We start from the raw sequence: 41,772 nt of genomic DNA, 5'->3' as shown, positions 1-41,772 counted from the left end.
GATCTTCTGTCTTACCGGGGGCTCCGTTGCCGTGTCCCGAGATCATCTGCGGACCATCAGATCGTGGTGAAATTCCCCATGCCGACAGCGGGCTACCCGCCCAAATCGGCCACCGCCATGCGCTCTACCTGCGGAAACGCCCTAACTCACCGGCATTGTTCTGAACTGGGACGATGAGGCTTGTCCAAGCTCCGCCGCAGGTCCAGAGGCAGCCCAAGCCGATCCGTCTCACCGATGTGGGCCGGCCGTGATCCGGCGCGCCGGCGCGGCCACCGGGACCGCGGCCCGATCGCTCACCCGGTTCTGGCTGGCCCTCGGCCGCCTTGATCCGATGTCGCCTACCACTGCCCGATGTCGGCCGTCCCGGGTATGGCGGTTTTGATCTTCACTCCGAGTCGGGAGTGTGATCATGCCCGTACGGGCGGGCGTCGCTCGTATCGACTGCCGGCATCGGGTCGTGGGGCTCCGGAATGACGTCGACCACGCGTAGCCCCTTTGCCGTCGAGAAGGAGTAGAGAGATGGCCATGACCAACGAGGAACAGTCCACGGGCGGCACCGCCCGCCTGGAGTGCGTGGCGCACATCCTGAAGGTCGCCGGACGCCCTGACGTCCGCCGGCCCACGGACACCCCCGAGGCGCTCAAGGCCCTGAACGACCCGTTCAAGATCATGGAGGGCCAGGAGTACCAGTGGGTGGTGGAGTTCCGGGTCCGCGACGCGGCGGCCGTCTCGGTCCGCTACATCCACGTGGTCAGGAGGGCCGGCGCGAAGGTCGACAAGATCGAACAGATGTACGGCAACTTCCCGCCCGGTGACACGGTGCACACGCTGCTCACCGGACTGGAGGAGAGTCCGACAGGGGTCGTGACCCGCGCGGGGCTCTTCAACTACAGCGTGGCGTTGTCCGCCGAGAACGCCGAGGCTGTCAGGTACGACTTCACCGTCAAGTTCACGAAGACGTGGGAGTGACCACGCCTGCACCGACCACCGTGTGGAGGCCCGTGCGAGAGCTGACCGCGTTCGTCCAGCGCACGAGGTGCGGCCGGCGGGATGTCGCGTAAGCAACAGTCCGTGAGTTCCGGAGCTTGCCGTTTGGCAAAGGTAAGGCCAGCGATGGCGCGGACCGGCCGTGTCGCGACCGGTCCCACGGCGATCAAGGGCTTCTGCACCGCGTCGCTCGACTCTGACCGAGAGCAGCTCGGCTCCCCGGCCGCTGAGCCGTCCCCCTTGGAAAGCGTCTTCAAGGACGACGCCGAGGAGGACGGCGAGGAGTGATCTGACGGTCACCCAGGTAGGGGGTGCCCGGCTGGCTCCACCGGCGGGCACCCGGTGTTCCGGCCTCCTGGGTGTCCGGTCAGTTCGCTTAGTTGTAGTCAGGAGCCGGGATGTCGCGCCTGCCGATCGTCGGCACGACTGGTGAGGGCTGCCCTGTGGGTGAGGCCACGAGAGCGAAGGCGCGGGCCAGGGCTTCCAGGGCTGTGGCCGCCTCGCCGGCGTGCTTTTCGGCGACCTGCTGGGCCTCCCGCACGATGGTCTCCAGCAGCCGGTCACGGGCGCTGACGGGGCCTGCCATCGGCGTCGCCTGGATCGAGTTCGGGATCTGCCAGGCCTCCCCATCAGGTGCTTCTACGGTGAATTCTGCTTCGTTGCTCATCACGAGCACCCCTCAAGATCGGCAGTACGTATCCCGTCAGGCTAGGCCCGGGGAGGATGCCGTGCGGCCTGAACCGACCGACTCATGCGGGCCGCTGACCGGGCCGGGTCCGCCACGGCGTCGAGAGCAGGAGTTCAGGGGTGGGCCAGCTCGATGGCGAGCAGGTTGCGCAGGCTGCCGTCGCCGGCCTCTGTCTGGGAGGGGTAGAGCATCTGCACGTTCACGGTCAGGGATTGGCCGGGGTCGATGGTGTGGGAGCCGTCGGGGGACGTGATGACGGTCTGCCCGTCGAGGCCGTCCTTGAGCACCTGGTACCAGGAGGTCTGGGTGGGGTTGACGCCGGTGTTCGCGGGGACGGAGAAGGAGATCTCCCAGGCGGCTACCCGCTGTTCGTTGGCGGCCAGCGTGAGGTCGTAACTGACGATCCATCCGTTCGCGCCCTCGGGAGAGGACTGGGGCCACTGTCCGGTGATCTGCGAGGCGACGGCGACGCGCGGCAGTTCGACGTCGGTATCGACCGATCCGGCCTGGCGCGCGGCCGTGTTGGTGCGGGTCCGCGACTGGACCTGGCCGGTCACGGCCATACGCCCCTCGGCATGCCGGCCGATGGTGCCGCTCAGGGTGATCACGGCCTTGCCGCCCCGGGGCAGGCTCACCAACTGGTGCAAGCCCCCGACGACCGAGCCGTAGCCGCACTCGGCGCCGTTCTCCCCCCGGCAGCTGAGCTGCGCCGTTGCTTGCAGAGGGCCCGGGATCAGGCCCTCCACCCTGGCGTCGGGAGCGTCGTTGGGGCCCAGGTTCTGCACCTCGAAGGTATAGGCGACACGCTCTCCCGCCTTGGCGCTCTGCGGGCCGCTCATCACCAGCGACATGTCGGCCGGCAGTTCCACCGAGAGGTTGCGGATCTGGAACGCCGACTGGCCGAGGGAGGAGGCGCCGAACCCCAGCTTGAACGTCGCGGGCATCGCGGCCTGACCGGCCTGACCCGCGAGGTCGAAATCGTCGATCAGCAGTGAGCCCTGCGGGTTGGACTTGCTGGAGCGCCGTACCGTCAGGCGGCCGGCGATGACAGACACCTGGAGGTGCGCACCCTCTTCCCAGGTGGCGCGGAACCCTCCGGGAACCTCGACGCCGGTGCGCCAGTCGAATCCCGACATGGCGCTGCCGGAGCCGCGAACCGTCAGCGTGTCCGGTCGACTGTCCGCCCCGCCCGGTCCGGCGGCCACGTGGGCGAAGTACCCGCCGTTGTCGAAGCCGATGCCGACCCACCCCGCCGTGACCCCCGCTCGCTCGTCGCCGCCAGACGGATGATGGTGGGAGGAGTAGCCGAGGCTGCCGGCGGGGCCGCCGAGCTCGGTCGTCTGCGCCCCGTCGATCAGGTAGACGCTGAGTCCGTCGAGGGCAGTGTCCGGGCCGGTGTTGGCGTAGTCGAAGTCGATCGCCACCCCCAGTGCGGAGGAGAACGGCTGGTCGAGGAAGGCCGTGGCGGCGGTGCCCGGCTGCGGGGCGAGTTCCAGGCCCCCGTTCAACTGCACTGGGCCGAGCAACTTCCAGTGCGGGTTGTCCGGCGCGGACCGGGTGAACGTCTCGGTGAGCGGGAACTGCACCGGCTGTGCGGCAGCAGGCGTCTGATCGGTCATGAAGGCTCCCTCGACTGGGCCTGGCAGCGGACGCTCCGGTCCGCCGGGCGCCCGAAACGCAGAGACCATGGAGGCCCCCGGGGCTGACTCTCCCCCCACGGGACATGCCCCACGCCTCGAAGGTTGTGGAAAGTGCAACCTGTCTCACGTGGCGTCACCCTCCCGCGGGTGGGTCGCTCTCCACCTGCTCCCACGGACGGCCAACGGAGGAACGGGACAGGGGTTCCCCTGCCGTCCAGGGGGCTGCTGCCGCACGGCCGATGTGGTGCCGCCGCCTGGACTTCACTTTTCGCCATCCACGGCCACCGATGTTCTGACATGATCAAAACATGACTGATGCGTCATCAGCGGACACGGTCCCCGCGTCCGATCCGGTGCTGCGTTGGGCGCGGGAGGTTGGCCTCGTGGCGGATGCCGGCGGGGAGCGACGCCTTGCCGCGATGCGGCTGAACGTACTCGCCGAGGGCGCCCTGCCGGGCGGTGGCGCGGGGGACGTGGCGTTGACGGCGCAGTGGGCGGCGTTCATCTGCTGGGTGGACGACCGGATCGACCGGCGCGGCCTGGGGTCAACCCCAGGCGAGCTGGAGCGGTTCACCGTGCCCCTGCGCCGGGTGATCACTTCCGGCCGTGCGGCGTCCACGTCGACGGCCCCACACGCGGCGGTGCTGGCGGGACTTTGGGAGCGCACGGCCGCAGGCATGCCCGCGCGGTGGCAGCTGCGATTCACCGCCGACTACGTCGACTTCCTGGACGCCTGCGAGCAGGAGGTCGCCCTGCGCCGGACCGGAGTGCGACTGGCGCTGCCCGAGTACCTGCGATTGCGGCGGCGCACGATCACCCTGCTGCCCATGCTGGACGTGCTGGAACGCACCGGCCACGCCCACCTGGTGGAGGACCCTCGGGTGGATGCCCAACTGGTCGACCTGCGCGAGGCGGTGGCCGATGCCGCAGGCTGGGCGAACGATCTGGCCTCGCAAGCCGGTGACGAGGCCGCCGGCCAGGACAACCTGGTGGCGCTGCTCGCCCGCCGTGACTTCAGCTCCATGGCCGCGGCGCGCACCCGGGTGGCCGCCATGATCGAGCACCGCCGGGCCGGCTTCCAGACCACCGCAACCGCCCTGCGCACAGCCTGCGGCCTGCCGAAGGACCGGCGGCAGGAGCTGCGCCGCTATGTCGACCTGGTGGAGACGTTCATGGCTGCCACCCTGCACTGGCTGGCCGTCACCGGACGCTTCACCCCCGAACCCTTGCCGAGCGCACCGCGCCACCAGCCGCCGCCGCAGCCCTGAGCCGTTCTGCCGGACACCCGGTGACAGCCGCAGACGACGACCAGGACGGACCTCGATGAGAGTCACCCCGATACCTCCGGGCCAGGCCCGCTGGCCCCGCGCCGCGTTCCCTGCCGGCCTGGCACCCGCCACCACGCGGCTGCGCACCCGCCTCCAGGACCAGGTCGGCCCGGACGGGGCCCTGCGCGACCCGTGCCACAGTCGCGTCCTGGAATCCGCCCTGATGCTGGCCCTGCTGGACCGCACCCGCCAGGAGCCCGCCGCCCGCGCCGCCCTGACCGCCTACCTCGCCACGCACCGCGACTCCCCGCAGCCGCTGGAGCGACTGCTGGCCCGCGCCGCCCTCCACACCCACTCCGACGCGGCCGACCGCCTGGACGTGGATCGCTTCCTCGCCCAGGCACCGGACTTCACCGGCCTCCGCAAACGCGCCCTCCTGCACGCGGTCCTCCTCCTGCTCGGAGCCACCCCCACCACCAAGCCCCCCGCCGCCGAGGCGTTCTCCCTGCATGGCCTGCACACCTGGGCCCAGGTCCAGGTCACCGCCGTCAAGGCGATCCTCGCCCGCGCCCACGGGCAACCCCACCTCGTCGACACGCACGACCTGGACCTGCTGCGAGCCACCCAGCAGCCCGGAGCGGTGTGGGAAGGAAACCTCCTCATCCACCTCTCCGTCCTGCACGCCCTGGTGCCCCTGCCCGGCCACGAGGCCCTGATCGCCGACGGGATCCGCACCGCACTGACGCACCAGCGCGCCGACGGCGGAATCCCGTTCATCTGCGACGAGGACACCTGGCTCACCGCCACCGCCGGCATCGCCCTGCACGCCGCCGACGCCCCGCGGTCCGTCCTGGACGTCGTTGCCCGACGCCTGCTGCACCTGCAGCACCCCGCGGGCGGCTGGTCCTACACCGAGAGGGCCCAACTCGCCGACACCGACTGCACCTCCGCCGCCATCGAGGTCCTCCACCTCACCGACCCCCACGCCAACCGGCAGCCGATCCACACCGCCGTCGACGCCCTGAACGCCCTGCGCGGGCCCGACGGCGGCTTCCCCACCTACCTGGCCGGCGCACCCTCGGAAGCCTGCATGGCCGCCGCCGCCGCCAACGCCCTCAGCACCCAGGGCCACCACCAGCACACCGCCCTGGAGTCCGCGCTCGGCTTCCTCGCCGACCAGCAGCACCCGGACGGATCCTTCCCGCCCGACTGGAGCAGCAGCCGCCACCACACCGTCTTCCGCGCGATCCTCGCCGCCGCCCGCCACCGCGACAACGGCACACCCGGCCACTTCGCCTGGCACATCACCCGCAAGGCCATCCGCCTGGTGACCGACTCCCAGAACAGCGACGGAGGTTGGGGCCGGCAGGACGGCGACGTCAGCGACGCCCTGAGCACCGCGTACGCCCTCATCACCCTCAGCACGGCTGGCCCGGCACCCGGCCCCGCCGCCCGCGGCGCGGCCTACCTGCTCACCCAGCAACGCACCGACGGGTCCATCGCCAGCACCCCGGACTCGATCGGGCCACGCCCCTTCGGCTTCACCGTCCCCGCCCTCGCCGACATCTTCACCCTCCTCGCGCTCGGGCACCTCACCCGCCGCCTGGCCCCCTTGCCGCTGCCCCCGCCGCCGGGGCCGCGTCCAGTGGTGACAGGCCGCCGGCAGGGCGAGCCCGCCGGCCACCGCTGACCCCGGCACCGCCGCCCACCCACCCGCTGCCCCGAATCCCGCCCGACCCAAGGAGCACACCGTGTCCGCTTCCATCCCCACCCCAGTCCGGCCGCGCCCGTGGCTTCACGGCAGGACCGCCCTGGTCACCGGCGGCGCGGGCGGCATCGGCCTGGCCCTGGCCCGCGTCCTCGCCGCGCACGGCGCCACCGTCCACGCCGCCGACTTCTCCACCACCAACATCGCCCGCGCCACCCAGCAGATCGCCGCCGCGCCCTGCGGTCCCGGCACCGTCACCTTCCACGAACTCGACATCAGCGACCGCCCCGCCCTGGAGCAGTGGATCGCCGGCACCCACCGGAAGCTCGGCCGCATCGACGTCCTGGTCAACAACGCCGCCCACATCCAATGGGCCGACGTCGAGGAGACGAGCGTCGAGGACGCCGAGCGCACCATGCGTGTCGGCTACGACGCCATGGTCCACACCGTCAAAGCGGTCCTGCCTCTCATGCGTGCCGCAGTAAGCGGACACATCGTCAACATCGGCTCCTCCGCGGGAAAGGTCTTCGTGAAAGGCCCCTCCGCCACGTACGCCGCGATGAAAGCCGCCGTCGAGGGCTACACCCGCATCCTGCAACTCGAACTCGCCCACACGTCCGTCCACGCCATGCTGGTGCGCCCCGGCGTCGTCGTCGGCACCGAGTTCTTCGGGCACCGCGTCCCCTCCAGCCGACTGCCCCGCCTGGCCGACTTCCTGCCCACCACCAGCCCCGAACAGGTCGCCGACGCCGTCCTCCTGGGCCTGCGACAGCGCCGGGCCCAGGTCGACATCCCCGGCTACCTCCCCGCCCTCTACCGCGCCTACGCCCTCGCCCCCGGCGTCTTCGCCCACCTCAGCGGCGCCCTCGGCAACGCCCGCCACGACTACGGCAAACCCCGCCCCGCCCGGAACCGGACCGCCCCCACGACACCCGCCGCACAGCCGGGCCGCGCACTGCGCTTGCTCACCGCCGCAGGCGCCAACCCCGCCTTCGTCGACGCCATGGCCAACATCTCCCCGCCCCTGGACCGCGCCATCCACACCCTCACCGGCGGACGCGCCACCACATTCTCCGCCATGCTGCCCACCCTCATGCTCCACACCACCGGCCGAACCACCGGCCGACCCCGCCGCACACCCCTCATGTACGTGACCGAACCCAACGGCGACCTGCTCGTCGTCGCCAGCAACTTCGGACAGCCCCACCACCCCGCCTGGAGCGCCAACCTCATCGCCCAACCCCACGCCGGCATCACCCGCGACGGCCGCAGGACCCCCGTCACCGGCCACCTCCTCGACGGCGACGACCGCAACCACGCCTGGCAGCAACTCCTCACCTTCTGGCCCCCCTACGCCACCTATGCCGACCGCTCCGGCCGCCGCCTGCGCATCTTCCGCCTCACCCCAGGCCACTCGGGCTGAACCGGCGACCAGGGTCGTCGGCACATCGCGTCAACGAGGCGCTGAGCAACACCTTTGGCTCCGGCGACCACACGGTCGTCCCCACATGTATTCCGCATCCCCTCTTCCGAATGTGGATCGCTGAGCACCGCTGATCGGCAACGGCCACTTCACTGGTGTGGCCCGGCCTCCACCATCGCGGAGCCCTCGCCCAAGCCCCCACCGACGCTCCCCGCCATGCGCCAGGGCCTGCCTGGACACCGACAGGTTCCGGCCGATTGTTGCTCGACTTTGCGCCGGTCCGACCGCCAAGACCAAGCCCCCACTACGATCTGTAATCAAATGATCACTCGGTCGGGATGGCGCTGCCGTCCGGAGCTTCGACATGCCCGCGCACGGGCACGGAAGGGGACGGCTGTGACGATCCATGTGGACGAGTTGCGCAAGCTGCTCGACACCGGTGAGGGTCAGGAGGTGGAGCTGCCAGGGGAGATGCTCGGCCTTGGGGACGTGTTCCAGCCCTTCTTCCCTGACGGGGTGCTCCGCCTCGCGAGCAGTGATGGCCACTCTGGCGCGCTGCGGGCGGTCGGCGCCGCTGTTACGTCCCTCGCGGACAGGCCGGTCCGTGTATGTGCGACGTTCAGCCATGACGGCTCTGTCGTCACGGCGGTTGCTCTGGACATCGAACTGCCGGCGCCCGGCACGCGCGCGGACGAGCTCGCCCGCGTCCTCGGCGTGGACGTGCCCCATCTGCCCGGCCCCGATGTCGACCGGATCACCCTCGCCAGGAACGGGGCGGGAGCCACACTGACCGCCGCCGGTCCCCGAGGGCGTGCGGCACTCTCCCAAGATGCTCGCCTGTTCGTCGCCGAGGCCGACGGCTGGCGGATGGTCTGCTGCGAACAGAACCTGACAGAGGATCAGCTCACGATCCTCGACATCCGTGCGACTGGGGGGCTTGCTGCCGGGTCCTGGCTGGTACTGCCCGACGGCTCGGTCGTTCCGGTGAAGGCCCCCCTCGCGGTGCCCCGCCTCGACGCCTCGCGCGTCGACGGTCTGGGTCGTGTCATGCCCGAGCGCACGGCAACGACCCGGCGGCGCGGCCTGTCCCGTCCCCTGCGCGCGATCGCGACCCGTGACGGATTCGCGGTCTTGGGCGTCCCGGCGCCGGGGCGTGAGCGCGGCTTCAAGCCCATCGGCAACCCCCTGGATGGGCAAGGCCTCGGCATTGACTACAGCACCCCGCCGCTGCGGATCGCGGGGACGCTCACCGTGCTGCCCGCGCAGGCCCCGTACAAGACGATCATCGGGGGTGTGCTGCTGTTCTCGTTCGACAGTGGCGACTCCGGCAAGGGCTTGTACGGGACCGGGATGGGCTCCTACGTCGTGCCCCAGGCGGGGACCGACCCGTCGTTCTTCGCTTTCGCCGCCATCGGCAGCAACCCCGGTATCGGGATCCCCGCGCTGCGGTTGAACGGCATCGCGGCGGGCATGGGCTGGAACAGCAGGATCCGGGTGCCCGAGGTCGAGGAGATCGGGGTCTTCCCGTTCATCAAGGCCCTGACCAACCCGGGGGCGATCGGCGCGGAGAAGGGCAACCCGGTCAAGATCCTGGGCACCCTCGTGGGTGGCGACAACCCGTGGATCAGGCCCGCCCAGGACGAGTTGTGGGTCGCCGCCGGGCTGGCGTTCACCGTCGCCGAGTTCGTCGAGGGCCGCGCGATGGCCCTCCTGCAGACCGGACCGGAGCTGACCGTGGCCCTGCTGGGCATGGGCGGGGTCGACTTCCCCAAGGGCGGGACCAAGAAGTACGCCAGGGCCGAGATCGGCGTGCGGGCCGTGATCAAACCGCTGCAGGGCGAGCTCGCGATCGAAGCCGCGCTGACCCCCAGTTCCTTCCTCCTCGATCCCAACTGCCGCCTGCGCGGCGGGGTCGCGCTCAAGTCCTGGTTCGGCGAGAGCCCCCATGCCGGCGACCTCGTCCTCAGCGTGGGCGGCTACCACCCCAAGTACCAGGTGCCCGCCCACTATCCCAGGCCCACGCGGGTCGGGTTCGACTGGGCGCTGGGCGGCAACGTCACCGTCTCCGGCAACGCCTACTTCGCCCTAACCCCGGCCGCGGTGATGGCCGGCGGTGGCCTCGACATCCAGTTCCACGCCGGCCCGGTGCGTGCCTGGTGCGTGGCCAAGGTGGACCTGCTGATCCAGTGGAAGCCGTTCTACATCGACGCCTCGCTCAAAATCTCCATCGGGGTGTCCGCGTCCATCAAGATCTGGTTCATCCGGATCAGCATCACCATCGAGGTCGGCGTCAGCCTCCAGCTGTGGGGGCCCGCCTTCGGCGGATCCGCCGAGGTCCACCTGTGGTTCATCTCCTTCACCATCAACTTCGGCGCCTCCCGGCCACCCCAGGACCGCTCACTGGACTGGGCCGGGTTCCGTGAGATGCTGCCGCCGCCCGAGAGCGCGGTGCGCGTCCTGCCCGGAGCCGGACTGATCGAGAACACCCAGACGGACGGCACCCGTAGCGACGGCGCCTGGGAGGTCTCCGCCGCCGGGTTCTCCTTCACCACCGACTCCACCGTCCCCGTCACCCAGCTGTACCTGAACACCAAGGCCGGAACACCTGCGGAGAGCGGCAGCCTGCTCAACATCCGGCCCATGCAGCAAACCGGCCGAACCAGCGTGCAGTGCGTCTCGCTCACCCGTGAGGGCGAGAGCGTCGACCTCACCACCTGGTCGCGCGCCAGGACGACCGCCTCGGTGGCCCAGGCCCTGTGGGGGACCGGCGCCGGCAACACGCTTCCGGCCAAGGACGGCGACCAGCTCATCGCGAACCAGCTCACCGGTGTCCGCCTGGCCGCGCCACCGCTGCGCAACGGCACCTCCACCGGCTACATCTCCGAAGAGGCCCTGAAGTTCGACCCCGTCAACCCCGACGGTCACCAGCCGCTCAAGGCAACCGACGGGCCCGTCGGCGCAATCCCCGCACGGCCGTCCGGCGTCATCGCGACGATCGCGACCACGGTGGCCGCCGCCACGCAGATCACCGCCCGCGGCCAGCTCGCCGGCGTGCTCGCCGGGCTCGGCCTGAACCTCGGGCAGCTCGACAACGACCTGAGCGCCTACGCCCGTGCCGCTCAGGCCACCTTCACCGCCGAGCCCATGCTCGTGCCTGCCGCCTAAGAAAGGGGGACTGAGCATGGCCACCGTCGGCCACCGCACCCGGTTCTTCGACCACCGCATCCCGTCCCTGTCCGCAGGCCGCTACCGCATCAACGTCGAGCAGAGCATCACCGGCATCGACACCGGCAGCTCCCTGCCGACCCGCCAGCAGCCCTTCGACGTACGGCAGTTGCGCTTCGCCATCGCCGACACCGATGTTCACGCCTGCTACCCGGTGCCCGGCGCGGTGGGCACCTACAGCCAGCTGCTGCCGCACATCACCCTCGACACCCCCGCCCTGCCCTGGTTCCGGCGTCTCAAGGGCGCCGAGGAGGGCGTGCCGTGGATCGCCCTGCTGCTCTTCCGCGAGGGCGAACTGCCCGAGGACCGCGAGGCGGTGGGCCAGGTCAAGGTCATCACCGTGTGCGACCTGCTCGCCGGACAGGACCACAACCCAGGACAACCACCCGCCATCGCACCCGAGAACGTGTCCGACGACGAGCAGGAACTGGCCTGTCGGACCATCCACGTGCCCGCCGCACTGTTCACCACCGTGTGTCCCAAACCAGCCGACATGGCCCTGCTCGCGCACGTCCGCGAGGGCGGTCCTCCCGACGCCACCATGGGCTCCGACCCCGAGCCGGAGGAGGAGGACCTCAACGCGGTCGTCGTCGCCAACCGCTTCCCCGCCGTCAGCGGCGGCCAGCACGTCGCGCACCTCGTCTCCCTGGACGGCTTCGAGAGCTACCTGAACGGCGGCACACCGCCGGCGCAGGGCCTGCGGATGGTCTCCCTCCACTCGTGGTCCTTCGAGACCCAGGCCGACTCGACGATCAGCTTCGGCGACATCGTCCAGAACCTCGCCGCCGCACCCGAACCGCTCCTACGGCTGCCCCTGCCCGGCACCGCCACCGACCCCGAGGCGCTGGCGCGGTTGAAGGGCGGGGCCACCGCGCTCCCACAGCGCCTGGAGTCCGGCGAGCGCAGCTTCGCCTTCTACCGGGGCCCGTTCACCGCCACCAAGGCCCAGGAGCTCCCGAAGCCCGCAGCACCGCGCCTGGAGTCGCCCGGCGAGGCCCTGATCTACCTGGAGAAGTACGGCGTCTACGACACCGGCTACGCCAGCGCGTTCAGCCTCGGCCGCGCCCTCGCTCTCGCGGACGCGCCCTTCCGCACCAAGCTCATGGAGTTCCGCGCCGCCGCGCGTCGCGCTGCCCGCCGCCTGCTCGCCCACCCCGAACTCGCCGGCACCAGCGCGCGTGCCGCCGCCACCCTCCTGAGCGAGAATCTCGCTCACCGCGGCTTCGACCGGCTGCTCACCGCTGACGGTGCTCTCATGGGCGCCCTCACCCGCACCGGCACCCAACTCGCGGCAGCCCAGCGCCGCGCCGCCGCCCCCTCGACCCGGGTAGCCCCCTTGAGCTCCGCTGACCTGCGTAGTGCGCTGGCCGAGCCGGATGTGCGCGGTGTCCTGCGGGAGGCGAGCGCCATCCAGCTCGACCCGGTCCGCGCGTGGCTGGACCGCCTGCCGCTCCTGGAGATGGTCCCCTTCGAGCACTTGGTACCCGATGCGCGGATGCTGCCGCCGGAGAGCATCCGCTTCTTCCACGTCGACCCGGGGTGGATCCGCGCCGCCGTGGACGGCGCGCTCAGCGTCGGGGTGGGGCACGCGCTGGACGCCGACCTCAACACGCTGGCCACCGGGATCCAGGACGCCCCCGAGTGCGGCGTGCTGATCCGCTCCGACCTCATCCCCAACTGGCCCAAGACCATCATCACCGCGTTCCGCGGCGACACGGTGGTGGAACCCATGCGGCGGGACGTGTACGGCACCGACGTCCTGCTGCTGCTCTACCCCGAGGTCATCGACACCTTCACCCTTGCCGAACCCCCGCAGGGCCTGATGTTCGGCATCGGGGACGTCGGAACCATCGAACTGCGCAAACTCACCGGCACCGACATCGGCTCGCCCATGGGCGAGTTCCCCGACCCGCCCGGCTTCGGCCGCTTCCTGCGCCCGGCCGGCGACGTGCTCGACATCGCGGGCAAGCTCGCCCCCGAACTCGCCCGCGCGCACAACCTCCCCGCGTTGTCGCCGGCCCGGTTCGCCCTTCAGATGATCAAGGCACCGCAGATCCAGACCTTCGCCCGGCCCTGACCCGCCACCCCGGAACGGACCTTCACACGATGCCCAACAACACCCTCGTGGTGCCGGTCGAGGTGGCCGCGCTCGCAGTCAACGCGCAGACCCGCGACACCGACGGCACGTACGTCATCCAACGCTGGCAGGCCAACTTCCGCTCCCTGACCGAGGACAACCAGCCGCCCGAGCCGCTGCCGTTCCAGGGCACCGAGATCTGGCGCGACAAGCCCGAGCGGCTCGGTGTCTACCTGCAGTGGCAGCTCCCCGAAGCGCTGTGCCAGGGCCACCAGGACAGCGAGAGCGGCGAGATCGGCGACTTCCCCCTCGTCCCCAACCGCTGGCTCGTGGTGCGCCGCTCCAACCGCGCCATGACGTCCTGGATCGTCGAAAGCGACTACCTCGACCCCCAGAACGGCGCCGTCTCCTACCTCGACCCCGACGCCGCCACCCCCACCGCGACGAAGGCCGGGCGCCGCCACGACCTCACCGTCCAGGCGCCGTGGCGCGAACCCGCAGACGCCCGCGAACCGTTCCTCACCGCGCTCGGCCCCGGCCTGCTCACCTTCTCCGTCTACCAGCCCTACAACCTCAACGTGTTCTCCATCCACGACACGCTGGCGGACATCGAGGGAGACGACCGGCTCAGCTACTACGTCACCGGCTGGTACTCCCAAGAGGGCAAAGACATCCTCGCCGGCACCGAGGACTACACCCACCTCCTCGACCGCCTCCACTGGAGCCTGCCGCCCGGGATGGGCAGCCCTCGCCGCTCCCTCTACACGGGCACCGCCTTGGGCATCGACTGGAAACCGAACGGCGGCATCCCCGTCTCCGACTGCCCCGGCCCCGCCAAGATCGCCGTTGCGATCGGTAACAGCGCCGCCGAGGCCGCCGCCGTCCTCCAGGAACAGGCCGCCGGTCCCGGCTCCCTGAACGCCGACGACGCCCGCCTCTACCGGGCGTTCCTCCTCGGCGTCCTGGACGAACTGGACCGATCCGACGGCGACCTGTTCCTCGAACGCACCGCCCACCAGGGCGGCTTCGGCCCCGTCCCCGGCGGCTACACCTGGCGCGTCGTCGACCGCGGCGACCCGAACGCACTCCCCCCGCTCTCGGCCGGCGAACGCACCCGCCAACTACGCCTCGAACAGGACGTCACCGCCGGCCTCAACACCAAGCAGGCCGACCTCGACGACCTGGAACGCAAACTGGCCGGCGCCCAGGAACACCTGTACAACGTCTGGTCCCTGGCCCAGGAGAAGAAGCAACCCGACTTCTTCGCCCGCCGGAGCGCCGCCGAGCTCAACCCCGCCGATCCCGACGGCGCCGCCGGAAAGGTGGCCGACCTCGCCGCCCAACTGCGCGACAGGCGCACCGAGATCCCCTGGGCGAACGATCCGGACACCCTCGCCGAGCGGGCCCGCGCCTACGCCGCGGACCAGGGCCTGCGCGGCGCCCGCGTCCTGCAGCGCGTCCCCCTCGACCCCTACGAGCAGCACGCCGACCCCGTCATCATGCTCCAGGGCGCCAACCTCAACGCCCCCATGACCCGCGGCTCCAGGCTGCCGTGCCGCACCGAGGAACGCCTGGTCACAGCGGTCGGCTCCATCACCGCGCTGAGCGTGGCCGCCGACGTCGCCAAGGTCAACACCGCCCACCTGCCCGAGGCGGTACCCGCGCTGGTCACCGAGTTCTGCATCCTCGACCAGGCCCGCAAGACCGGCGCCAACCTCAACGCCGCCACCGGCACCCTGCCAGCCCTGGGCACTGATCCGTGGCGCCAGCCCTGGCAGCCGCTCTACCTGATGTGGCGGGCCGAATACACCGCCATCCCCTATCAGGCGAACAACGGCACGGCCCACTGGAGCTTCGACGGCAACCGCTACCGCTGGAAGGGCACCGGCGACCTCACCTACGCCGTCACCGCCGGCGGACGCCAGACCCTCGCCCCCACCAGCGGCCACGACCAGGACGGAAAGCTCGCCGGCTACGCCGCCGGCCGCGGCGACCTCCCCGACGAACTCATCCAGCAGCTGCGCCGACAGGCTCGAAGCCTCGACCAGCTCTCCCAGCGCCTGGACGGCCTGAGCGCCGAGGTCGCCCAGCGCGAAGCACGCACCACCCTCCGCCCCACCGGGGCGATCCGCGGCCTGATCGGCGACGCCGACCGCCAGGCACCCGACCCCGGACCACAACCGGTCTTCGAGTGGGACGACTGGGAGCCCACCGACTTCCAGGAGCTGCGCTCGGGCCACCTCGCCTTCGCCGCCCTGTCCGTGGTCGACCGATTCGGCCGCGCGGTCAACCTGATCGACAACCCGCAGCACTTCCGGCCCTTCCGCCCCCAGACGATGGTCCCCGACCACTTCGTCGGCGAGATGGACCGGGACCGCTACATCGAACTGGGCCCGCGCCTGCTCCAACCCGCCCGCCTGCACTTCGACTTCCTCTCCGCACAGCGCGACGAGCCCGTCGACCTCACCCCCGGCACCAACCCCGTCTGCGCCTGGCTCCTGCACAACCGACTCGACAAGGCGATCGCCTGCTACGGCCCCGAGGGCCACGCGCTCGGCGACCTGCGCACCGTGCTGTCCGCCAACGGACAGCGGATCGTCGCATGGACCGCACTGCCCGGCTCCGACATCCAGGAACTCGACCAGCTCGCCGCCCTCTCCCCGCACGCCCACCGCTTCCTCGCCGCCATCCAACAGCGCGGCCCGGCCGTCCTCGACGCGGTGCGCGCCCACCTGGACGCCGCACTGGCAACCATCGACCCCGACGGACCGGCCGACGAGAGCCTGGCCTTCCTCCTCGGCCGCCCCCTCGCCCTCGTCCGCGCCCGCCTCGACCTGGAACTGTCCGGCCCGCCGCGCACTGACGTCACCTGGAAGAACGTCCTCAACCCGCCCCAGCCCAAGATGCCGCACTACCAGTGGACCGTGCGCCTGGGTGAGGCCCGGCAGACCGACGACGGCCTCATCGGCTACGTCCTCGACAACGACTACACCCACTTCGAAACCGTCATCACGCCGAGCGGCGACTCCGCCGGCTACCTGCGGCCCATCGACAAGGGCCAGCGCCTCCAACTCGCCTTCAACTCCGCCAGCACCGCCCTCGTCACCCTCCTCCTCGACCCGAGGGCGGCCGTCCACGCCACCACCGACATCCTGCCCGTCACCGCCATCCACCTCCCCCAGGAGTTCACCACCCACGCATTGGCGAACATGGCGGTCAGCTTCCGCGCAGGCCCCCTCCTCGCCGCCACCACCAACGACGGTGCCGCCCTCCTCCCGCACCCAGCCACCGCGACCGGCACCTGGACCTGGACAGAGCGCGCCGCCGACGCGTGGGCGTCCATGCCCATCACCGTCCCCGACCCCACCGGTCTTCCGATCGGTCAAGACCCCCAGATCCGCTCCGGCTTCCTCGTCCTGGACGAGGCCGCCGCCGTAACCCGACACGAGGAAGCACACTGATGAGCACCGTTTCCCAGACCGCGGCAACCGGCTCCGAAGATGCCGAAGCCGCCGCCACCGCCCTGGAGTTCAGCCTCAGCACCAACCCCGACCCCATCCGCGTCTCCCCCAACACGGGGGACCCCCAGCGGGCCGACCTGGTGATCGTCGGCAGCCGCCGCAGCGGCGAGGCCATCGAATGCAACAAGATCGTCGTTGTCATCCCGACCGGCCCCAACTCCCCCGACCTCGCCCTCGATCTGGAGGGCATCGACCCCCAGACCAGCCTCAAGGACTGGACAGCGACCACCAACGCCCAGGCGAAGACGATCACTTTCGCCCCCACCTCCGGCCATGCGACCATCAGCCGCGACGAGGGCCTCACCGTCCAGCTCATGGGCGTGCGCATCAACCGCCAGGTCGGCACCGCTCCGCTCCTCATCCAGGTCTACTCACGCCCGGCCGGCTCCAGCGAGTCCTTCCTGCCGGACACCACGACGCTGGAGATCGGCAAGTTCCCCGCCGACTTCTACCTGCGCAACCTCATCGCCAAACCGCCCATCATCAACAACGGCGAAACCGTCACACTCACCTGGGAAGCCGGCGGCGTCTCCTCCCTGCGCCTGCTGTACGACACCACCGACGTCAACGTGCTGGACAAGAGCACCTACACGCTCAACAACGTCGGCCACACCACCCAGTTCTACCTGCGCGCCACCGTCCAGATCGGCAACGGCACCGCCGAACGCATCCTCAACACCACCGCCACCGTCCGTGTCCCGGACCTCGAAGTCGGCAGCCTCTTCGTCCGCGGGGCCATCTCCAACCTGCGCTACGGCACCGAGGGCAACTCCTCATCCGCCCCCTGGTCGCAAGCGAACGTACCCACCCTCTTCGGCCACTCCATGCCCACCCTCTTCAAGTACAACAACCAGTTGCACTTCGTGGCCAGCGCCTTCCAGCGCCAGGAACCGCTCTGGGCCACCCTCCACGGCGACACCTGGATCATCACCCCCACGAACCTGCCCCCCGCAGCCTGCGAAGAACCCGCCTTCCTCGAAGTCAACAACAAGCTCTACTGCGTCTACCGCACCCCGGACAACGCCATGCACCGGACCATCGGGACAGCGGACCCCACGCAACCCGGACAGCTCGCTTGGAGCACCCCCACTCGCATCACCACAAAGAACTGGACAACCACCCACAAACCGACACTTGTGCAACTGCTGACGGGCCCCAACTGCGGGTTCCGCCACCCGGACGGATCGATCTACTTCGGCGCCATCATCGACGACACACCGCCGGAGCCCACGAACATCCCCGTCAAGACAACCCACGGGCCAGCTGCGGCCAGCACCCTGCTCGGGCCTCAGTTCGCCTACAGGGCAGAGGACGGCGCAGTCCGCGTCACTCTGGTGACTGGAGACGGTGCCCCCATCCCCGGAGCGCGAACGAGCGACGGGCCAGCATTCGTCCCGTACCTGACAGGGGTGGCTTGCGCCTACCGCGACGAGAGCGGGAAACTCCGGTACTCAGCCAACGTCCTCGGCTCCTGGTTGCCGTCCGACGACATCTCCCCCCTCCCCGGCACCGGCAGCCCGTCAGTGGTCGCACTCAACGGCAGGCTGCACGCCATCTACCGGTAGTTGGGCCACAGGCGAAAACCAGGCCGTACCGGAATGGCTGGCACCCACGTGCTCCCACCGGACTTCCGGTACGGCCACCTTCCTCGGCTGGCAGGCGGCGTCTCTGCGTCCAACTGTCGCCAAGCGTCGTCTGCGACCTCTTCGGCGTCACAGTCAGCAGAACCGACCACTAGTGCAGCGCCGCGTTGATCCTTCGGGAGTTCATGCGGCTTTGAGTGGGCTGCCGTCGTAGGTCCAGCGGTAGGGCTTGGCGTCGTGTTCGTCGTAGGCCAAGACGAAGGTGGCGCTCGACGATGCCGGCAACTGGGGGGCCAGGGTGGTCGGGTTACTGGTGCGCGACTCGACCAGCGCGGTCAGGAGGGCGCGGTGGGTGGGGTGCGCCATGCGGTCGGGGGTGAGGTAGGCGATGTCGTCCAGGCGTTGGCGGTCGCGGAGGGCGGCACCGAATCGCACTGGACACATACGTGATCCCCAAATGGGGATCAACTCCGGTCGCTCGCATCCAGTTCGACGGCATCGCCAAGTGGCTCGGCGACATCCTCGCGGACTCCGTATCCAACGGAAAACCCCTCTCCGCGAGCACCATTCGGAAGATCCACGTCGTCCTTAAGAGAGTGCTGGACCATGCAGTGCGTGCGCGCCGGATTGCTTATAACCCGGCAATCGGAATCCCGCTCCCTCGCTACGTCCCGCCGGAGCACGTCTACCTGGAAAACATGCAGCAGGAAACCCTGGTGGCGCCCGCTCTCGTCAACCCATGGCATGCCGTGTCCCTCGCGTCCCTGGAGTACAGCACCAGGGTTCGCGGCCTGTGACGCAGTGTCAAGACTTCGCGACAACCGGTGCGACCCGCAGCTCAAGGCGGCGCGCACCAGCCGCCGCACGCCGGATCAGGGGTGCTCAGGCAGGTCGGTGAGCCGCTCGACCTGGGTGACCGTCCCGTTCACCGAGTCGACCGCGCACCTCGACCAGTCCAGCTTGCCGCGCGCCCAGCTCGTCCAGGACGACCCGGTGGAACTTGGCCCACACCCGGGCCCTGCTCCATTCGGTGAATCGCCGGTGGGCGGTCGGCCCGGACGGGCCGAAGCAGGGCGGAAGCTGGGCCCAGGTGCACCCGGACGTCGCGACGAACACGATCGCCACCAGCGCCTCCCGGTCGCCGTAGCGGCGCCCGACCACCGCCCTGTGGGCGGGTCGGCGCCGCCGGCACCACCAACTGGAACAGCTCCCACAACTCGTCCGGCACCAAGCGCTCCACGATCGTCACGGAAGCAGCCTGCAAGCCCAAATGAGATGTCTTTTCAATGTGCTTCGGGCCGTGGTGCTGGCCCTTTCGAGCTAGCACCACGGCCCTCTGACCTGCATGTTTGCTGTGGGCGCGGACGGTTTCGAACCGCCGACATCCGCCCTGCAAATGCAGTGATCGATGCGTTTGCGCTACGCTCGAATCACTAACACAGCGATCACTGCGAATGTTGCCTTGCCTGTCGACCACTACTCCCCACCGCCCGATACAGCCTTCACCCCGCCGCATCAGGAGACACCGTGACGACTGCCAGCAGGATCAAGAAGCACCGCCAGGTTCAGCGATCGGACCACACGACGATCCGCTACACAGCCAGCGGTCCGACCGGAGGACCGGTCCTGGCCCTCATCCACGGCTGGGCGTGCGACCGCGGCGACTTCGATGCGGTGACCGACCATCTGCCCGAGGACCACCGCGTCCTGGCGATCGACCTCGCCGAGCACGGCGAGTCGCGGTCGACGCGGGAGGTCTGGACCATGGAGGAGTTCGCCCGCGACGTGGCCGCCGTCCTGGAAGCCGAGTCGGTGGACACAGCGGTCGTCGCCGGCCACTCCCTCGGCGGGGCGGTCGCCGTCGAAGTCGGCCGGCTGCTCCCGGACACCGTCTCGCAGGTCGTCGCACTCGACGCACTGCACTACCTGTCCCTGTTCCCGGCGCTGAGCGAGGAACAGGCCGAGGCGACGGTGAACGCGTTCCGGACGGACTTCGCCGCCGCCGTACGGGGCCTCGTCGAGGGGGGGTCACCGGCCGGGACGGACCCGGCGCTCAAGGACGCGTACACCGAGAAGATGGCCGCGGTGCGCCAGCCCGCGGGCCTGCGGGCCATCGAGGGCCTGGTGCGCTGGGACATGGACGCGGCGCTGCGCGAGACGAGGCAGCCGATCACCGTGTTCGCGATACGTGACCTGGTGACACGGGAGGCGATCGACCGCTACCGGGACCGCCTCGACATCGTGCTCATCGACCTCGGCAGCCACCACTTCCCGGCCGAGGCCCCCGAGGAGACGGCGAAACTGCTCTCCGGCGCCAGGTTCTGACTCGGCATCAGCTTTCTTGAACGCCGCTGCGGGCCGTGGGTCCGCCACGGCCCGCACCTCATCGCCGCGACAGCCCGGCGCTCCGTCTCGCCCCGCTCCCGCCGCCTGCCAGCCACTTCCCGAGGAAGAGAGCCCCCGCTGCGCCTGCGGGACGTCACCGTTCCCCATCGCCTGTGGATGTCCCCGATGGCCCAGTACGCCGCGGGCCCCGACGGGAAACCGACCGACTGGCATCTCGTGCACTACGGCGCACGAGCGGTCGGCGCGGTCGGCACGGTCGGCACGGTCGGCACGGTCGGCACGGTCGGCACGGTCGGCACGGTCGGCACGGTCGGCACGGTCGGCACGGTCGGCGCAGTCGGTCTGATCATGGTCGAGGCCAACGCCGTGGGCCCGCTGCACCGGACCGGCGGACCTCGGCATCTGGAACGAGGAGCAGGCCGCCGCTCACCGGCGCCTGACCTCGTTCATGCGCGAGCGCGGCACCGTCCCAGGGGTGCAGTTGCAGGCCGCGGGCAGGAAGGGTCGCACCAACTGCCCTGGGTGGGCGCGGGGCAGAACGGTTCCGTGAGCGCGGCCGAGGGAGGCTGGCGGACGTTCGGCCCGTCGGCGGTCCCCTTCGGCGACCTGGACGCACCCCGGCAGGCCGACCGCGCCGACCTCGACGAGGTGGTCGAGGCGTTCGCCCGCGCGGCCCGGATGGCCCACCTGGCCGGGTACCAGGTCGTCGAGATCCAGGCCTCGCACGGATACCTCCTGCACGAGTTCCTCTCACCCCTGTCCAATCACCGGACGGACGAGTACGGCGGCAGCCTCCGGAACCGGACGCGCCTCGCGCTGCGCGTGGCCCGCGCCGTCCGGGAGGCCTTCCCGGCGGAGAAGGCCGTCTTCGTCCGGATCACCGCCACGGACTGGGTCGAAGGCGGCGTCGGCATCGACGAGGCGGTGGCGTTCGCCGAGGAACTGGCGGCCGTGGGCATCGACTTGCTCGACGTCACGTCCGGACTGGCGGTGCGGGACCACGAGGCCCGCCCGCCGACGCGGGAGGGGGTCCACGTCGAGTTCGCGGCACGGCTCAAGGACGCCACCGGACTCGCGGTCGCCGCCGGACAGATCGGCGACGTGTCGCTGGCCGGCGAACTGGTGGCGAGCGGGCAGGTGGACGCCGTGATGACAGGGCGCCCCCTCCTCCACGACCCCTACTTCGCCCTGCGCGCGCGCCCCGCGGACCAGGCGGCCTGGCCCCACCAGTACCGACGCGCTCTCTGACCGCTCCTCTGGTCCTTCCGGGCCGATGCCCCCTGACCACGACCGGTCAGGGGGCATCGGCGCTCGTGCGCAGGTGGGTGGGCGGGCGGGCGGTGTCTCAGGTGGCGATGGTGGCGAAGGGTTCGAGGCCGTAGGTCCGGGCGTAGCCGTTCTCGGTGCCGACGAGGAGGTCGACGACCTCGAAGTAGCGGTCCCAGAAGGGGGTTTCGCGCAGTGCGTCGACGAGGAGCTGGTAGGCGTGGTGGTCGTCGGCCTCCCACACCCAGACGTCGGTGACGCGAGCGGAGTAGAACTCCGTGTCGTAGAAGCGTGACCGGACGCCGGTGGTCCTGGCCTTGATGGCCGGCAGGACCTGGGTGGTGAAGGCGTCCACGCGTTCCTGGACGGTCAGGGCGAGCCATTCGGGCATGGTCTTGACCAGCATGAACGCCGTGACCGGCGGTTCGGACTTCTCAGCGGACATCGGGGTGCCTCCAAAGCGGCAGGTGGTGGTGGTCCTGGTTCGCTGTTCGCCGGGCTCCGTGGTGCGCCCGGCACGGGGTGCTGGACTTCAGGAGAGGACGGCGGGCTTGAGGGTCCGGGCGCACCACTGCTCGAAGCGGGTGGGGGAGGCGGTGTCCGGGGTGCGGGCGACGCCGGCGTCGAGGCCCTCCTCCTTGGCCCGCTTCATGTCGACCACGCCCCGGGCGAACGCCTCGTTGAGGCCGTAGCCGACGAGGGTGGTGTACAGCTCGTCGAGCGACTGGCGTTCGTAGCGGACGGGGCGGCCGAACTGCTCGGTCATGAGGCGGGCCAGGTCGTTCGGGGACAGGTCCTGCGGCCCGAGGACCGGGACGCTGCCGGTGCCGGTCCACGAGCGGTCCAGCAGCAGGTCGGCGGCGGCGGCCGCGATGTCGGCGACGGCGACGAAGGGGGCCTTGCGGTCGGCGTCGACGGAGTCGGTGAAGACACCCTTCTCGCGGATCGAGTCGGCCTCCTCCAGGAGGTTCTCGAAGAAGGACGGGTTGGCCAGGGCCCGGTAGGCGACGCCGGTGCCGGCGATGAGGTCGTCCATCGCGAGGGAGGCGGTGACGAGGCCGGCCCGGTCGGCGAGCGGGGTGCCGCGGCCGAGCGCGGAGACGCCGACGACGTGGCCGACGCCGTGGGCGACGAGCGCCTCGACGGCGGCGCGGGTGAAGCCGCTGTAGGCGTCGTGCGGGGTCAGGGAGGGGTCCGGGGGGACGAGCCAGAAGACCGCGTCCGCGCCCTCGAAGGCCCGGTCGAGGACCTCGGCGTCCGCGTGGGAGCCGGTGACCACGTCGACGCGTCCGTGCGCCGCGTCCGGGAGCCGGGCGGGATCGCGCACGATGATGCGCAGTTCCTCGCCCGCGGCGGGGGCGGACTCCAGGAGCTGGGAGAGCAGGTGGCGGCCGATGTTCCCGGTGGGACCAGTGATGACGATCATGAAAACCTCGTAGCTCGTGCTGTTTCGGTATGCCCCTCATCCTGCTGAGATCCGCCGTGCTGCCACAATGGGAACTTCAGCACGGAATCATTGACTGAAATGGAATAATGCTGGTGAGCAGCCCTGATCCGGTCATCGACGCCAATCTCGCCATCGCGCTGGATGCTCTGCTGACCGAGCACAGCGTGACCCGCGCCGCCGCGCGACTGCACACCTCGCCCGCCGCCATGAGCCGCACCCTGGCCCGGCTGCGCCGCATCCTCCAGGACCCCCTCCTGGTCCGGGCCGGGCAGGCCATGGTTCCCACGCCGCACGCCCAGGCCCTGCGCGAGGAGGCCGCCACCGTGGTGCGCAGCCTCGGAGCGCTGCTCAGCCCCGGTACGAGCGTCGACCCCGCCGGCCTCCGCAACACCTTCACCCTCCAGGCCGCCGACCTGGTCGGCGCGGCACTGGCCCACGGGCTGCTGCAACTGGCCCGGCGGGAGGCGCCGGGGGTCTCGTTCCGGATCGGGGCCGAAGAACTGGAGGCCGGGCCCGCCCTGCGCGACGGCCGGATCGACCTGGAGGTCGGATCCATCGACCACGTGGACCCCGAAACCCGGGTCGAGGAACTGGTCAGCCTCCGCATGGTCGCGGCCGTCCGGGCCGGCCATCCGCTCACCGAAGGGCCGCTGACCCCGGCCCGGCTCGCTGCCGCCCACCACATCGCGGTCAGCCGCCGCGGCCGGTTCACCGGCCCCCTCGACACCGCCCTGGCCGAGCAGGACCTCCACCGGCGGGTCAGCGTCGTCCTGCCCAGCCACCTGGCCGCGATGACCCTCGCCACCCGCAGCGACCTCGTCTGCCTGGTACCCGCCGCACTCCCCGGCGCCGCCCCCTCGCCCCTCACCCACGACGCCGGCGCCCTCGGACTGCACCTCCTCGACATCCCCCTGGCCCTGCCGCCACTGACCATCGGCATGGCCTGGCACCCCCGACACACGGCCGACGGGGCCCACCGCTGGCTCCGCGACGCCGTCCGGCGGGTGCTCCGCACGCCGGCGGCGGCTGCGGGGCCCACCGCGACGGACGCGATCGGGCTCGCACAGGACGCGATCGGGCTCGCATAGGACGACACCGGCCCCGTACCGGACGACGCCGCCCCGGCCTGCACGGACGCATGCCCGTGGGCAACAAGGCCGCGGACCGGACGACAAGCCGAGGTGTCCCGCTCCGCAGCCGGGTGTCTACTCGCCGGAGTCGGTCACCGACGCCCGGCCCGGATCCGTGTCAGGCGTTCCCGGACGACGCGCTACACCGTGCTGGCCGATCCGGAGGGAAACGAGTTCCGCCCGGACTGAACGACGGGGAACTTCACCCCGGTGAGGTCTTCGGAGACGGCCCACAGCCGCTGCTGGACGACCACCTCGTACGACTCCGGGCTGGAGGTGACCAGCCGGGGGTGGCCCATGAACTCGCCGCGTCCGCCGGGACCGTAGTACTGGCCGCCGAGCGCGGCGGGGTCGGCGGCGGCCCGAAGGGTCGGCAGCGCGCCCATCGCCGGCTTCTGGGTGATCAGCGGCGCGAGCCAGGTGAGCGGAAGCCGGAAGGCCGCGGGGAGGTTGCGGGCGAGCTCGGTGCTGGACACGCCGGGGTGCGCGGCCACCGCGACGGTGGTGCCGTGCGTGGCGAGCCGACGCTGCAGCTCGTACGTGAACATCAGGTTGGCCAGCTTGGACTGGCCATAGGCGGCGGCCCGGCTGTACGACCGCTCCCACTGCAGGTCGTCGAAGTGGATCGCGGCCCGGATGCGGTGGCCGGTGCTGCTGACCGTCACCACGCGCGAGCCGGGCACCGGCAGCATCAGGTCCAGCAGCAGCCCGGTGAGCGCGAAGTGGCCGAGGTGGTTGGTGCCGAGCTGCATCTCGAAGCCGTCCCGGGTGGTCTGCTTCGGGGTGTACATCACGCCGGCGTTGTTGATCAGCAGGTCGATCCGGTCGAGCCGGGACCGCAGCGCCGCCGCCGCGGTCCGGACGGAGTCGAGCGAGGTCAGGTCCAGCGCCTGCACGGTCACGTCGCCGGTCAAGCGGGCCGCGGCCTGCTCGCCCTTCTCCACGTTGCGCACGGCGAGCACCACGGAGGCCCCGCGCTCGGCGAGCGCCTTGGCGGTCTCGTACCCCAGTCCGGTGTTGGCCCCGGTCACCACGGCCACCCGCCCGCGCTGGTCCGGAATGTTCGCCGTCGTCCACTTCTCGCTCATGCCAGGCTCCCGACCAATTAACGTACCGAAGGTATCTTGTGCACGACGCTAAAGTACTTTCGGTACGTTGTCAACGTACCGCAGGTACCTAAGTTAGGCTGGTGATCATGACTTTCCAGCGGGCGCGAACCGAAGAGCAGCGGGAGATGCGTCGACGGGCGATCCTCGACACGGCGTCGGCGATGCTCGACGAGATGCCCGTGGCCGCGGTCACCCTGAACGAGCTCAGCCGCCGGGTGGGCCTGGCGAAGCCGAACGTGCTGCGCTACTTCGAGTCTCGCGAGGCGGTGCTGCTGGAACTGCTGGACCACTTCCTACAGGCGTGGCTGGCGGAACTGGCAGGCGAGTTGGCGGCCGGCATCGACGAGAATCTACCCATGGCCGAGCGAGCGGCGGGGGTGGCCGAGATCCTCAGCCGCTCGCTCTCCAGCCGAGCGGTGCTGTGCGACCTCTTCGGCGCACAGGGCAGCGTCCTGGAACACAACGTCTCCGTCGAGGTCGTGGCCCGCTACAAGCGCGCCTCCCTGGACCGCCTGACAGCCATGACCGCCCTGGTCCTGAAGTACCTGCCGGAGCTGGGCGAAAACGCAACACTGTTCAGCCTGCAGACCATGGTCATGGCCGGCGCGCTGTCGGCGTACAGCACACCCCCGCCCAGCCTGCGGGCGGCCTACCAGGCCGAGCCCGACCTGGCCCGCTTCCACCTGGAGCTGGAGGACTACTTGAAGCTGGCCCTGACCGCAACCCTCCTGGGCGTGCTGCCCCGCCGCTGACCTGCGGTGCACTGAACTGAGGGGCCTCAGAGCTGGACGGGCAGGTGGCGGGGTCCGCGGAGCATGGCGTTCTGCCGGTAGGGGGGCGGATCCTGGACCAGGCGTGCCGCGCCGAGGCGGGGGATCAGCGCACCGAGCGCGGCCTCGGCCTCGATGCGGGCGAGCGGTGCGCCGTAGCACAGGTGGATACCGCTGCCGAAGCCGAGGTGCTGGTTGTCCGGGCGGGTGGGGTCGAACCGGTCCGGCGCGTGGAACCGCTTGGGGTCGCGGTTGCCCGAGGCCAGCGCGAGCACGACGGAGGCGCCTGCGGGGAGGGTGGTGCCGCCGACGTCGATGTCGGCGAGGGGGATGCGCTGGCGCATGTGGACCGGGGGTTCGTAGCGCAGCAGTTCCTCCACCGCTCGCGGCAGCAGCTCCGGTTCGCGACGCAACTGGTCCAGCTGCTCGGGCTGACGCAGCAGGGTGAGCACCCCGTTGGCGATCAGGTTCACCGTGGTCTCGTGTCCGGCGATGAGCAGCAGCACGGCGGTTTCCGCGAGTTCTTCCTGGGTGAGCCGCAAGGCCGGGTCCGGTTCGTTGACGAAGGCGGAGAGCAGGTCGTCGCTCGGATTGCCACGGCGCTTCTCGGCGAGGCCCGCCAGGTACCGGCCCATCTCGCCCCGCGCCTGCTCGCCCGCCTCAGCGCCCGCCTCGTCCCGCCCGGAGGAGTCCGCTTCGGGCCGGACGTCGGCGGACGCGACGAGCGCGTCGGACCACGCCCTGAAGAGCGGCTCGTCCTCACGCGGCACGCCGAGCAGGCGGCAGATCACTGTGACGGGCAGCGGGTAGGCGAGGTCGTCGACGATGTCGATCCGGCCGCCCGCCTGGAACGGCTCCATCAGTTCCCCGGTGAGCTGGACGATCTCGCCGCGCATGGCATCGACCCGGCCCGGGCTGTGCGGGGGGCCGAACGGCCGCATGGCCAAGGTGCGCAGTCTGTGGTGCTCCGGGTCGTCGAGCCGCAGGAACGGCGGCTTGTGCGTCGTCTCGCCACAGGTGCGGGGATCGACACTCATCCGTGGATCGTGGAGCAGGGCGGCGACCTCGTGGTAGGTGCCGATCAGGTAGCTGCCGTCTGCCTGCCGGACGACGGGACCGGCCTCGCGCAGTTCCGCGTACAGCGGGTAGGGGTCGGGGCGGTTCGCGTAGTCGGTGATCCGTGCCAGCAGGGTGTCGGAGTCCATGGTGGCTCCTCGTCGTTGGGCGGGACGTGGGTCAGCCGCGGGGCTGCACCACGGTCAGTCGACGGTCGGGCAGGTATCCGGTGAGCGCCACGGTGGGGCCGTGGGACAGCCCCTTCGGATCCGGCACGTCGGACGGAATCGGGATGTCCGCCGCGAGCGCGCGGTCCGCCGCGCCGGGCGGGGGCGGGAACGGCGCAGCCGTCTCGATCAGGTGCCGGTAGTAGTCGAGCGACTTGGCCATGTCGACGGTGACCGCCGCGGTGACCCGCCCCTGGTAGCCGTAGACCATCGCCAGACGGCGCGCCTCCAGAGAACCCTGGGCGATGACCACGTGGTCGGAGAAGGTGGGCACGCCCACCGACTTGATGTTGAGCCCGAACTGGGTCGACCAGAACGTCGGGAGGGCGAGGTGCGGGCGCCGCAGCGGCCCTGGACTGACCATGTTGTGGGCCGCCACCCCGGCCTGTTCGACCGCGTTCCCCCAGTGTTCGAGGGAGAGCATCTGGTAACCGAACAGCGGGTGGGGGAAGCGGGAGACGTCGCCGGCGACGAAGACGTCGTCAGTGACGATTCCGTACATGTTGAAGGCGCGGCAACCGGCGTCGCAGGCGATTCCGCGCGGACCCGCCGCCAGTCCGGAGTCCGCCAACCACTCGACGTTGCGGACCGCCCCCAACGCCACGACGCACACGTCCGCCTCGACGCGGCTGCCGTCGGACAGCTCCGCGCCGGTGAAGCGGCCGCCGCCGTCCCCGCGCAGGGCGGTGACCGTCACGCCGGTGCGCAGGTCCACACCGTGGTTGCGCTGCATGGCGGCCGCGAGTTTCGCCAGGGTGCCGCCCAGCGCGCCCACCAGAGGTGCGGGGCCGCGTTCGGCGACGGTGACGTCCAGTCCGCGTTCCCGGCAGGCCGAGGCGATCTCCGAGCCGGTGAAGCCGCCGCCGATCACCAGCACCCGCCGTGGCCCGGCGGCCAACCGCTCGGCCAAACCGCCGGCGTCCTCGCGGGTACGCAGCGTGAACACCCCGTCCAGGGCGGCCTCCTGCGGATGGGGCCAGGGACGCGCCCGGGTCCCGGTGGCGATCAGCAACCGGTCGTACGGCAGCGACTCGCCATCGGCCAGCATCACCCGCTTCCCCAGGGGGTCCAGGCCGGTGGCGCGTACGCCCAGCCGCCACTCGGCGTCCGGATCCCGGCGCATCGGCAGCCCGGTGGAGTCCGCCGCAGCGTGGCCCAGCAGCACCTGCTTGGACAGCGGCGGCCGGTCGTAGGGCGGATGAGGCTCGTCGCCGACCACGGTCAGTGAGCCGGTGAACCCCTCCTCCCGCAGCGCCTCCGCGGCCCTCAGCCCGGCCAGCGACGCGCCGACGACAACGATCCGGCCCTCTGTCTGGTAACCGGCCCTCTGGTCACCGGCTCCCTGGTCACCGGCCATCAGCGCTCACCTCCTCGCCGAGGAGGATGGCCTGGACCGGGCACGCCGCCGCGGCCTGGCGCACGCGCTCGACCTGGTCATCGGGGACAGCCGGGGCGTACAGCAGTCCCTCCTCGCCGTGCAGCTGGAACACCCTCGGCGCGAGGAACACGCACTGTGCGTAGCCCTGGCAACGCGTGAGGTCCACAACGGTCCGCATCCCCATCCCCACCACTTCCTCTGCCGCCGTACCCCCCTCTCTTCCAGCATGGAACGAGAGCCGGACGCGCGCAGCACGGGCCGAGAACCGGTGCCGGTACGCGCACCTGGCGCGAGGAGCGCAGTACTGGCTTCAGTCCCTGTCGGGGGCGTGCAGGGCGAGGGTGAAGCTGAAGCGGTCGCCGCGGTAGAGGGTGCGGACCTGTTCGAGGGGGTGGCCCGCGGCGTCGCGGCTGCGGCGGTGGAGCAGCAGCATGGGCAGGGCGGGCGGGGTGCCGATGAGCAGGGCTTCGCGGGGGGTGGCGAGGACCGTCTCGATGCGTTCGTCGGCGCCGCCGAGCCGCACACCGCACTCGCGCAGGTAGCCGTAGAAGGAGCCTTCGGGGTCGAACTCCCGCTCCAGGCGCGGGACCCGGGCGACGGGGACGTAGGTGGACTCCAGGCCGACGCGTTCCTCGTCGGCGCGCAGGACGCGTTCCAGGTGCCAGAGGGATTCACCTTCGGGGACGGCGAGGTGCTGGGCCATGGGCGGGTCGGCGGGGAGGCGGTCGAGGGTGATGAGCGTGCGGCCGGGGCGCAGGCCCTGGCGGGTGACGCCTTCGGTGTAGCTGGCGAGCGAGAGCGGCTGTTCGATCTTGGGGCCGGCGACGACGGTGCCGCGGCCCTGGCGGCGCAGGCGGCCTTCGAGGAGGAGATCGCGCAGGGCCTGGCGGACGGTGGCGCGGGCGACGTGGTGGCGTTCGGCGAGGTCGGCTTCGGTGGGCAGGCGCCCGCCAGGGCCCAGTTCGGCGATGAGGTCTTCGAGTTGGGCTTTGACCAGGTAGTACTTGGGCACCCGGCCGTGGTCGGGGACGCCGGAGCGGGCGGGGGCGACGGGGGGCCGGGGGGTGCCGTGGTTCACCGCGCCACCTTACCGAGCGGCGGTCCGGCGCCGTCGGGTGGCGGTTCCGCGCCCCTGAGATCACGGAATGGTAACCGGTCTGGACTGAATTTCGGCGGTTGTTCATACAACCGTGGATCCGGGGAGGGCTCCTCCTCGTACGGGCGCCCCATCCTCGGTGCCGGTGCAACCGCACCGCGTCGCCCCCCAGTTGGGAGCCCCTGTGCGCATTCCCCGCTCCACCCGGACCGTCACCGTGGCCACCGCCGTAGCCGCCGCGGCCACCGTGCTGCTGCCGTCGGCGCCCGCCGGCGCCTCCCCCGCCGCTTCCGCCGCAGCCGCCTCCCCCATCGCGACCACCCCCGCCGTCCCCGCCTACAAGGGCCTGCCGGACGGCACCAAGCAGGCCAAGACCCTGGTCATCGGCGTCGACGGCACCCGCTACGACAAGCTGGCGGCCGCCGACGCGCCCAACCTCAAGGCGCTGATGGCCGGCGGCATGACCGCCACCAGCAACCTGTACGCCAACCCGCTGGCGCCGACCCTGTCCGGGCCGGGCTGGTCGACCATCGCCACCGGCGTGTGGCCCGACAAGCACCAGGTCAAGGACAACGCGTTCACCGGCGCCCGGTTCGACCAGTACCCGGACTTCGCCAGCCGCCTGGAGGCCGCCGACCCGGCCGCCTCCACGCTGGTGATCGGCTCGTGGAACCCGATCACCGGCAACGTCTTCAACGGCAAGGCGGACCTGCGGATCGCCGAGAACGAGAACGACGCCAAGACCGCCTCCGACGCCGCCGACTACCTCGCCCACGGCAACCCGGACGCCGCCTTCCTGCACTTCGACGGGATCGACGAGGCCGGGCACGCCTCCGGCGGCGCCAGCGCCCAGTACGCGGCCGCCATCCACACCGTCGACGCGCTCGTCGGCCAGGTCGTGCAGGCCGTCAAGTCCCGCCCCGCGTACGGCTCGGAGGACTGGCTGATCGTCGTCACCACCGACCACGGACACACCGACGCCGGCGGGCACGGCGGCAACAGCGCCAACGAGCGGCAGACCTTCGTGATCGCCGACGGCGCCGGCTACCCGGCCGGCTCCCGGCGCTACGACGTCAAGCCCGTGGACATCGCGCCGACCGTCCTCAAGCACGAGGGCGCGGCGATCGACCCCGCCTGGCGCCTGGACGGGCAGCCGATCGACGAGATCGCCCCGGACGCCTTCGACGCGCTGCGCCCCGCCCTCCAGGGCCGGGTGGACGAGACCGGCATCCCGGCCGCGGTCCGGGGCTGGACGCACACGCCGCCCACCGGCTGGAGCATCGACAACTCCCGGATGCCCAGCGGCGGGGTGACGGAGTGGCGCGGCTGGGCCTTCGCCACCGACGAGTTCTGGAGCGCCACCCAGCTCGGACAGGGCCGGGAGACCAACGTGCGGGCCCGCAACGTCTTCGCGGTCGCCGACTCCGACGAGTGGGACGACAAGGCGCACGGCGCCGGCCAGTTCGACTCCACCCTGGTCAGCCCGGCCTACCCGGTCGCCGGCCTCGGCCGGGCCACGCTGTCCTTCGCGACGAACTACAAGGTCGACGGCCCGCAGACCGGCGACGTGTACGTGGTCTTCGACAACGGCGCCCCGCAGCTGGTGAAGTCCTACCGCGCCGACCTGAACACCGTCGAGCACCTGCCCGTCACCGTGCCGGCCGGCGCCACCACCGCGCGCCTGCAGTTCCGCTACACGGGCACCAACAGCGCCTTCTGGACGGTCGACCAGGTCTCCTTCGGCGCCTGACACCACCACCGGCCCTCCCGCCGCCCCGGCCCCCGGGGCAGCGGGAGGGCAGGGTGGCGGGGGGCGACGCCCACCACGCGGTACGGCGGCCTCCCGGAGCGGAGTTCGGCTGTCAGACCAGGCAGAACTCGTTTCCTTCCGGGTCGGCCATCACCACATGATCGGGCCTGCCGTCCAGCTCCTCCTCGCTGACCACGGTCGCGCCCGCGGCGGTCAACCGCTCCACCGCCTCGACCACGCGCGGCCATCGCACCTCCCACGGTGTTTCACGGCCGCCACCGACCTGGACGTCCACGTGCACCCGGTTCTTCACCGCCTTCGGCTCCGGCACCTTCAGGAAGGACATGGTGGGGCCCACCCCGTCGGGATCACAGAGGTACGCGCCGTCATCCCACTCGCCCTCCGGGATTCCGTAGTGGGAGAGCCATTCCTCCCAACTCCCGAATCCCGCAGGTGCGGGCTTCTCCGCATAGCCCAACGCCAGTGCCCAGAACCCGGCCAGCTTCGCCGGGTGCGCGCAGTCGATCGTCAAGCTCCACCTGGTCGCCATGCGGTCCTCCTCCGATCGGATGCCGCGACGGTACCGCGCACCTCTGACACTCGCGGCCGGCGAGCCGCCCGGTGGCGCGACCGGCGCCGTCACGACCCTCGGCGCGCACCGGCCGGGTGGCCCCCGCTGGCCGGTACGGTACCGGCGTGACGGGAACTCAGGACACCGTGCTGGTGGTGGTCCGCGGGCCGAGCGGGGCGGGCAAGTCGAGCGTCGCCGCGCGGCTGCGCGCCGCGTACGGACGGGGTGTGGCCGTCGTCGCGCAGGACGTGCTCCGGCGCACCGTCCTGCGCGAGCGCGACCTCCCGGGCGGGGCGAACATCGGCCTCATCGACCTGGTCGCCCGGCACGCCCTCGACCACGGCTTCCACACCGTCGTCGAGGGCATCCTCGCCGCCGAGCGCTACGGCCCGATGCTCGCCCGGCTCGCCGCCGACCACCGCGGCCGCAGCCACCTGTACTACCTCGACGCCGACTTCGACGAGACCGTGCGCCGCCACGCCACCCGTCCCCAGGCCGGCGAGTTCTCCCCCGAGGACATGGCCGGCTGGTACGAGCCCCACGACCTCCTGCCCGGCGGCCTCGAACACGTCGTTCCGCAGCACAGCACCCTCGACGAGACCGTCGAGCAGATCCTCACCGACACCCGTCTCACCCCACCCGGCTGGACACCCCGCCCCTGAGGACGGGAAGCCGGGCCCCTGCACCCCTCCCCCGACAGGCGGGACGGCCCGGCCAGTTCGCCGCGCTCGGACCCGGCTGACGCCGACCCGGAATCCGACGATTCGATCAACTACCCTGCCACCGCGATCTCGTGGCATCCACCCATCACTCGAAGGCAGGGGGCTCAGCGGGTCGTCGCCGAGCGGAGGTGTTCCAGGTAGCGGGCCGGGTCGGCGCCGTGGGCTTGGTCCTGGGCGCCGTACCGGATGTGGGCCAGGCCGCCGTCGGGTGCGATGCGCAGCATGGTGGTGGCGGCGTGGGGGGTTGCGGTGTCGCGCAGGGCGTCGGCGTCGACGACAGGGGTGTCGGGTCCGAACATGGCCGCTGCCTGGTCGGCGGTGGCGGCCGGCGGGTGTCCGGTGCGGTTGGCGCTGCTGACGTACAGGCGCGGGAAGCGTGTGAGCAGCGGTGTCAGGGGCTGCCAGCGTGCGCCGAAGAGGAGCAGGTGGCCGTCGCGCAGGGCGGGGGCGGCCCAGGCCGGCGGGGTGTCGGCGCGTATGGGCACCAGCAGGGTGACCAGGTGGTCGCGCAGCATGGTGAGCGCGGTGTGCAGGGCGGTCGGCGTCAGGTCCAGTCGGGTGGTGAGGTCGGCCCAGGTGGTGTCGTCGTGGACCCACAGGGCGACTTCCTGGCCGACGGGGCGGCCCTTGGCGTTGTTGACGGCCTGGGGGTTCGTGGCGGTGGCGACGTAGGTCAGGGGGCTGGGGTTGGGCAGGATGACGGCCCGCCCGGCGGTCAGGGTGCGGGCGGCGGTGCTGGTATCGAGCCGGGCGGTGGTCGGCATGGGGGCGGGTCCGTTCACGGTGCGGGGGTGGTGGCGGTCAGGCCTTCGAGGTAGGCGGCGAAGTCGGCGTCGGGGACGACGGCCTGGTTCAGGCGGTAGGCGCGGTCCTTGGCCCAGGCCAGGGCGGTGCCGGTCTGGGCCTGGTCCAGTCGGTGGCCGAGCCGCTCGGCGACGGCCTGCAGCACGCGCCGGCTGGCGAGGTGGGTGAGGACCACGCTCGGTGCCAGGCCCAGGTGCTGCTGCGGGTCGTAGGGCTGGAAGGTCCGCGGGTGGGTGAACGGGGTCCCGGTGGAGATCGTGGCGACGCCGGTGCCCACGATCGGGGTGGTGACGGTGAGCGGGATCCCGGTCTCGGCGGACACCATTCGCGCGATCCCGGGCAGCCGGGTCAGGTCCGGCTGCGTCCACCACGGTTCGCAGCCGGGCCCCAGCACCTGTTCGGCCTTCGTGCGGTCGTGGCCGAGCAGGAAGAGCAGTTGTTCGGTGGCGGCCATGCCGCTGCGCTCGGCCATGCCCAGCCAGGAGCAGGCGGCCACCCGTACCCCGCTCTCCAGTGCGGCCAGGGTGTTGGCCAGCCCGAGGCCGAGGTCGTTGTGCAGGTGCGAGACCAGGACGGTGTCCGGCCCCGCGTCAGCGGCGACCCGTTGGAACAGGGCCCGGGTCTGACCGGGCAACAGGTCGCCGACGGTGTCGGCGAGCACAATCGTCCCCGCGCCGTGGGCGGTCATCGCCCCCGCGTACTCGGCCACCAGGGCGTGGTCCGCGCGGGGTGCGTCCACCAGGCACACGTCCACCGCCGTGTCGTCCGCCAGGTCCGCCGCCTCCTTCAACACGTCCAGGCCGTCTGCCAGGGCCTCGCGGGCACCGCTGTGGACGAGGGCGCGGGCGGTCGCCTCGGAAGCGGCCACGATCACCATCACCCGCGCGTGCGCCGCACCCCGCACCGCGCTCAACGCCAGCCGCACGTCGGCCACCGTGCCCCGGCAGATCGCCGAGGGGCTCACCGAATCCTGTGTCTCCAGCGCCACCTGCCGGGTCGCCTCGAACTCCTGCCCGCACACCGACGGGAAGCCGGCCGCGAACACCACGTGCCGGGGCCCGTCCGCGCCGAACACCGCCCCCTGTTCCCGGGCCAGCCGCACCCGGAATCCGGCGCTCATCAGGGTCTTGGCCTGCGCACCGTCGCGCGCGGACTCCTCGAACAGCACGATCCGCCCGGCTCTCGCCGACTCCCGCACCACGTCCACTGACGACAACGCCCCGCCCCCGTCCCGGCGCGGCACTCACGTACCGCGATACGTCGAGAATCCCCTCGGCGGATCGTAGAGCACGCCCAGACCCATGCCCAGACCCATGCCCAGACCCATGCCCAGACCCACGTCCACGCCCCCGTCGCGGCTCCCGCAGTGCAGATGTCGACAACGCGGGCACGGCGCCCGCGGTTGCCTACGTCATGATCACGATCATGTGAACCTTGTCGAAACAAGATCATTATTTGATGATCCTTTGGCGTCATTTGACCCCATCTTTGATCTTGTCGACCACTCCTATGCTCCGAAAGCGCCGTCGAGCGACGGTGTTTCAAGGAGTCGATATGAACAGACGGATGACCACACGACGCAGACCCGGCAGGCCTGTTGGCATGCGGGCGCTGAGCGGGTCGCTGGCCCTCGCCGTGGCGGTGTCGCTGCTGGCCGGGTCCGAGACGGCCCTCGCCGCGACGCCGAGCGCGGCGGCGAGCGCGGCCGCGCAGGCGGGCAAGGGCGCCGGGCAGTGGGCCACCTCCGCCGCCGACGTGCCGTCGGCGAGGGTCGCGGCCCGGCTGTCCGGGCAGCGGGTGGAGGCGTTCTCCGAGCGTACGGAGACGTCGACGACATGGGTGAACAAGGACGGTTCGCTCACCACCGAGCTTTTCGCGGGCCCGGTCCGCTTCCAACGTGACGGCCAGTGGGTGGACGTCGACCTCGGCCTCCAGGCCGGCGCGGACGGGTCGGTGGCGCCGAAGGCCCACCCGAACGCGCTGCGGCTCGCCGGTGCCGGCGGCACCCGGGCGAAGTCGCTGCTCCAGGCGCAGGCCGCGGCCCCGGACGACGCCCGCACCCTGGTGACCCTCGGGCAGGGCGACCAGCAGGTCGAGCTCCAGTGGCGGGGCGGCCTGCCCAAGCCCGCCCTGGACGGCACGAAGGCCACCTACCGGGACGCGATCGCGGACGGCGCGGCCGACCTGGTCGTGGAGGCCACCCGGACCGGCTTCGAGCAGTACACGGTGCTCAAGCAGCGCCCGAGCGCCGCCGGGTTCTCGTACACGATGCCGCTGAAGGCCGACGGTCTGAAGGCCGAGGTCCAGCCGGACGGCGGCGTGCTGTTCACCGACAGGCGCACCGGCGAGCGGCGGGCCGTGCTCCCGGCGCCGGTGATGTGGGACGCGACGGCCGCCGCCGAGGGCTCCGGTGAGCACGCCCGGCAGGCGAAGGTCGGTCTGAAGGTCGTTCAGCGCGGCGACGGCATCGACCTGGTGTTCACGCCGGACGCCGCGTTCCTCGCGGACCCGAAGACGCAGTACCCGGTGACGGTCGACCCCTCCACCACGGCCCTCGGCAACGTCTTCGACACCCGGGTGCAGCAGGGCGAGACGGTCGACTGGTCGGCCGACACCGAGATCTACTGGGGCAACTCCGGCACCAAGAACGCGGACGGCTCCTCCCGCCAGGCCCGGTCGTTCATCAACTGGAACACCGCGCCGATCGCGGACGCGCTGATCACCAACGCCAGCCTGTCGCTGTACAACTTCCACTCCGGCAACAGCGACTGCCAGCCCTACGCGTGGGACATCTGGGACACCGGCCTCGCCTCGACCGCCTCGCGCTGGACGGCGCAGCCCTCCTGGAACGCCAAGAAGGCCACCGGCACCGAGACCAAGGGCCGGGACGCCTGCGGCGGCGACGGCTGGATCACCGCGGACGTCACCAACCTGGTGCAGACCTGGACGTCGGCGAAGAACACCACCTCGGGCATGGGGCTGCGCGCCCCGGACGAGGCCAACACCAAGTACTGGAAGGAGGTGAACTCCGCCAACGCCGCGACCAACGTCCCGAAGCTGACGGTGACGTACAACTACCGCCCCCGGACCGGGACGGACCAGCAGGCCGGCTCGCCGTTCTACAAGGACACCGCCGGCACCTGGTGGGTCAACTCCACCACCCCGACGCTGCGCGACACCTTCGTCGACCCGAACAACGACAAGGTCGACGGCACCTTCCAGATCTTCGACACCGCCACCGACACCCAGGTGGGCAACGTCCTGGTCTCCCCGTACGTGCCGAGCGGGGCCCCGGCCTCCGTCAAGGTCCCGGCCGGTGTGCTGGCCAACGGCAGGACGTACAAGTTCCGCACCTCCCCGTACGACGGGCTGCATTACAACAACAACTGGTCGGCGTGGGCCACCTTCACGGTCGACACCTCCGCCCCCTCGGCGCCCGCCGCGCTCTCCTCCGCCGACTACCCGTCGGGCCAGTGGGTCAAGGGCCCCGGCCAGGCCGGTTCCTTCACCGCGACCCCGCCGGCCGGTGACCAGAACGCCCTGGAGTGGACGCTCGACGGCGCGACCTGGACCAAGGTCGCGACGAACGGCTCCGCCGCGCCGGTGACCTTCACCGTGACCCCGGCCAAGGCCGGCACCAACACCCTTCAGGTGCGGGCGGTGGACCGGGCGGAGAACAAGTCCGAGGCCCGCACCCACACCTTCCAGGTCGGCGCGGGCGGTGTCACCTCGCCGAACGACGGCACCCGCACCGCGGCGCGCCTGCCGCTCACCGCCGAGGCCGACGCCGCCCGCTACGACCAGGTGGCCTTCTCCTGGCGGCGCTCCGACGCCGACGCGTGGACGCGGATCCCCGCCGGCGACATCACCAACGGCGGTGCCGCACTGGCGGCCTGGCCCGTGCCCCTCGCCGCGGGCAAGAGCCCGGCGCTCACCTGGAACGCCACCTCCACGGTGACCCCGGACGGCACCGTCCAGCTCCGCGCGGACTTCACCGGGCCGGGCGCCGCCGCCGTCTCCTCCGAGCCGGTGCGGGTCGTCGTCGACCGCAAGGCCGACGGCGCGGCAACGGAGAACGTCGGCCCGGGTGCACTGAACCTGCTCACCGGCGACCTCAGGGTCCCGGCCACCGACGTGTCGCTGTTCGGCATGACGGTCGGCCGCACGCACTCCTCGCGTGACCCGCGGGCCGCCGCCGGCCAGGACGGCCAGGCGGCGGTCTTCGGCCCCAACTGGGTGTCCAGCGTGTCGTCGAGCCTGTCCGCCTCGGAGTACACGGAGATCCGCAGGACCTCCAGCACCTCGCTCAGCGTGATGGCCGCCGACGGCTCCGCCGTCTCCTTCACCTCGAACGCGGCCGGCAACGGCTGGACGCCCGAGCCGGGCAGCGAGGACCTCACCCTGAGCGGCTCCTTCGGCGCCGACTTCACGCTCTCCGGCACCGAGGGCACCGTCACCACCTTCGCCAAGGCCGATCCGGCCGCCGCCACCTGGACGGTGACCTCCACGCTGCAGGGCGGGCTGGCCAACACCACCACCAGCGTGGTGTCGGAGACGACCGTGGTCGGCGGCAGGACTCTGGCCCGGCCGAAGCTCGTCATCGCGCCGACCTCCGCGGCCACTCCGGCGGTGTGCGCGGCGAACGTCGCCGCCAAGGGCTGCCGCGTCCTGCAGTTCGTCTACGCCACCGCGACCACCGCCACCGGCGTCGCCACCGGCACCGAGTTCGGTGACGTCGCCGGGCAGGTCAGCGCGATCAGGCTCTGGAGCACCGCGCCCGGGGCCGCCTCGGCCACCGCCACCGACGTCGCCGTCTACCGCTACGACTCGGCCGGGCGGCTGCGCCAGACCTGGGACCCGCGGCTCGGCCAGAGCAGCCAGAACCAGTACGCCTACTACACCCAGGGCGCCGACGACGGCCTGCTCTCCTCCGTCCAGCTCAGCGGCACCCTCGCCACCTCGCTGGCGTACGGCACCGTCACCGCCAACCCGGCCGCGGGCCCGGGCATGCTGACGAAGACCTGGCACGACACCCTCGCCCCCGGCACCACGAGCACCGTGAACGGCACCGCCACCACCACCGTCGTCTACGGCGTCCCGCTCTCCGGCGCGAAGGCCCCGGAGGACCTCTCCGCGCCCGCCGCCTCCGCGTGGGGCCAGAGCGACCTGCCGACCGACGCCACCGCGGTGTTCCCGCCGGACCAGGCCCCCGCCTCCAACAACGGCACCGACCTCGGCGCCGGCGACTACACCAGGGCGAGCGTCACCTACCTGAACGCCTCCGGCCGCCAGGTCAACCAGGCCACCCCGGGCCACCACGTCACCACCACCGAGTACGACAACCAGGGCCACCAGGTCCGCAGCCTGACCGCGGGCAACCGCGAGCTCGCCCTCGGCGCCACCACCGCGGCCAAGGCCGAACTGGCCGACCTCGGCATCGACACCCTGCCCTCCGCCGAACGCGCCCGGCTCCTGTCGAGCAGCAGCGCCTACAGCGCGGACGGCCAGCAGGAAACCGACGTCTACGACCCGCTCCACCGCATCACCCTCGCCGCCGACGCCACCTCCGGTGCGACGGTCCTGGCGAAGGCCGGCACCCAACTGCCCGCCCGCCAGCACACCGTGAAGACCTACGACGAGGCCCGGCCGACCGACGGCACCGCCAAGATCAAGAACCAGATCACCCTCACCGCCACCGGCGCCCGGCTCCGCGCCTGGCCCGACCTGCTGGTCGACGCCCGCCAGGACCGCACCACCTACAACTGGGTGCTCGGCGTGCCCACCGCGCAGATCAAGGACAGCGGCGGCCTCGCCCTGACCACCACCACCGGCTACGACGGCCAGGGCCGGGTCGTCTCGACCCGGCAACCGGCCTCCACCGGCTCCGACGCGGCGGCCGGCTGGACCAGCTACTACACTGCCGACGGCACCGGCACCTGCGGCAACCGCCCCGAGTGGGCCGACCTCGTCTGCCAGACCGGGCCCGCCGCGGCCATCACCGGCGGCGGCGCCAACCCCGCACAACTGCCCACCAGGACAACCCAGTACGGGCAGTTCGGCCAGGCCACCCGCACCACCGAAACGGCCAACGGCGTCACCCGCACCACCGTGACCGACACCGACACGGCGGGGCGCCCCACCACCGTCACCGTCACCGACGGCCTCGGCACCCCGGCCCCCGCCGCCACCACCACCTACCACCCGGGCACCGGCGCCGTCACCCGCCAAACGTCCGCCACCGGCGGCACCATCACCAAGGGCTACGACGAACTCGGCCGCCTGACCTCCTACACCGACGCCGACGGCGCCGTCACCACCACGGAGTACGACGCCCTCAACCGCCCCACCAAGGTCACCGACACCTCCCCCTCCACCACCACCTACACCTACGACACCGCCGTCGACCCGCGCGGCCTGGCGACCTCGGTGACGGACTCCGTCGCCGGCACCCTCACCGCCCGCTACGACGCCGACGGCACGCCGCTCACCCAGGGCCTGCCCGGCGGCTACACCCGGACCGACGACAAGGACCCGGCCGGCACCACCACCAGCCGCACCTACACCCGCGACAGCGACGGCCTCGTGCTGGTCTCCGACGGCATCACCGAGACCATCCACGGCCAGCGGGCCACCCACACCGGCACCCCCGGCATCACCGCGGCCCAGACCTACGCCTACGACCGGGCCGGCCGGCTCCTCCAGGTCCAGGACACCTCGACCGACGCCGTCTGCACCACCCGCACCTACACCTTCGACCGCAACACCAACCGCACCGCGCTGGCCACCGCCGACGCCGCCCGCGGCCAGACCTGCACCACCACCGCGGGCACCACCCAGACCAGCACCTACGACACCGCCGACCGCCTGGTGAACCCCGGCTACACCTACGACGCGTTCGGCCGCACCACCGCACTGCCCGGCAGCACCCTCGCGTACTACACCACCGACCTGGTGCAGCAGCAGACCAGCGGCACCAACCGGCAGAGCTGGACCCTCGACTCGGCCCAGCGCTTCCGCGCCTGGACCACCGAGACCAACACCACCGGCACCTGGGCCCAGACCGGACTGCGGACCAACCACTACGGCTCCGACACCGACAGCCCCCGCTGGATCACCGAGGACACCGCGGGCACCCTGACCCGCAACGTCACCGGCCCCGCCGGCACCCTCGCCGCCACCACCGCGAAGACCGGCGGCACCGTCCTGCAACTCGCCAACCTGCACGGCGACATCACCCTGCGGCTGCCCCTGGACACCGCCGTCGCACCCACCGTCCTCGACTACGACGAGTACGGCCAGCCGCGCACCGGCCAGCCCGGCACCCGCTACGCCTGGCTCGGCGACAAGCAGCGCTCCGACGAGACCCCGAGCGCCCTCACCCTCATGGGAGCGCGCCTCTACAACCCGGCCACCGGCCGCTTCCTCTCCCCCGACCCGGTCCAGGGAGCGAGCGCCAACGCCTACGACTACTGCAACGCCGACCCGGTCAACTGCACCGACCTCAACGGCCGGATGCCCGGCTGGCTGAAGGCCGCGCTCAAGGCCGCCGTCTCCCGCGCCGTCCAACTGTCCGTCACCGCGGCCGTGGCCGCCTGGATCCCCTTCCTGGCACCCTGGGCGCTCCACATCGGCAACTGCGCCGGCGGCGCCTGCGCCGGTGTACTGTTCGGGAGCGGCGGCTGGAAGCAGCGCATCGTCTGGGCCGTCGCCGGCTGCCTCGCGGGTTTCGTCTTCGACCGCGGCGTCTCCCAGCGGATCGTCGACAAGGTGATCGGCGTGGTCAGGAGGTTCGTGTGACATCCACGGAGTCTGCGGAGTCGGCGAATTCGGCGAATTCGGCGGAGGAACCGGCAGCGCGCCGGGCGAGCCCGCTGCGCCTCGCCGCGACCAACGGGGCCTGGCTCGCCCCGTCCTTCCTCGCCGCCTACCTGCTCGCCGACCGCCTCACCGCCGACGCCACCACCCGTACCTGGTGCACCC

At 71.5% G+C, this 41,772-nt stretch carries 32 protein-coding genes and 1 pseudogene (1 of these 33 running past the window's edge); 18 read left to right on the top strand and 15 right to left on the bottom strand.

Annotated elements, in window-relative coordinates; all coding sequences use genetic code 11:
- The first annotated feature begins 519 nt into the window (after positions 1-519).
- Both ACFWPT_RS07600 and ACFWPT_RS07595 read left to right on the top strand, forming a co-directional pair.
- Positions 520-969, top strand: a complete 450-nt coding sequence (locus tag ACFWPT_RS07600; RefSeq protein ID WP_380480316.1) for a hypothetical protein — start codon at positions 520-522, stop codon at positions 967-969.
- A gap of 144 nt (positions 970-1,113) precedes the next feature.
- On the top strand, positions 1,114-1,275 hold the full coding sequence (locus ACFWPT_RS07595) for a hypothetical protein (protein WP_380372247.1): 162 nt from the start codon (positions 1,114-1,116) through the stop codon (positions 1,273-1,275).
- Positions 1,276-1,363: 88 nt separating this feature from the next.
- Here the strand turns inward: ACFWPT_RS07595 and ACFWPT_RS07590 are convergent, their stop codons facing one another.
- Entirely contained in the window at positions 1,364-1,654 is a 291-nt protein-coding gene (locus ACFWPT_RS07590; RefSeq protein ID WP_380480314.1) for a hypothetical protein, read from the bottom strand.
- 134 nt (positions 1,655-1,788) lie between these two features.
- A complete protein-coding gene (locus ACFWPT_RS07585; RefSeq protein ID WP_380480312.1) occupies positions 1,789-3,294 on the bottom strand; it encodes a hypothetical protein in 1,506 nt (501 codons plus the stop codon).
- A gap of 440 nt (positions 3,295-3,734) precedes the next feature.
- Between ACFWPT_RS07585 and ACFWPT_RS07580 the strand changes: the two genes are divergently transcribed.
- From ACFWPT_RS07580 to ACFWPT_RS07550, 7 genes are all read left to right on the top strand, one after another.
- Entirely contained in the window at positions 3,735-4,583 is an 849-nt protein-coding gene (locus ACFWPT_RS07580) for a terpene synthase family protein (protein WP_380480310.1), read from the top strand.
- Between the two features lie 55 nt (positions 4,584-4,638).
- Positions 4,639-6,273 (top strand): prenyltransferase/squalene oxidase repeat-containing protein, encoded by a 1,635-nt coding sequence (locus tag ACFWPT_RS07575; protein WP_380480308.1) that lies wholly within the window; start codon positions 4,639-4,641, stop codon positions 6,271-6,273.
- A 61-nt stretch (positions 6,274-6,334) separates the two neighbouring features.
- The gene (locus tag ACFWPT_RS07570; RefSeq protein ID WP_380480306.1) at positions 6,335-7,714 is read left to right on the top strand and encodes an SDR family NAD(P)-dependent oxidoreductase; all 1,380 of its coding nucleotides are present in this window, start codon (positions 6,335-6,337) and stop codon (positions 7,712-7,714) included.
- Between the two features lie 396 nt (positions 7,715-8,110).
- Positions 8,111-10,879, top strand: coding sequence for a DUF6603 domain-containing protein (locus ACFWPT_RS07565; RefSeq protein WP_380480304.1), 2,769 nt, complete (start codon positions 8,111-8,113; stop codon positions 10,877-10,879).
- 16 nt (positions 10,880-10,895) lie between these two features.
- Entirely contained in the window at positions 10,896-13,016 is a 2,121-nt protein-coding gene (locus ACFWPT_RS07560) for a hypothetical protein (RefSeq protein ID WP_380480302.1), read from the top strand.
- 29 nt (positions 13,017-13,045) lie between these two features.
- Positions 13,046-16,477: a hypothetical protein gene (locus tag ACFWPT_RS07555; RefSeq protein ID WP_380480300.1), complete on the top strand. Its 3,432-nt coding sequence runs from the start codon at positions 13,046-13,048 to the stop codon at positions 16,475-16,477.
- Positions 16,477-18,102, top strand: a complete 1,626-nt coding sequence (locus tag ACFWPT_RS07550) for a hypothetical protein (RefSeq protein ID WP_380480298.1) — start codon at positions 16,477-16,479, stop codon at positions 18,100-18,102. Before ACFWPT_RS07555 ends, ACFWPT_RS07550 begins: the two co-directional genes overlap by 1 nt.
- A gap of 201 nt (positions 18,103-18,303) precedes the next feature.
- On the opposite strand, the gene ACFWPT_RS07545 is transcribed toward ACFWPT_RS07550, so the two are convergent.
- The gene (locus ACFWPT_RS07545) at positions 18,304-18,564 is read right to left on the bottom strand and encodes a hypothetical protein (protein WP_380480296.1); all 261 of its coding nucleotides are present in this window, start codon (positions 18,562-18,564) and stop codon (positions 18,304-18,306) included.
- A gap of 2 nt (positions 18,565-18,566) precedes the next feature.
- Here ACFWPT_RS07545 and ACFWPT_RS07540 point away from each other — a divergent pair, with 2 nt between their 5' ends.
- The gene (locus tag ACFWPT_RS07540) at positions 18,567-18,917 is read left to right on the top strand and encodes a hypothetical protein (RefSeq protein WP_380480294.1); all 351 of its coding nucleotides are present in this window, start codon (positions 18,567-18,569) and stop codon (positions 18,915-18,917) included.
- A 126-nt stretch (positions 18,918-19,043) separates the two neighbouring features.
- On the opposite strand, the pseudogene ACFWPT_RS07535 reads toward ACFWPT_RS07540, so the two are convergent.
- A pseudogene (locus tag ACFWPT_RS07535) lies at positions 19,044-19,384 on the bottom strand (transposase); the annotation flags it as partial.
- Positions 19,385-19,647: 263 nt separating this feature from the next.
- On the opposite strand from ACFWPT_RS07535, the gene ACFWPT_RS07530 reads away from it, so the two are divergent.
- Positions 19,648-20,445: an alpha/beta fold hydrolase gene (locus ACFWPT_RS07530; protein ID WP_380480292.1), complete on the top strand. Its 798-nt coding sequence runs from the start codon at positions 19,648-19,650 to the stop codon at positions 20,443-20,445.
- A 242-nt stretch (positions 20,446-20,687) separates the two neighbouring features.
- Here the strand turns inward: ACFWPT_RS07530 and ACFWPT_RS07525 are convergent, their stop codons facing one another.
- Complete coding sequence (locus tag ACFWPT_RS07525) at positions 20,688-20,816, bottom strand: hypothetical protein (protein ID WP_380480290.1); 129 nt, start codon at positions 20,814-20,816, stop codon at positions 20,688-20,690.
- Positions 20,817-21,012: 196 nt separating this feature from the next.
- Here ACFWPT_RS07525 and ACFWPT_RS07520 point away from each other — a divergent pair, with 196 nt between their 5' ends.
- Entirely contained in the window at positions 21,013-21,714 is a 702-nt protein-coding gene (locus ACFWPT_RS07520) for a hypothetical protein (protein WP_380372281.1), read from the top strand.
- Positions 21,715-21,811: 97 nt separating this feature from the next.
- On the opposite strand, the gene ACFWPT_RS07515 is transcribed toward ACFWPT_RS07520, so the two are convergent.
- Together ACFWPT_RS07515 and ACFWPT_RS07510 are read right to left on the bottom strand one after the other, a co-directional pair.
- On the bottom strand, positions 21,812-22,177 hold the full coding sequence (locus tag ACFWPT_RS07515) for a darcynin family protein (protein ID WP_380480288.1): 366 nt from the start codon (positions 22,175-22,177) through the stop codon (positions 21,812-21,814).
- A gap of 87 nt (positions 22,178-22,264) precedes the next feature.
- Positions 22,265-23,158, bottom strand: a complete 894-nt coding sequence (locus ACFWPT_RS07510) for an NAD(P)H-binding protein (RefSeq protein WP_380480286.1) — start codon at positions 23,156-23,158, stop codon at positions 22,265-22,267.
- Positions 23,159-23,265: 107 nt separating this feature from the next.
- Between ACFWPT_RS07510 and ACFWPT_RS07505 the strand changes: the two genes are divergently transcribed.
- Positions 23,266-24,267: a LysR family transcriptional regulator gene (locus tag ACFWPT_RS07505; RefSeq protein ID WP_380480284.1), complete on the top strand. Its 1,002-nt coding sequence runs from the start codon at positions 23,266-23,268 to the stop codon at positions 24,265-24,267.
- A gap of 182 nt (positions 24,268-24,449) precedes the next feature.
- On the opposite strand, the gene ACFWPT_RS07500 is transcribed toward ACFWPT_RS07505, so the two are convergent.
- Complete coding sequence (locus ACFWPT_RS07500; RefSeq protein ID WP_380480282.1) at positions 24,450-25,397, bottom strand: SDR family NAD(P)-dependent oxidoreductase; 948 nt, start codon at positions 25,395-25,397, stop codon at positions 24,450-24,452.
- Positions 25,398-25,504: 107 nt separating this feature from the next.
- Between ACFWPT_RS07500 and ACFWPT_RS07495 the strand changes: the two genes are divergently transcribed.
- On the top strand, positions 25,505-26,170 hold the full coding sequence (locus ACFWPT_RS07495; protein WP_380480280.1) for a TetR/AcrR family transcriptional regulator: 666 nt from the start codon (positions 25,505-25,507) through the stop codon (positions 26,168-26,170).
- 26 nt (positions 26,171-26,196) lie between these two features.
- Here the strand turns inward: ACFWPT_RS07495 and ACFWPT_RS07490 are convergent, their stop codons facing one another.
- From ACFWPT_RS07490 to ACFWPT_RS07475, 4 genes are all read right to left on the bottom strand, one after another.
- A complete protein-coding gene (locus tag ACFWPT_RS07490) occupies positions 26,197-27,393 on the bottom strand; it encodes a cytochrome P450 (RefSeq protein WP_380425268.1) in 1,197 nt (398 codons plus the stop codon).
- Positions 27,394-27,424: 31 nt separating this feature from the next.
- Entirely contained in the window at positions 27,425-28,828 is a 1,404-nt protein-coding gene (locus ACFWPT_RS07485; RefSeq protein ID WP_380372299.1) for an NAD(P)/FAD-dependent oxidoreductase, read from the bottom strand.
- Entirely contained in the window at positions 28,818-29,027 is a 210-nt protein-coding gene (locus tag ACFWPT_RS07480) for a ferredoxin (RefSeq protein ID WP_063352161.1), read from the bottom strand. The genes ACFWPT_RS07485 and ACFWPT_RS07480 overlap by 11 nt, the downstream gene beginning before the upstream one ends.
- Before the next feature lie 132 nt (positions 29,028-29,159).
- Positions 29,160-29,927 carry a GntR family transcriptional regulator gene (locus tag ACFWPT_RS07475; protein WP_380480277.1) on the bottom strand — a complete coding sequence of 256 codons (768 nt, stop codon included), beginning with the start codon at positions 29,925-29,927 and terminating at the stop codon, positions 29,160-29,162.
- Between the two features lie 202 nt (positions 29,928-30,129).
- On the opposite strand from ACFWPT_RS07475, the gene ACFWPT_RS07470 reads away from it, so the two are divergent.
- Positions 30,130-31,695 carry an alkaline phosphatase family protein gene (locus ACFWPT_RS07470; protein ID WP_380480275.1) on the top strand — a complete coding sequence of 522 codons (1,566 nt, stop codon included), beginning with the start codon at positions 30,130-30,132 and terminating at the stop codon, positions 31,693-31,695.
- A 112-nt stretch (positions 31,696-31,807) separates the two neighbouring features.
- Here ACFWPT_RS07470 and ACFWPT_RS07465 read toward each other — a convergent pair whose 3' ends face one another.
- Complete coding sequence (locus tag ACFWPT_RS07465; RefSeq protein ID WP_363377996.1) at positions 31,808-32,245, bottom strand: VOC family protein; 438 nt, start codon at positions 32,243-32,245, stop codon at positions 31,808-31,810.
- Between the two features lie 146 nt (positions 32,246-32,391).
- On the opposite strand from ACFWPT_RS07465, the gene ACFWPT_RS07460 reads away from it, so the two are divergent.
- A complete protein-coding gene (locus tag ACFWPT_RS07460; protein WP_380372311.1) occupies positions 32,392-32,928 on the top strand; it encodes an AAA family ATPase in 537 nt (178 codons plus the stop codon).
- A gap of 164 nt (positions 32,929-33,092) precedes the next feature.
- Here the strand turns inward: ACFWPT_RS07460 and ACFWPT_RS07455 are convergent, their stop codons facing one another.
- Positions 33,093-33,752 carry a Sua5/YciO/YrdC/YwlC family protein gene (locus tag ACFWPT_RS07455; RefSeq protein WP_380372314.1) on the bottom strand — a complete coding sequence of 220 codons (660 nt, stop codon included), beginning with the start codon at positions 33,750-33,752 and terminating at the stop codon, positions 33,093-33,095.
- Between the two features lie 14 nt (positions 33,753-33,766).
- Positions 33,767-34,999 (bottom strand): 2-isopropylmalate synthase, encoded by a 1,233-nt coding sequence (locus ACFWPT_RS07450; RefSeq protein ID WP_380372393.1) that lies wholly within the window; start codon positions 34,997-34,999, stop codon positions 33,767-33,769.
- A gap of 359 nt (positions 35,000-35,358) precedes the next feature.
- Between ACFWPT_RS07450 and ACFWPT_RS07445 the strand changes: the two genes are divergently transcribed.
- Positions 35,359-41,589 (top strand): DNRLRE domain-containing protein, encoded by a 6,231-nt coding sequence (locus ACFWPT_RS07445; RefSeq protein WP_380480272.1) that lies wholly within the window; start codon positions 35,359-35,361, stop codon positions 41,587-41,589.
- Positions 41,586-41,772, top strand: partial view of a hypothetical protein gene (locus ACFWPT_RS07440; RefSeq protein WP_380480270.1) — the 5' portion only. The gene runs 89 nt beyond the window's last position; 187 of the gene's 276 nt are visible here — the first part of the coding sequence; the start codon lies at positions 41,586-41,588; its stop codon lies beyond the right edge, outside the window. Before ACFWPT_RS07445 ends, ACFWPT_RS07440 begins: the two co-directional genes overlap by 4 nt.

The organism is Kitasatospora sp. NPDC058478, assembly GCF_042720345.1.
In the GTDB taxonomy this organism is placed as follows: Bacteria; Actinomycetota; Actinomycetes; order Streptomycetales; family Streptomycetaceae; genus Kitasatospora.
This window is presented reverse-complemented; position numbering and strand designations above follow the sequence as displayed.

Excerpts from the sequence above, each read along its gene's own strand:
- ACFWPT_RS07485 (WP_380372299.1), bottom strand. The coding sequence starts at position 28,828 with ATGGCCGGTGACCAGGGAGCCGGTGACCAGAGGGCCGGTTACCAGACA.
- ACFWPT_RS07495 (WP_380480280.1), top strand. The coding sequence starts at position 25,505 with ATGACTTTCCAGCGGGCGCGAACCGAAGAGCAGCGGGAGATGCGTCGA.
- ACFWPT_RS07505 (WP_380480284.1), top strand. The coding sequence starts at position 23,266 with ATGCTGGTGAGCAGCCCTGATCCGGTCATCGACGCCAATCTCGCCATC.
- ACFWPT_RS07595 (WP_380372247.1), top strand. The coding sequence starts at position 1,114 with ATGGCGCGGACCGGCCGTGTCGCGACCGGTCCCACGGCGATCAAGGGC.
- ACFWPT_RS07445 (WP_380480272.1), top strand. The coding sequence starts at position 35,359 with ATGACCACACGACGCAGACCCGGCAGGCCTGTTGGCATGCGGGCGCTG.
- ACFWPT_RS07580 (WP_380480310.1), top strand. The coding sequence starts at position 3,735 with ATGCGGCTGAACGTACTCGCCGAGGGCGCCCTGCCGGGCGGTGGCGCG.
- ACFWPT_RS07465 (WP_363377996.1), bottom strand. The coding sequence starts at position 32,245 with ATGGCGACCAGGTGGAGCTTGACGATCGACTGCGCGCACCCGGCGAAG.
- ACFWPT_RS07575 (WP_380480308.1), top strand. The coding sequence starts at position 4,639 with ATGAGAGTCACCCCGATACCTCCGGGCCAGGCCCGCTGGCCCCGCGCC.
- ACFWPT_RS07510 (WP_380480286.1), bottom strand. The coding sequence starts at position 23,158 with ATGATCGTCATCACTGGTCCCACCGGGAACATCGGCCGCCACCTGCTC.
- ACFWPT_RS07515 (WP_380480288.1), bottom strand. The coding sequence starts at position 22,177 with ATGTCCGCTGAGAAGTCCGAACCGCCGGTCACGGCGTTCATGCTGGTC.
- ACFWPT_RS07555 (WP_380480300.1), top strand. The coding sequence starts at position 13,046 with ATGCCCAACAACACCCTCGTGGTGCCGGTCGAGGTGGCCGCGCTCGCA.
- ACFWPT_RS07600 (WP_380480316.1), top strand. The coding sequence starts at position 520 with ATGGCCATGACCAACGAGGAACAGTCCACGGGCGGCACCGCCCGCCTG.
- ACFWPT_RS07590 (WP_380480314.1), bottom strand. The coding sequence starts at position 1,654 with ATGAGCAACGAAGCAGAATTCACCGTAGAAGCACCTGATGGGGAGGCC.
- ACFWPT_RS07550 (WP_380480298.1), top strand. The coding sequence starts at position 16,477 with ATGAGCACCGTTTCCCAGACCGCGGCAACCGGCTCCGAAGATGCCGAA.
- ACFWPT_RS07455 (WP_380372314.1), bottom strand. The coding sequence starts at position 33,752 with ATGCCGACCACCGCCCGGCTCGATACCAGCACCGCCGCCCGCACCCTG.
- ACFWPT_RS07480 (WP_063352161.1), bottom strand. The coding sequence starts at position 29,027 with ATGCGGACCGTTGTGGACCTCACGCGTTGCCAGGGCTACGCACAGTGC.
- ACFWPT_RS07525 (WP_380480290.1), bottom strand. The coding sequence starts at position 20,816 with ATGATCAGACCGACTGCGCCGACCGTGCCGACCGTGCCGACCGTGCCG.
- ACFWPT_RS07490 (WP_380425268.1), bottom strand. The coding sequence starts at position 27,393 with ATGGACTCCGACACCCTGCTGGCACGGATCACCGACTACGCGAACCGC.
- ACFWPT_RS07560 (WP_380480302.1), top strand. The coding sequence starts at position 10,896 with ATGGCCACCGTCGGCCACCGCACCCGGTTCTTCGACCACCGCATCCCG.
- ACFWPT_RS07545 (WP_380480296.1), bottom strand. The coding sequence starts at position 18,564 with ATGTGTCCAGTGCGATTCGGTGCCGCCCTCCGCGACCGCCAACGCCTG.
- ACFWPT_RS07500 (WP_380480282.1), bottom strand. The coding sequence starts at position 25,397 with ATGAGCGAGAAGTGGACGACGGCGAACATTCCGGACCAGCGCGGGCGG.
- ACFWPT_RS07585 (WP_380480312.1), bottom strand. The coding sequence starts at position 3,294 with ATGACCGATCAGACGCCTGCTGCCGCACAGCCGGTGCAGTTCCCGCTC.